Here is a 57,671-nt window from a genome sequence, read left to right on the forward strand (position 1 = left end):
CCTTGCTTTTCTTGGTTTGCATGGCATAAGTGCTTCACCATGCTTGCTTTGTACGAACACTAACATGAAGTGTCCCTCCTTTATTGGAGTGGTTTCCCATCCTCAATGTTATCTAACCTTCGCAACGTGGTTCACTGTTCCTTCCCCTCAGAACTGTTTAGAGAGCCACGACAGAGCCATGAACTTGGGAATCATTCATGGGTGTCTACATGAAAGATAACGTAGCCCACATGGACTTAGAGTAGACAACTAGGGCTTTTTTCAAGCCCCCACTTCAATCAGACCGTAAGGCCGATAAGTGGTGGGTAGTTGACATCAGAAGTGTTTTTTACCATCGCTTCAAAGACCGTTTCTAATGTGTCTTGTTCCTTATGTAATTAAGTACCTCCCACTTCAAGAGCGGGGTTTTTGCTGTAATGATTCGCTATAGATGGAATCATTACCCGTGAAAATCACCCGTCTTTTGATTGACCGTTACATAAGGATTTTCACCGGTTTTCACTTCTTTAACCCAAACTCCCCAATTACCGCTGCCAAGATATTTATAGCGACTAGGTGTGACGTGGTAACCTTTATATAATTCTTTTTCAAAAGTATCTACCCAGGCGCCTTTCGGACGGTTTGCAGCCGGGTTGGTCTTTTCGGTATGGAACTTGTTTCTTTGTTTGATGTTCCTTCTTTATTCGTTGATGAATTTTCTGACGTTGATGAATTTCCTGGTGTTGGTTTGTCTGATTTCGAATCGTCAGACTGGGTTGATGATGATGGGCTATTTTCTTCTGCCTGTCCCGCAGAACTTTTCTGGTCACCGCCCGTTGTTGAACCGGAAGCTGAACTGTCTGCTCCATTCTTACCGGTATCCTTTTTTTGCGCTTCGTCTTGAGAGTGTGGGGAGGCATTTGTTTCAGAATGAGTTTGATCACTTGTTACGTTTTGACGCTGATTGTGATGATATATAAAGAACCCGCCAATCACAACCAAAACAACAACCAATACGAGCAAACCAACTTTTTTCATTTTCATGCCCCCTCTCCCACCATATTAACACACTTACATAATATTAAACCTCAAGTAACTGACCATTGTGGATTCTATTCCGTCTATGCAGCAATAAGATCATCTCTAACATTCGGAATGTCAGACATAGAATGTAAGCTTTCTTTAAGTAATAGCGTATCTTTAAAGACAGCTGCACCTCCATTAAGGTTATATCTGTTGCACATTGCTTAGCAATTTCAAACGCATGTCCAGTATTTAAAAATATGGTGTATTGCTCTTAATGGATTGTGCTTTTTTGAATAAGGCTTGCCGAAGAAGCAAAAATTCCAGAGTTGATAGGAATTTGGCTGCTTTTGTCGAATATAAAGTGTAAGGATATTATGGAAAATATGTAAAAAGCCTTAACTTGGAGGCCGTTTCAATGTATACAAAGCCATGAAAAACAGCGGATGAAAAATGCGGGTGGTTTGTTTACTGGATTATGGAGGGGAATTGCATGTCAAAATCCTGGAGGCGGCCCAAATTGAAAATCGCCAGGACAAAAAGCGAATGGTTTTGGGATATCATTGGCTCTTTATTTTACGTTGGGTCGATTATTTTTCTGGTCATCGTTTGGGGCATACTACCGGAGAAAGTCCCTGGACATTATGATGCCTCCGGTAAAGTTGATCGTTGGGGACCAAAATGGGAACTTTTGATTATACCCGGCGTGGGGGCAATCCTTGCTCTATTGATGCAGTTATTGGAGAAGTTTCCTCATATTTACAATTACCCCGAACGAATGAATGAATCAAACGCAAAACAATTTTATCTGCATAGCCGGAAACTGCTAAATCAATTGAAAAATATTTGTCTGATTTTCTTTGCCTTAGTCTTATTGGAATCCGTTATTATTGCATTGAAATGGGGAAACGGATTCGGTAAGTGGTTTTTACCAATTGTAATCATTGGTATCGGAACTCCAATTGTATTGGGAATCTTTAGACAAAGGAAAATTAGATAACAGAGATACGAAAAAAGAGGGATTAATCTTGAAACAGGCTTCATTATTTGAAAATGATCAAAACCGTCCCTTGGCCAGCAGAGTGCGGCCTCAAAAATTGGATGAATTCGTTGGACAAAAACACTTGATAGATAAAGGGAAGGTTCTCAGGGAAATGATTGAACATGACCGTCTTTCTTCGATGATCTTCTGGGGTCCTCCCGGAGTTGGAAAGACGACATTGGCGAAAATTATTGCTAGTCAAACCCAATCAAAATTTATAGATTTCAGTGCTGTCACAAGCGGTATTAAAGATATTCGAAACGTAATGAAAGAAGCTGAGGAATATCGTCAACTAGGTGAAAGAACTATTTTATTTATTGACGAGATCCACCGATTCAATAAAGCGCAACAAGATGCCTTTTTACCATATGTTGAGAATGGCAGCATTATCCTGATCGGTGCAACCACCGAGAATCCATCTTTTGAAATCAACTCGGCCCTGTTATCCCGTTGCAAAGTTTTTGTTCTCCATCAATTAACTAGCAATGAAATCATCGAATTATTAAAACAAGCCATCGTAAATCCAAATGGGTTTGGAAATCAAAACATTCAAATTGAAGATCAAACATTATTGGCCATAGCGGAATTTTCAAATGGAGATGCCCGGATTGCATTGAATACGCTGGAGATGGCCGTCCTGAATGGAAAAAAGCAGAATGGCTTGATTAAAATCAGCAAAGAAGCGCTGACTCAGCTGGTCAATAGGAAATCATTATTGTACGACAAAAAGGGAGAAGAACATTATAATATTATCTCTGCATTGCATAAGTCGATGCGAAATAGTGATGCAAATGCTGCAATTTATTGGCTGGCACGGATGTTGGAAGCCGGGGAGGATCCTTTATACGTCGCCCGCAGGCTTGTCAGATTTGCGAGTGAAGATATCGGTTTAGCAGACAGCAGGGCTTTAGAAATTGCGGTGTCTGTTTTCCAGGCATGCCAATTCATCGGCATGCCTGAGTGCACTGTACATTTAACCCAAGCTGTGGTTTATCTTTCTCTTGCCCCGAAATCAAATTCGGCTTATTTGGCTTACATGGAGGCAAAGAAAGATGCCTTGAATTCCATGAATGAACCCGTCCCCCTGCATTTACGCAATGCACCTACCAAGTTAATGAAGGATTTAAATTACGGCAAGGGATATCAATATGCGCATGATACAGAAGAAAAATTAACAGCAATGCAGACGATGCCGGACTCGTTAATCGGCCATCAGTATTACCATCCAACGACTCAAGGTTCAGAAGCCAGGTTCAAAAAAAGACTGGAAGAAATTTCAGAATGGCATAAAAGAAACCGTAAATCGTAATTTGGACAAACCATGTCTATCGTGAACCAACACAACTAAAGTTACAGCAGGTTAACCATTCATATAACAGGATTGAAAGCGGTATGTTGAAGGAGCGGCAATAAATGAAAACGAGAGAAGAAGCGATTCATTACTGTTTAAAACTCGAAAACACGTATGAAGATTATCCCTTTAAGGATCAGAATTGGACATTAATGCGCCACAAAGAAAATAAAAAGGTCTTTGCCTGGATTTTTGAAAGAAATGGCCATATTTGGATCAATGTGAAATGTGAAACCGGTTGGCTGGACTTCTATCGCCGGAAATACCCTTCTGTTGTTCCGGCGTACCATTTGAACAAAGAACATTGGAATTCCATTATACTTGACGGTACCATCCCGGAGGAAGAAATCTATGATATGATAAGGCAGAGCTATCACTTAACAATGGAAAAAAGGTAGTCTTGCCTAAACTGAATAATGTTATTGGGGCTGCTGTTTGCTTCGTAATCGGCATCCTGAGTTTTGTCAATGGCATATTTTCCATGAAATACCGACACCCTCTTACATTGTCAATGATCGTTACTATGTTTGCAATTCTGATCATTATATTTACAGTCATTGCATATTTATTAGGTGAAGCAGGCTATCCGCCGGAAATTTCTCAGTGAAAAATTGATATAATAATAGAAGAAAAGTGGAAACAACTGGGTTCTCAAAATGATTTTATGAAAGACAAGGAGATCGTTATGTATTCTGATATAAAAGAACCGCAGCAAAGACTGTCCAGGGATGCTGTGAAAGTATGGGTAATACGTGAAATCATAGAGACAGGGACCGGCCTGATCATCCTTGGTATTTTACTATATCTCGATCATCGTTTTGCCTGGAAAGCGTGGATTGGCTGGATATTATACGGACTGCTTGTGATAGATGTACTCGCTGCGGTCTGGTCATGGATAAACTCGTATTTTCTTTATAAAAATTGGCGTTACGATGTCAGCGAAGAATTTTTGCAGTTGAAATCAGGTGTTTTAAATGAGAAACATCACCTGGTTCCGATGACGAAAATTCAAGCAGTAGCAACCCAACAAGGGCCGATATTAAAAAAATACGGGCTCTGTTCTGTGACTGTGGACACGATGGGGTCTTCCCACACCATTCCGGCACTTCCGAAAGAGGACGCCATTGCATTAAGAAACCAAATTGCCCGCTATGCAAAAATCAAGGAAGTGGAGTCATGAATAAAGCAAAACGATACCATCCGCTTTTGTTGCTGTTTGATTTCGGGAAGCTCATAAAAAATAATTTTATTCTTCTCCTCTTATTGTTTGTGGTGAATGCTGGTTCACACTCTCGTATGATCATATATGGCAGATACTTGCTTTGCATTGGTTTTGGAGCCGCTATCGTTTATCATTTTTTGAAATGGTTCACACATAAATATACAATTGATGATCGGGCCTTCCATCTTTATAAAGGCATTTTCAGCAAAACAGTGCGGACGGTGCCTTTCTCTAAAATTCAAAATATCAACCGCCATACATCCTTATTTCACCGAATCTTTCATGTAACCTCTATCAGATTTGAAACCGGGATATCCGGGGACGAATCTGCGGTAACATTTGAAGTTGTTTCACTTGAGGAAGCGGAAAGGATGGTTGGTATCGCCAACCGGGAGGACAGGAATATGGATCTGCCGGAGGAGGCTGGAGAAAAAGAATACTCCAGCCGGGTTGTTCATTTTAAACCAACAAAGAGGGATGTTTTAAAAGCAAGTTTTACGTCTCTTAGCCCGCTTGCTATCATTCCTTTATTTTTTTCTTTTTATTCCAACGTAGACGACCTTTTTGATATAGAGAGCAGAACGGAAGGGATACTTTCCGATATATCCGGTTCCTGGTGGATCGTAACAGGCATTACATTTTTTGTTGTCATCGTTGCGGTGATTTTTGGAATGGCACGGACATTTTTGAAGTACGGAAAATATGAGATTTCCTCTGATGAAGAGCGGATTTTCATTACAAAAGGGATCATTGAAGAAACGTCGTTTTTTATTTCAAAACATAAAGTGCAGGCAATTGAAATCGAACAATCTATTTTGAAAAGGCTGTTCGGGTTGGCGGAAGTAAAGTTGACCAGTGCCGGAAGCCTTGACTTAGATGGAGAAAAACTAGAAATGAACTCACTCTATCCTTTCTTGCCGGTTGACCGGGCTTATGGAATCATAACCGAAATTTTACCGGAGTATGAAGTGACACAGGAGATGAAGCAGCTCCCTGGAAAATCTTTATGGGTCCGGCTGTTTACCCCAAGCTGGATTTGGATGATTGCAACAGCTGTCCTGTTTTTTTGGAGGCCGGAAATTTTCGGTGTGAAGCTGGCGTGGTGGATATTATCCGCTATTCTGTTAGGATTGATCATTATAGTAAGATGGATGGATTTCTTGCACACCAAATATATTTTGAATGACCGCTTCATCCAGCTGCAATCAGGTTTTTTTACGACGTCTTTTTTTCTTTCTAAAAGGGATAAGGTCATTGAAATCAATGTATCCCGGAATCCTTTTCAAAAATGGCTGGGCCTGGCTACCATTGCGACAATAAATCGGTCCAAACCAGTACAATATAATGAGATTAAAAATGTCCCGTCAGACTTTGCCGGAGACTTTTATAAATGGTATATGGGACGGCGAAAGGAAATTAAGGTGGAGTAAAGAGGATATTAAAAAGAACAGCAAAAAAACTTTGGAGGCCATTTCAGCGTATCGAAACAAGTTTTTGCAACAATCAACAAATCAGAATGACTTGGAATGAAATACCAAGGAATGGTTGCTAGAAAGGCGTGAACTGTTTTGAACTTTTTACAAAAAGTTTTTTGCAGACAAAATATACATAGTGCAGGCGTTGTGTTTGGTCTATTCATCCTTATCACTGTGATATTTGATGTTCCATTAAACTTACTTAGTATCCTATCTATATTGATTCTTACTCTTGCCTTCATGGTGTTGAATGCTTTGATTAAGCCATTGTAAAACATTTATGCGTATCTTCGGGTCGAAATAGTGATAGAGTTTCCTATGAGTTATCAATTGGTATTTGCTTTTCATTTATTCGACAAGCACTGACACCCCTGCTACAATCTTATTTCTGCATACGACTCGGCGGTGAATCTGGCAAAAGAACATGGCTTTATCCGGGTAGTTACAAATCCTGATTCAATAACAAAACAAACTCAGGCTGGATCTGCTTAGGGTCCGGCTATTCTTTTGCCCAATTTCTTTGTCTGGTAAGGGAGTTCCGGTGGTTTTCCATACATCATTTTCTATTCCGTCATACATCCTATTGTATTAAATCCGGCGGTTTCTTTTTCATGTCACTCCAAGCGGTCCATCCCGGAATGGAGTTTGATTTCAATTGTTATTGGAACAACAATAGTGTATGATGCATAGTATAAACCATATAGTGTACGTCATATCGTATATAATATCGAGGTGGGTGAATGAGTACTTTACTGAATTCATTGATGACAGAGTTAAGGAGAGGAACGTTGACATTGGCTGTTTTAAGTCAATTGCGAACACCCCAGTATGGATATTCCCTTGTTCAGTTATTAGAGAAATCAGGCATTAACATTGATCAAAGTACCTTATATCCATTGCTTCGCCGTTTAGAAAAACAGGAATTAGTAACGAGCAGCTGGGATACATCGGAGAGCAGGCCCCGTAAGTATTATGTTTTAAGTAAATACGGTCTGGAAATCTTTTTGCAATTAAAAAAGGAATGGATTAAAAATTCGAAAGAACTATATGGTTTATTAAAAGGGGATGAGGAAGATGAACTTAATTGAGCGTTATATTCAAGAAGTTACTCGCAGACTGCCTGAAAAAAGCCGTGATGATATTGCACTTGAGCTGCGTTCAACCATTGAGGATACGCTTCCTGATGATTACGATGAGAAAGATATTAAGGCAGTCCTGGAAAAATTGGGGAATCCGGCAGTATTAGCGAGCGGTTACCGGGATCAACCCATGCATCTTATAGGGCCGCATTATTTTGACGTATACATCTCTTTATTAAAAATGATCTTGCCAATTGCTGCTACTATTTCTCTGATCTCGACCATTGCCGTATATTTTATGGGTTACCATGGCGAAGAAACAGTAATTCATGTGTTTTTAGATATCGCTGGTTTTGGTGTATGGAGAATCATTGAAGTAGGCATCCAAACCTTTTTTTGGCTAACACTTGTTTTCGCCATTATAGAAAGAACAGATAAAGGAAATGACCAGCAGCCATTAACAGTAACCCTTAAAAAATGGACACCTGATGATTTGAAAAGCATCCCTTATATTCCTAAGAAAAAGGCTATTAGAAAGTGTGAAGTATTTGGCAGCTTAATGTGGACAGCGATTTGGGCCACCCTCTACTATTATGCGGATAACCTTATAGGTATATATGAAGGTGGCGGAGACCGGCTTGAATTTGTGACTCCAGCTTTAAACCAGGAAGTTTTACTTCGGTATTGGCCTATCGTTCTTATTTTGGTCGTCCTCGAAATTGCATTCGCTCTATTTAAATTAATCAAGGGACAATGGACGAAAAGATTGGCGGTATGTAACACTGCAATTGAGCTTTTTGGAAGCACTGTATTCGTAATGATATTAATAAATCCGGATATCATGAGCCAGGATTTTATTACGTATATGGCTGATTTGTTTACCATTACCACTAAGCAAGTTGAAACATGGATAATTGGCGGTGGGGCTTTCTTCTATATGTTATTTGCTGCGATCAGTGTATTTGATGGCTTCCGTAAGGCCGGAATACGTTAATTCGCGGCTTCATGAACCTCGATAATACATTTTGTGAAATTTCCCCAAGTACGAATATTTTAATTGCTAGGATTTAATTGATTTTGTTTAACATCTGAAAAAAGCGTTAAGATTGTAAAAAATTCGTTTACATAAAAGTTGCACCGTTTTCACCCTTCAGATATGATAAATCTAAAAGATATTTGTGTCTCAAAGAATTGGAACCTCAAAAGTTAAGAAATGGGTTGTTAATCAATGGATAAAATAAACAATAATCCCAAGGAGAATTGGTTACAGAACATTATTCTGTTTTTAAGTAGCCAAACCATTTCACTTTTTGGGTCGTCCCTGGTTCAATATGCAATCATGTGGTATATAACACTAACAACAGAATCAGGTTTGATGATGACATTGTATATCATCTGCGGTTTTATTCCGACGTTTCTCTTATCCCCGGTTGCGGGAGTTTGGGCGGATCGCTATAACCGAAAAATACTGATTAGTTTAGCGGACGGACTGATAGCAATTGCAACTCTAATCCTTGCTATTCTCTTTTTAATGGGATTTGATGCGACATGGTTACTTTTTGTAATGGCAGCGATTCGTGCTTTTGGTACAGGAATTCAAACACCTGCCGTCGGGGCTATTTTGCCGCAAATTGTTCCAAAAGACAGGCTGACTAAGGTAAACGGAATAAATGGAAGTATTCAAGCCGTTATCATGTTCGTATCTCCAATGGTCAGTGCAGCCCTGCTAGCAATGGCTTCGATTGAAATTATATTTTTTATAGATGTCATTACGGCAGCAATTGCGATTTTCACGCTGCTTGCCTTTGTAAAAATTTCCGTACATGAAAAGGCGGCGGAAAAACAAACATCAAGCTACTTTAACGACTTTAAACAAGGATTACAATATATAAATCACCATGATTTTCTGAAAATATTTTTCCTGTTTTTTGCAGTTTTCTTTGTATTAATGGCGCCTGCAGCATTTTTGACACCATTGCAGGTTACACGCAGCTTTGGTGATGGCGTATGGCGGCTAACTGCGATTGAAATTGCCTTCTCAATTGGCATGATGGCGGGCGGAGGCATGATCGCTTCCTGGGGAGGCTTTCAAAATAAAGTAAAAACCATGATGTTTTCAAGCCTCATGATGGGCGTTTGTACATTTGCACTTGGTGTCGTTCCGGACTTTTGGATTTACTTATTTTTCATGGCTTTATTCGGAGTAGCAATGCCAATGATCAATACAACGACAACTGTTTTATTACAGGAGAAAGTAGAAGAAGACTATTTAGGAAGAATTTTTGGTGTCATGGCAATGATTTCAACCTCGATGATGCCGATTGGAATGCTTATCTTCGGCCCAATCGCAGATATAATCAAAATAGAATGGCTGCTGATTGGAACTGGAATAGTTATGAACATATTAGCTATATTCGTAGGCCGAAACAAGGTATTAATTGAAGCGGGGAAACCTGCATCGACGGAATCTTAACCCAACGAGACGGGAGGACCGTAACTGGCTCCCGGTACATAAAAAAGGGAAAATGTAATCTTCATTCATATTAAAGTTAGCGCTAACAGCTTTGCCTGAAGCAGGAGCTGTATGCTGTCAAATTCGTTTGAAAGCCTGTGTTTGAATTTCCTTTGTCCGACTATTCTGCGGTTATTCAAGTTACTTTAACAAATATTTTTATTTGAGGGAGTATGATAAATGCAAAACTGGATAATGAGTGTAATGGAAGATTTCGGATATATGGGTATTCTTCTCTTGATTGCTTTAGAGAATATCTTTCCACCTATTCCATCAGAAGTAATTTTAACATTTGGCGGTTTTATGACGATTCATACAAGCCTAAGTGTTATAGGGGTTGTAACGGTTTCGACGATTGGATCAGTGCTTGGAGCCATCATCCTTTACGGGGTTGGGGCGATGATTGATATCAACAGGATGGAAAAAATCATTGAGAAGTGGGGGCATATTCTCAGGGTAACAAAAGATGACCTCTATAAAGCAAATAACTGGTTCAATAAATATGGTTTATGGACAATATTTCTTTGTCGTTTCATTCCGCTTATTAGAAGTCTCATTTCAATTCCTGCAGGCATGTCGCATATCAATTTTGGGCTCTTTCTTTTATTAACCACTCTGGGGACTTTTATTTGGAATGTTACTCTTGTAAGCATAGGGGTTGCTGTTGGAAACCAATGGGAAACGATCGTAGGTTATATGGACATATATTCTAATATAGTGTACGCCGTGTTAGCATTGTTATTGATTTCACTTGTCATTGTATGGATTCGAAAGAGATCGTAAGCTCATTTAACGCATTTTTTTGGCATCTCCGGCAACAATGTATATATCTATTTCTTATTCGTAACAACGCTAATCATTGGGCTCCATCAGTGGAAAATCACCACTGATGGAAGTTTCATTTATCTTTGGTGCTCCCCTAGTTGCATTAGTGCACCAAAATATTGTGATGCTGTTGTGAAACAAATGAAAGCAATCAGCTCACTGATTTCCGTATCTGTTAAATACTCCTTCAAAACCGCTGTTACATTTGGAGATGTTTGCCCTTTGCTCACAAGAAAAGCTTCAGCAAATCCGGTACATACAGCTGTTTTTTCATCGTAATCAGTCGGATTTGGTTTGCCTTTTGCCTTACAATAGAGGCAGCCATTTTTTTGTGCAAGTGTACGTCGAACTTCTTCTTTTAACCTCGCTGATAATTGACCATCATTTTCAAGTTCATTACCGAGTTTGTTCCAGTATTTCAGAATGGACTCATTATATCCCAGTAATTGTTGAAAGGGTGTGCTACCTCTTTCATGAAATGGTATCAGTGTCATGATCATCCCTCCTATAACTAGTGTAGAATAAAGCGTGCTGCTTTCACATATCGTTTTAAAGGTATATGATTGGTTTGGATTTCAAAATGGAAAGGAATTTCAAGGAATGGATTTCATTGATGAACAAATCATACGCGAATTGAAAGAAGATAGTCGCTTATCAATGAGCGAGCTAAGCAGACGTATTCATCTATCTGCCCCGGCCGTAAGAGAGCGGGTGCGACAATTAGAAGAGCAAGAAATAATTAAGCGCTATACAATTGAACTGAATCAAAAAAAGCTGGGATATCCAATTGAAGCCATCATTGAAGCGACCATTAAAAATAATCGTTATGAGGATTTTAAAAAGCAGATAGGTCATTATTCGAATGTTGAATTTTGTTATCGTATTGCTGGCGATGCATGCTTTATGTTAAAAGCCCACTTCCAATCGTTTGAAGACGCGGAGCAATTTATTGATGATTTACAGTTATTCGCACATTCTAAAACGAACTTTATTTTTTCAAAAGTTATCTAAAACTAGAGCGCTTATTAGAATAAGGTGGTATTAAAATTGCACATTATTCCAGAGCCTTTTTCCAAATGAATGCAGTACGCTCCCGGAACAATGTGCTTATTTTAATGAATATTGTTCTTTCTGAAATTCCCGCCCCTCACTTCTGCAACGTCATAAACTGTAACAAAAGATTTTGGGTCAATTTCACTAATGATTTCCTTTAGTTTGGTTTCTTCCAAGCGGTTGATGACACAGGTGATTTCTTTGAATTTTTCGTGGGAGAATCCTCCATACACTTCGTTGAACGTTGCACTCCGGCCTAAGCGGTCACGTATTGCCTCCACTATTAGTTCAGGCTGCGTTGTGATAATTTTAAAGGTTTTAGAACCGCTTAAACCTTCTTCTACGATGTGAATGACTTTAGAAGCAATGAAGTAAGCAATTGCCGACAGAATTGCTCCTTGAAGGCCGAATACGAATGAGACAATGATAAACACAAATATGTTTAAGAAAAGAATAAAGTCACTTGTCCCAAACGGTAATTTCCGGGCCAGCAGTACGGCAAGCATATCAATGCCATCCAATGCTCCGCCATTACGCAAAGCGAGCCCCATTCCAAAACCAATAATGATCCCTCCGGCAACCGTAATTAACAAAGTGTCCCCTTTAATAATGGCCGAAGTATCGTGAAATAAAGTAGTGCCCGCAGACAGTGAAACGATTCCGATGATCGAGAATAAAGAGAAGGTTTTTCCTATTTGCTGATAACCTAACCAGATAAATGGAATATTGATGATCGCGATGAGCGCCCCCAGCGGCAGATCAAATAGTTTGGAAGCCACAATGCTCAGGCCGGTCACGCCTCCATCTGAAACATGGTTTGGGATCAATACGGTTTCCAAACCGTATGCAGCGATAAATCCTCCAATAATGACGAGGAGCCCCCGCAATATCATTCTTAATTTATTGCTCTTTTGCTTCGTGTTTGTACCCATATCATACCTCTCTCCATGTATTATTATATTATTAAGTGTATCACAAAAATTTATTTGTACTGTAGTCAAGTTGAAAATACAAACGGCTCAGGAAATTATTGGAAATACAGACAAATACCTCGTCAATTTAGCGAAGGAGGGAGATGAAAATTTTTTCGGCAGGAAGATAAAAGCCAAGACGATTTAGTTTCCCTGTTTTTTTGTCTCGTGTACTGTGCGATTAAAAATCACGGTTAAAGGGAATAACCTTATAAAAAGAATGAGGTGATGCTGATGTCAAATTCAGAAAGATTTGATCAAAAAGAGTTGGAAAAGCTGCGGTCTTTAATAAAAGGGATCGATACTGCCATGCTGACAACGATGACAGACGAAGGCCTGGTTTCCCGCCCGATGAAAACCCAGGAAGTCGAGTTTGACGGGGACTTATGGTTTTTTACGAAAAAAGACACGGATAAGTTTCATGAAGTCCTGCAAAACCAGGAAGTCAATGTTGCCTATGCAGGAAAGTCTTATGTATCCGTGCGCGGGAAAGCAGAAATTGTGGAAAGTCTCGATAAAAAGAAAGAACTTTGGAATGCCGCCTATGAAAAACTGTTAAAAACAAGCTACGATGACCCGAATGTTGTCCTGCTCAAAGTTGAGGTAGAATCTGCTGAATATTGGGAGTCCGGCAACCTTATGAAAATGGTGGTCCATCTTTTCAACCGGGCGGCGGGGAAGGAAAAGGATACGGCCAATATTAATCAAACGATTGATTAATATTCAGGGCCATGTTCCTAAAAAAGGCAATACAATACGATGGGGGCAGCCCATCGTATTGCTTCTTGTTCCGGGAAAACGATGAAACTGGAGACAAGTAAGAGGAGGCTGCTGTGACATTTGAATTCAATACTCAAATCGCAGCCACCCGAGTGGAAGATTACAGGGCCGGTATGGTATCCGTTGGCTTCCAGCAAAATCTGATCGCGCGGTCGATGAAATGTAAGCCGCAAAGTTCAATTTTACTTGTTCAGCAGGTGATAACGGATTCAATCATTTTACTTTCGCTACGCCTAATGCAAAATGGCTCCAAAGTACATCTTCAATGAATTCAGCCTGGGATGCATCACAGTCGACGATTAGGATGACCTCGGCGTGTTTTCCTCCCAATACTCTTTTGTTTTTTTTAACAACCAATTCCATAAAAAGACGAATAGCAAAGCCAAGGACAAACCCGGAAACTGCACCGATCAGACCGCAATAAATCGGGCCCCAGGCTAATTTAAAGCCTATACTTGCTCCAATTACAGCAAAAGCAGTAGCAAGCCCCATACCAATATCAATAAGGGTTATGCCATCCGAGCGGTGCAGCGTATCAAAAATTTTACGGTCTTCTGCCCTATTATCCAGAGGGACAGCGAATATGTTTTCTTTTGGAATTCCTCTCTTTTCTAACGTTAAAACCGCCATCTCTAAAAACCCGTTGCATTCAAATGTTGAAAAAAACTGCAAATGGATCACTTCACTTTTTGTCCTTTTAATATTTGAAAATTCTCCGCCTGGTAATGCTCGGTTAAATGATTTCTTAACTCTTTTTCGAATAGTTTATTATTCTCAACTGTATTCGCATAAGAATCATAAATTGCAAACCCATAGTGTGAGGGGATAAAAAGCAGCCATTCCGGATTTAAAACAGCGGTAGCTTCTTTTACTTTACCGAGTATCAATAGCAAAATGGCTTCTTGAACATGCGAATAATAAAAAAATACGACCAACCCTGCGATTACAAATACACTAGTTAAAATCCTATGAATATAGAGATGACCTAAACCGGGGATAAACAATGACCACATCAAGGCAAGAATGGGATTTCGTTTATCCAGGTAGTTCATCTCTAAGGCGCCCAGTGCAAAAGTGTTGAAACGGTGCCCCTCCAGTTCGGCTAAAATATAAACCCTGTTCATATCTATTGTTGTCCGATAACTGTCCCAAATCCCGAAAAGGTAAACAGGAATATACATCAGAAGCCATCTTGTGTTTAATACTTCTTTTGCCATGTCTATATTCCCTTGAAAGGAATAAATCATGGAAGAATTAACATGTGCTTGAAGATTGATGATAACCTCCCAAATAAATAAAGCATATCCTCTAAGATATTTAGATAAAAGCATATGCCCGAAACCGGGGAATGCTGCGGACCACCATGCAATGATATAAGGATTTCTCAAATGCAATTGTGTTGTCCCTAAAATACTCACATGGGCTTTATATCTTCTGGCGGTATTGTCATTTGTGTAGTTGTCCATTTTATCCACCCTCAGGATTGATTGATAATAGATTTCCTAAAATCAGCTGTATTTATGCCTTTTTGTAATTCAATACATAGACCTGTTCATGAAAAGTGAAGAATAAGACGGATGCCGGAATAAAGTTCACAACATAAATGGTAATGGAGCATCAACGTTGACATAGTATACGGGGGGATGGTATATTATGAATATAAAGGAGGCCAGGAGATGGAGGAATTGGAAATGATGGATGCCCGGGCTGAAGCTTCCGTTTGCCCCGCCCACAGTGAACGTAAAAGCCACCATTCGGAAAAAGTGAAAAAGAACCTGGTCAGCAGGTTGAACCGTATTGAAGGGCAGGTAAGAGGAGTAAAAGGCCTCATCGAAAAAGATACATATTGCGATGATGTCATTACCCAAATCGCTGCCATCCAATCAGCCTTAAACGGCGTGTCTAAGATCTTGCTTGAGGGCCACTTGAAAAATTGTGTACTGGACCGGATTCAAGAAGGGGACCTGGATGTGCTGGATGAATTTTTGGTGACCATACAAAAAACAATGAGAAAATAAAGGAGAGATTGATGATGGAAAAAGTAACATTAAACGTACAAGGCATGTCTTGCGAACATTGTGTAAAAGCAGTTAAAGGAAGCGTCGGCGAATTGGCAGGCGTCAAGAGCGTAGACGTCCATTTATCAGAAGGTAAAGTGGATGTTGAATTCGACCCGAATGAAGTCGCGCTTGATAAAGTAAAAGAAACAATTGAAGACCAAGGCTATGAAGTAGCGTAAATTCATACAGAACGGGGCTGTGCTTTCGGGCACGCTCTCTTTTTTCAAAGAAATATACCTATCCAGGGTATAAAGAGGTCGGGAGGTAAGGATATGGCCGCATCATTACAGGAAAAACAGGCCGGCAGCAGCGTCACGCTTGGCATTACCGGCATGACGTGTGCAGCATGCGCCAATCGGATTGAAAAGAATTTATCAAAAGTTGAAGGCGTCAAGAAAGTAAATGTCAACCTGGCAACAGAAAAAGCCGCCATTCAATATGATCCAAAACAGGCCACCGTCGAAAATCTGATCGAAAAAGTGAATAAAACGGGTTACGGGGTACTGGAAGAAAAAGCTCAGCTGGATATTATCGGCATGACATGTGCGGCATGTGCCAACCGTGTTGAGCGGGCACTGAAAAAAACCCCCGGTGTTGTTAGCGCCGCCGTCAACCTGGCGACGGAAAAGGCGAGTGTTGAATACTTGCCGGGACAGGCGAACCCTGAACAAATGATTGCCGCTGTAAAAAAAGCCGGCTATGACGCAAAAGTAAAAGGAGAAGTGGATCCGGACTATGAAAAGAAGATGCGTGAGAAAGCATATAAAAAGCAAAAAATAAAGTTCATAGTTGGTGCTGTGATCTCAGTCTTTTTCCTGTTGCAAATGATCTCGGATATCGCCATGCATTACGGCGGCGGTTTTTCTTTCCATATGAATCCATGGCTGCAGCTTTTGCTTGCTACCATCGTGCAAATTTTTGTCGGCGGCCATTACTATCGGGATGCTTACCATGCAGTCCGGGGCGGTAGTGCCAATATGGCAGTTTTGGTTGTACTTGGTACGTCTACAGCCTATTTATACAGCCTTGTACTCACCATCATCGGTTCGGGGCATATGCTTTATTTTGAAGCATCCGCCATTGTTATGACTTTGATTGTCCTCGGCAAACTGATGGAAACCAGGGCAAAGGGCCAAACATCAGAAGCGATGAAAAAACTGATGGGCCTGCAGGCAAAAGCTGCCCATGTCATCCGGGACGGAAAAGAAGTTGAAGTACCGATTGAAGAAGTGGTTGAAGGCGATTTGATTTTTGTCCGTGCCGGGGAAAAAATTCCGGTTGACGGCGTCATCACAGAAGGCGCTTCTTCTGTCGATGAGTCAATGCTGACCGGCGAAAGTATGCCGGTTTCGAAACAAACGGGTGACACCGTTATCGGCGCGACATTGAATAAAACAGGTTCGTTCCACTTTAAAGCCACAAAAGTCGGGAAAGATACGGCACTCAGCCAGATCATCAAACTGGTGGAAGAGGCGCAAGGTTCGAAAGCGCCGATCCAGCATCTGGCCGACCAGATTTCGGGGATTTTTGTGCCGATCGTGATTTTAATTGCACTGGCGACATTCGCGGTGACGTATTTTGCAGCCGGATTCACCCCCGCGATCATCAGCATGGTTGCCGTGCTTGTCATTGCCTGCCCTTGCGCACTCGGGCTTGCCACACCGACAGCTGTCATGGTGGGAACCGGCCTCGGTGCTGAAAACGGCGTGCTGATTAAAAGCGCGGAGCATTTACAAAGTGCACACCGCATTGATACCGTTGTACTCGATAAAACCGGTACGATTACAAAAGGGGAGCCGGAAGTAACAGACCTCATCCCATATGGCGGTTTTTCGGAGGAAGCACTGCTTACCCTTTCCGCTGCAGCCGAAAAAGGATCGGAACACCCGCTTGGTGCAGCCATTGTAAAAAAGGCGGCTGAAAAAGGCCTGCAGCTGCCAAATGTTACAGAATTCAAAGCTGTCCCGGGCTATGGCATCCGGGTAAAAGTAGAGGCAAGAGAAGTTTTGATCGGAAATAAAAAAATGATGCAGGATGCGCGTATCCGGATGGATGATGTGATCAGCCAAATGGAAAAGCTTGAGGGAAACGGCAAAACGGCCATGCTGGTTGCAGTCGATGGCGAGCTTTCCGGACTGATGGCTGTTGCGGACACGGTAAAAGAAACATCTGCAAAAGCCATCCGTATACTCAAAGAAATGGGTATTGAAACCGTCATGATTACAGGCGATAATCGCCGTACTGCCGAAGCGATTGCCCGGCAGGTCGGCGTAGACCATGTGCTTGCGGAAGTGCTGCCGGAAGATAAATCCAAAGAAGTGGAAAAATTGAAGCAGGCCGGCAAAATCACCGCAATGGTCGGCGACGGGATCAATGATGCCCCGGCTCTTGCTGCAGCTGATGTCGGGATTGCGATTGGAACCGGTACAGATGTTGCGATGGAGGCCGCAGATATTACATTAATGCGCGGCGACTTGATGGGTATTGTCAACACAATCCGCTTGTCGAAAGCAACGATGCGGAAAATCCGCCAGAATCTGTTTTGGGCCTTTGCTTATAACGTTATTCTGATTCCGGTGGCAGCATTCGGGTTATTAAATCCAATCCTGGCAGGAGCAGCCATGGCCTTCAGTTCTGTGTCGGTTGTGGGCAATACACTGTTTCTGCGCAAATGGCAGCCGGTATAAGGGAATTCAAAACGATGAGAAGCCTGCAGAAATCATGGTTCAGGGACACCTGCAGGCTTCTTTTTGTCTATATTCAAACATGAAACTTTAAAGTAATTCTGTAAAGCCGTCATCTTGCGGCATTTGATTCGCCCAAGAAGCTGAACTTGAGGGGGAAATCAGCAAAATTACCAGTTTCCAAAAATAGCAAACAAATTTTGCGGACAATGCCCAACAATGCTTCACTCTATTTCAAGCGGGACAGGATGATTTAATCAAACGTTTGATTAAGAACTAATCGTGCACTCTGCATGCTTTTTAAAAGAAATCACCCCCCCTGCAGTTTTATCCCAACATAACGGGCAGTAAGACTCCCACCTCAAGACTCAAGGTACGAAGAAGATAGGTGGGAGATCAAACTGCCCGTAAAGTTCCGATTAGTTCAACTAACCATCAGTGGGGGATGAAGGAAAACCCCCACTGATGGAAGTTTCACTTTATCTTTTTTATGATTGATATAGACTTTTTGATATGATATGATAACAACATGTAGAAATTAGTTCAACAAAAAATACTAAATATAGTATATCAAGTTCTGGTGGCAAGTTTTTGCCTGAAAAGGGAATCCAGTAGAAGCTGGAGCTGCCCCCGCAACTGTGTGTGCAGACGAATGAGTAAACCACTGTACCCCGTGCTTTTTAGTGACGGTATGGGAAGGGCTTTAGTAGGATGAAGCACAAGCCAGGAGACCTGCCAGAACTTGCAGTTTCTATTCTCGGGGTGCGGAAAGGTGAAACGATGGATACATATTTTCATATACTGTCCTTCTGTCGTTTTTTGCCGTTCATCCCCCGAATGAACGGTTTTTTTTCGTTCAACAAAGGGAGGAGAAAACATGGCAACGATCATTCAAAATCATGTAAACGAGGGCTTACAGTTTATCGATGAAATTTCCGAAGGCTTACACATTGACACAACAAAATATAAGGAAAAGCTTGAAAAAACATGGGATCCGGATGCCCCGCTGGAGGAAAAGACGGATGCCTTGATCAAACATGCACTTGAAAACATCGATGAAGCCGGTGCTGACTGGACTTTTCTGGCAGCAAGAATTTACTTGCAACTGTTATATGCCAAGGCGGCAGCAAACCGCAATTATGATGCATCACGCCGTTATGGCTCGTTTTATACATTGATAAATCAACTCACAGAAAAAGGCATTTATTCTCAAAAACTTCTTCAAAAATATTCACAGCAGGAAATTGAGGCGTTCGGCGCATCCATTCAGCCCGGGAAAGATTTGCTGTTTACCTATCCCGGCCTTTACACACTGGCAACAAGGTATCTTGCGTCCGATTATGAAAAGCAGGTTTATGAATTGCCGCAGGAGCGCTGGATGGTGATCGCAATGTATCTGATGCAGGACGAGCCCTTGGAAAAGCGCATGAAATATGTAAAAGAAGCCTACTGGGCGCTCAGCAATCTGTATATGACAGTGGCAACCCCTACACTGGCAAACGCAGGAAAAACGCACGGACAACTGTCAAGCTGCTTCATTGATACCGTGGATGATAGTCTAAAATCCATTTACGACAGCAACACGGATATCGCGCAGCTTTCCAAAAACGGCGGCGGTATCGGCGTCTACATGGGGAAAATTCGGGCGCGTGGAAGTGCAATCAAAGGCTTTTGGGGTATGTCCAGCGGCGTCGTGCCATGGATGAAGCAGCTAAACAACACAGCCGTCAGCGTGGACCAGCTTGGGACGAGAAAAGGGGCCATCACCATTTATCTGGATGTGTGGCACCGGGACATTGAGGATTTTCTTGATCTGAAATTGAACAATGGCGATGACCGGTTCCGTGCCCGCGATATTTATACAGGAGTCTGTATTCCCGACTATTTCATGGAGCAAGTCGAAAAAAGGGGCGACTGGTATCTCTTTGACCCGCATGAAGTCAAGGAAGTAATGGGATTTTCTTTAGAAGACTTTTATGATGAGGCAAAAGGGAATGGCCAGTGGCGGAAAAAATACCAGGCGTGCATAGATGCCGGCCTCCGTTCCACAAAGAAAATACCGGCAATCGATATCATGAAGCGCATCATGAGATCACAGCTTGAAACCGGTGCGCCGTTCATGTTTTACCGGGATGAAGTGAACCGGCAAAACCCGAATGATCATCAAGGGATGATTTATTGTTCCAATTTGTGCACGGAAATTGCCCAGAACCAATCCTCGACTGAATTGATCGAAGAATATATTGAAGACGAAAATACCATTGTTAAGAAATACCGTTCCGGGGATTATGTTGTATGCAATTTAAGTTCGATCAACTTGGGGAGAGCTGTGCCTGATCAGGTTCTCGAGCGCCTCATTAAAATCCAGGTCCGTATGCTGGACAATGTGATCGATATCAATACATTACCGATCAAACAAGTTCAAATCACAAATCAGAAATACCGTGCGATCGGCCTTGGCACATTTGGCTGGCACCACCTGTTGGCTCTTGAAAACATGGAGTGGGAATCAGAAGCGGCTGTCCGGTATGCAGATGGTCTTTATGAGGACATTGCCTATTATACGATCAAAAGCAGTTTGGAACTCAGTAAAGAAAAAGGCTGTTACCCTGCTTTTCAAGGCAGCAAGTGGAGCAAGGGGACTTATTTTTCAGAAAAAGGCTATACGAGTGAACGGTGGCATGCACTTGAACAGGAAATCAAAGCATATGGCGTGCGTAACGGCTATTTAATGGCGATTGCTCCAAATGCCACGACCTCCATTATCGCCGGGTCAACAGCCAGTATTGATCCGATTTTTAAACCTTATTATATTGAGGAAAAAAAGGATTACAGAATTCCGGTAACGGCACCGGATTTGAATTACCGGACTTATGATATTTACCGCCGATCTGCCTATAAGCTCGATCAAAGATGGTCGATCAGGCAGAACGCTGCAAGACAGAAGCATATTGACCAAAGCATCTCTTTTAATTTTTATGTACCCAATAACATCAGGGCATCTATTTTACTCGATCTTCATTTGCAGGCATGGCGTTCCGGATTGAAAACCACCTATTATGTGCGTTCGACTTCCAATGAGGTGGAAGAATGTGAGTGGTGCCAAAGTTGAGGGTACTGATTGCGTATTTATCGTATAGCGGCAATACGAAAGAAACGGCCGAATTGCTTGAATCTGAGTTAAGAGCGCGCAACATGGAAGTGGATATGCACGCGATCGGTACCTCCCCGCCAGTGGAACCCGAACAATATGACCTGATCTTGATCGGGACGTTTACATGGGAACGGGGTGCCACACCGGACGAGGTAAAAGATTTTGTCTTAGAAATCGGCTATAAACCTTCCAATGTCGCCGTATTTGGCACCGGGGATACACAGTTTGGCGGCGACGACTTATTCTGCCTGGCCGCCGTCAAGCTCGCAAAATTTTATCATAGCAAATGGGCGCCATTAAAGATCGAACAATCCCCGCGCGGAAGCCAGGAACAAGAAGTGGAAAAATGGATAGAAGGAGTGCTGCATGATGCAAAAATCAATGCTTGAAAAAGCCAAAACATTAGATCCGGCCCATCCGAATAAAGCAACTGCCCTATTCGGGGGAAAATCAAGCGGAATATTAAATTGGAATGATCTTGCCTACCCGCATTGGTATAAAACGTACAAACGATTATTGGGAAACTACTGGCAGTCCGATGAAGTGAATATGTCAAGCGATGTTAAAGCATTTCCTTTGTTGTCCGAGAAAGAACGGGAGACTTATTTGAAAATCATCAGCCTGCTGGCCACACTCGATTCATCGCAAACGAGGACGATTTTGCTGGCTTCATTATATGCCACAGACCCGTCCGTTCAATCGATTATGGCCGTGATTGCCCAGCAGGAAGCAGTCCATAATGAAAGCTATTCGTATATTCTTTCATCTGTCGTTTCTTTGGACAGGCAGAATCAAGCTTTTGAAATTGGCAGGAAAGATCCGATATTGCTGAAAAGAAACCAGAAGCTGATGATCCAATACAACCAATTTGCAGAACAGCCGAATATCGAAAACATTCTCAAAACTTTGGTATATTCCACATTATTAGAAGGCTTATTCTTTTATTCCGGTTTCGCTTTCTTTTATAACTTGGCGCGCCAGAATAAGATGGTCGGCACATCAACGATGATCAGTTATATCAACCGCGATGAACTGGAACACGGGCGTTTTATATCCGAACTGATCCGGGCCGTCCTAGCAGAAAATCCGGAATACAATACACCGGCCTTTACCAATTGGGTCTATGCCCATTTCAAGGAATCCGTAGATTTGGAGATTGAATGGTCGAAGTATGTGCTTCACGATGTCGAGGGGATCGACCTGGAGGAAATGGCCGGCTTTATTCAGTACAGGGCCAACAAAATGCTGCGGATGATTGGCTTAAGTGAGCTATACCCGCAGCATGTAAAGAACCCGATGAAGTGGATTCGCGCGTATGCGGATAATTTTGACGGGACAAAAACCGACTTCTTTGAACAGAAATCCCGGTCCTATACAAAAGTAAGTGATTTAAACGGGTTTGATGAACTTTAAGACGAATATTTTTGAAAAACCGGAGAGATAATCGATGAAAACAAGCACACGGAGCGATAAAAGTTTCCCTTTACATGCACTGGATGAGATCGTTTACGGGAACAATCATGATCTGATTCAGGAAAATGCCAATGTTGACGGCAATTCGCCAATGGGGCAGGCTTCAAAAATGGCTTCAGAAGCCGCCAAATCTTATGCGAAACAAAACATGATCAGTGAAGAGGTAAGGCAGGCGATAGATGAAAATTTCATCTATCCGCATGATCTTGATTTTTTGCCGATGGGTACAACAACCTGCTGCCAGATCCCGCTGGGGAAAGTGTTAAAGGGGGGATTTAATACCGGACACGGATTTATGCGGGAGCCAGGTGATATCACAAGTGCCATGGCCCTGGCTGCGATTATTTTTCAGGCCAACCAAAATATGCAGCATGGCGGCCAGAGTTATCCGGCATTTGACTATGACCTTGAACCCTATGTACATAAAACGTTCCAAAAAAATCTCAGCCGCCTGCGTACCTATTCCACTTTATATACAGATCAGGAAATGGAAGAAATCGCCTGGAAAGAAACAGACCGCGATGTTTACCAGGCGTGCGAGGCATTTATCCATAATTGTAATTCCATGCATTCCCGCGGGGGCGGCCAGGTGCCGTTTGTGTCCATTAACTACGGCACCGATACGTCGGAAGCGGGGCGCCTGCTGATTAAAAATATCCTCCTGGCAACAAAAGCCGGTTTGGGCCATGGGGAGACGCCTATTTTTCCAATTCAAATTTTTAAAATGAAAAAAGGGGTGAATTTTGATCCGGGAGACCCCAATTATGATTTGTATCAACTGGCGCTTGAAACGACGGCAAAACGTTTATTTCCAAACTTCAGTTTTATTGATGCCCCGTTTAATTTTCAATACTATAACGGCACACCGGAATCTGAAGTGGCCTATATGGGATGCCGTACGCGTGTCATGGGAAACCGGCACGGCGATGAAAACAGCATCAGCCGCGGGAATCTGTCTTTTACTTCGATTAACCTAGTCAAAATTGCACTAATGGCAAATTGCACGGACAACTTTTTTGAAATGTTGGATCGCTATATTGACATCACCATTCAACAATTACTGGAGCGGTTTGCATTTCAACGGAAAAAGCGGGCGGAACACTTTGCTTTCTTATACGGACAGCAGATTTGGAAAGACAGTGAAACCCTTCACCCGGATGATGAAGTCGGGGAAGTGTTAAAACACGGTACATTGAGCGCCGGTTTCATCGGTCTTGCCGAAGCACTTGTTGCGCTAACAGGCAGCCATCATGGCGAATCGGAAGCTTCCTATCAATTGGGCTACCGGATTGTCAGCCATCTGCGTGAAAAAATGGATCAGGCCAGCGAAGTTTATGATTTGAATTTCTCTTTGATCGCCACACCTGCCGAGGGTCTGTCCGGGAAGTTTACGCGGGCGGACCAAAAAGTTTTCGGGAAGATTCCAGGTATAACAGACCGCGACTATTACACCAATTCATTCCATATTCCGGTTTATTACCCGATTAAAGCGATTGATAAAGTCAGGAAAGAAGGCCCTTTCCATGCGCTTTGTAACGGCGGCCATATTACCTATATTGAATGTGACGGAGATGTTTCGAAAAACATCCCCGCAATGGATACTTTAGTAAAAGCCATGGCAGCAAATCAGGTTGGCTACGGCGCAATCAATCACCCTGTTGACTGCTGCGGCTGCTGCGGCTTTTCGGGAATCATTGATACGGAATGCCCGGTCTGCCATAATGCCGATGATAATAAGATTGAGCGGATCAGAAGGATTACCGGTTATCTGGTCGGGGATATGAAAAGATGGAATTCAGCAAAACTTGCGGAAGAAAAGGAAAGAGTGAAGCACCAATGAGGATTATGAATATACTCCACGACTCGGTCGTCGACGGGGAAGGCTTGCGCACGGTGATCTTTTTTGCAGGCTGCCCGCACTTCTGCAAAGGCTGCCATAACCCTGCAAGCTGGAATATCAACAACGGAACGGAAATGACAGTAGAAGAAGTGGTGGAGGAAGCCGCAAGCAATCCTTTAACAAATGTCACCTTATCAGGCGGTGAACCATTTTTCCAGGCAGAAGAAGCGTGCAAACTGGCGAAGCAACTGAAGCAAAAGGGGAAAAATATTTGGGCATACACCGGCTATACAATTGAACAGCTGCGCACATCCAATGACCCGGATAAGCTTGAACTGCTGGGCTATTGCGATTGTCTCGTTGACGGCCCGTTTATACTCGAACAGCGGGATTTGAGTCTAACATTCCGCGGCAGCCGCAACCAGCGTGTGATCCGCTTATCTTGACCAAGCCATTTCGCCAATGATGGCGGGAAACCATCATTGGCCTTTTACTAACTTATGATTCTAAAGAGCATTCACTGCGCTGCATATCGAAAAGATAGATTTTTGCAGTGGGGAAATCAAGCATCCACTGCTAAGGCATACACGATATGATAGGACTGTTCCTGATGCGGTTGTAATATAATATTTCCAAAATCCGGATGATGGACAGCATCAGGTAATGTTTGCGGTTCAAGCGCGGCAGCCATGAAGGGTTTCAGATCTGCCCCTCCATTCACGCTTTCAGGTTTGCCGATCGCATTCAGCGTATACAGGATACAGGCGTTTCGGTCTGAATACAAATCAACACGGCGCCTATTTTCTGTATTCTTTAGTGTTGCAATCAAAGGCCCGGAAACTTGAAAAGGGTGGTCATACCCTGTGAAACCGTCTTTTTTGACGGATTCAATCATTTTGTCCAATGTCTGTGATTGCCGAAAATCGAAGGGCGTGCCGTCAACCGCAAACAGTTTGCCTGTTGGAATCAAGTCATTTCCAAGCTCAGCAACCCGATTGGCATGCATATTCAGCTCATGACAGACAAGTCCACGTGTTTTATCATTGTTAAGATTGAAATAACTATGAACCGTTGGATTAAATAAAGTGGCTTCATCTGAATCATTAAACCCGTTAAATTCAATGTGAAACTGATGATTTTCTCCCCATCTGTAAGTAATGGAGGTTTTCAATATTCCTGGAAATCCGTCATCTTCTCGTGTGATTTCACGTGTAAACTCAATGCCGTTATGAATGGTTTTGGCATGCCACCATAAATGGTGAAAACCGTTGGCACCACCGTGAAGCGTGTTCGTTCCTTCATTTTGGGGCAGTTGGTATGGATGGCCATTTAACCGGTAAGAACCATCCTTGATCCTGCCGCCTACTCTTCCGATTGCTTTGCCAAAAAAGTAGGTTTGATCATTATACATAGAGTCAGGACGCGCGAATTGCAGCAGAATATTACTGGAATATCCGGAACTGTCCGGCATTGTCAGCGATGTCAGCGCCGCGCCATAATTTACACAGGAAAAGGCGTATCCATCGCCGTTGTCAACCGTGTACTTTGTAAGAGAGCCCCATTCGCTTTTCAATTCTTCTTGCGTAATCATCATGCATCCTTCTTTCTTTTGCAGCGATATAGTCGATCACCGCACTGGTAAAAGCCTGTTTATTCGCATAGGAAAGTAAATTTTTTCTACTCCAAAATGATGAGGGTTTGTTTTGTTGTATACGTTTTCATCATATAATTGATCCGTATGAATGTCAACAAATTAAATTTGTTATGCGTTGAAATGTATAAGGATGGCATGATCGTACGTATAAGAGCCTGATTTTTGTTTTTTGATAGAAGGGAAGTATGTTATGATTATTAAATATGATGCAGGTTTTTTATGATCAAAAAATTTATTAAAGGGAATCAAACATGACCAAAAAGTATGAAAAAATTAAGCAGGATATTAGAGAGAAAATCTTATCAGAAGAGTACAAGGTAAGTGAGAAACTGCCCACTGAATCGGAACTCATGGAGATGTATCATGTGAGCCGTTTCACAGTAAGGCATGCAATTGATGAACTGGAGAAGGAAAATTTTGTTTATCGCATTCAAGGCGGCGGAATATTTGTCGATAATTGGAAAGAAAAGCCTAAGTCTGCTATTAAAAATAAGACAATCGGCCTGATCACAACCCACATAGCGGATTATATTTTCCCAAATATTATTACAGGAATTGATAATTATATATCAAACTACGGGTATTCCATTCTGATTGCCAATACACAAAACAACCCGGAGAAGGAACGGAAAAGCTTAACCAATTTATTATCAAATGAGTTATCCGGATTAATCATTGAACCAACAAGAAGTGCGCTGAATAACGCCAACAAAGGGATTTACGATAATATCAAGTCAATGGGCATTCCTATGCTGTTTATTAATGCTGTCTATGATGATATGGATATTCCTTATTTAATCATGGATGATGAAAAGACCGGGGAAATGATTACAAACTATTTAATCTCCCGGGGGCACAAACAAATTGCTGGTATATTTAAGGTTGACGATAAACAGGGGGTTCTTCGAATGAAAGGTTATATCAAAGCCTATCAGGACCATCCTGAGATCTCAAATATGAGTGAAATCATGATGTATCAGACGGAAGAAAATAAAATTAACATGTTTAAAAAGCTTCATACAAGCCTGAAACGACCCGAGTTTGCCCCGACTGCAATTGTTTGCTATAACGATCAGTTAGCGTTTCAAGTGATCAATTTTGTGAAAGAAATCGGTTTGAAAATTCCTGAGGATCTTTCCATTATCAGTGTTGATGATTATCAATTTTCGAAATTTATCAATCCGGGTTTAACAACCATTCGCCATCCGCAGGAAAGAATGGGGCTTGATGCCGGTAAAATGATCATCGATATGCTAAATAAACAACCGGTTACATCAAAAATATATGAGCCGGAATTGATTGAAAGAGACTCTGTAAGAACGATTCATTAACTCAAAGAAAAAACACCTTAAAGTTGGCTTATTGGGTAATAACATGCCCATTTAGTTACTATAAAAAAATCCAATAATAAATTCTAAGGGCTTGCGTCAATTTATTCGGCAAGCCCTTAGGATTGTTCTATTTTTTTATTCTTCCGGTACTCTTTTCGTTAGGAAATGGACTGAACTGCCACTGACTCAATTGGTAACCCATCTTGATATTTTTTAATAAAGGCTTCATATCCTGAAACCCCTTCAGGCTCCGGACTTAAAGTCATACTTTCGGGATGGGTAAACACTTTTTGATCTAAAAAGTCTTCCAAACTCTGCTGTTCATTCCCGTATTGAGCATAAACAGCTAATACTGCCATACCCCAAGCGCCGCCTTCACCAGCTGTGCTCATCACCGTAATTGGCGTATTCAAAGCATTGGCAAGAATTTGCTGGCCAATGACTGGCGTTTTAAACAGGCCGCCTTGCGCAATCATGACATCTGTACTGATTTGTTCTTCATTTTTCAAAATATCCATTCCAATTTTAAGCGGTGCAAATGCAGCATATAATTGAGTTTGAACAAAGTTTGCCAGTGTAAACGAACTATCGGGTTTTCTGACAAAAAGCGGGCGCCCGGCAGGCATTTTGGTAATATTCTCGCCGGATAAGTAACTGTAATTGATTAACCCGCCTGCATCAGGATCGGCTTTAGCAGAAACCAGGAATAACGTTTCATATAAACGATCCATTTTCAAATCTATACCAAGACGTTCAGCAAATTCCTTAAATATATTTGCCCATGCATTAATATCAGAGGAACAATTATTAATGTGAACCATTGCTACTGGCGCACCATTTGGCGTTGTGACAATATCAATATCTCTATAAGCCTTTTTCAATGGTTTATCAAGTACAACCATCGAAAAAGCAGATGTTCCGACTGATATATTTCCCGTTCGTTTGCGAACACTATTCGTACTAATCATACCAGTTCCGGCATCACCCTCAGGCGGAGCCATTATACTGCCTTCTTGAAGATTTCCATTAACATCCAGTAACTTAGCACCTTCACGGGTCAATGTTCCTGCGTGATCACCAGCCTTTAAAACTTTGGGCAGGATATCGCGGATATTCCATTGATAATGCGCAACATTTTCAAGGGACTCAAATTTGTCAAGAAAGCTTGTATTAAAAGTTTCAGCCACTTCATCAATTGGGAAAACGCCAGAAGCATCTCCGATTCCTAAAACCCTTTCTCCGGATAATTTCCAGTGGACATAACCAGCCAAGGTAGTCATAAATTGAATGTCATTTACATGCGGTTCTTTGTTTAAAATGGCCTGGTAGAGATGTGCAATGCTCCATCGCTGCGGGATATTGAATTGAAACAGTTCAGTCAACTCATCAGCAGCTTGTTCAGTCATATTGTTACGCCATGTTCTGAAAGGGGTTAGTAAAGTATTATTCTTTGAAAAAACCAAATATCCGTGCATCATAGCGCTTACACCAATTGCGCTGATTTTTGTTAAAGTTGCATGATATTTACCCTGAACATCTGCTGCAATTTGCATATAGCTTCTTTGAATGCCTTCCCAGACCTCATCTAATGAATAAGTCCAGATACCGCTTTCAAATTTGTTTTCCCAAACGTAGCTTCCGGAAGCTATTGTGTTAAAGTCATTCGTTACCAATACGGCTTTAATGCGTGTTGAGCCTAGTTCGATGCCTAATGAGACGTTTCCTTGTTGAATCGCTTTCGAAGTTTCCACTAAGTTCATTTCATCCTGCCTCCAACCTTATAAGTCTACTTTTGTACCTTTTTCTCTAAGCTTTTTGATTTTCCCGGCTTCTCCAATTTTTTCAATTTCCTCCAAGGTATGTCCACGGGTTTCAGGAACGCGCATTCTGATAAATAGAACTCCGAGCAAACAAATGACCCCGAAAATCGCGAAAACAGCTTCTTGAGACATTGAAGCAGTCATAATTGGGAATAGCAATCCAACTAAGAATGAACCGATCCAGTTAAAGGATGAGGCCAACCCTGACGCACGTCCGCGAATAGCAAGCGGAAAAATTTCCCCGACGATGACCCATGTTAATGGAGCCCAGGTGAATGAATAAAGCGCGACATAGATACTTAAAAATACAACGATCATCATTGGACTTGCATTGGGAATAATTGAATTCAAAATGGCCGGCAAAATAAACGACAGCCCCATAATCGTTCCGCCCACTGTCAGTAAAGTGCGGCGGTTAAATTTATCAGCAATCAGCAGGAAGACTAATGAACCTAATACGAGGATAACCCCTTGGATAATTGGCCACATCAACGCTGAACTGGCCGCATGTCCGGTTGCCTTCTCCACGATCAAAGGAATGTAATAAAAAATAGCGTTCGCGCCCTGGAATTGTTGAAAAGCCGCTACACCGACTCCGGCAATCACTAAATAACGGTATTTACTGCTGAGTAAGGTGCCCCATGATGCTTTTTGATTTGCCTTTTTTTCTTCCTTGGCAGTTTCTTGAATTTGTGTGATTTCAGCATCAATTTCTTCTTTTTTAGCACGAATATAGCTCAATACCTTGCGTGCTTCATCAAGCTTATTGTTCTTAATTAAAAAACGTGGTGATTCGGGCAATTTTAGTACGCCAATAAATAAAATCAAAGCAGGTATGGCTGCCAGACTAAGCATCAACCGCCATGCCAATGTTTCGGGTAACCCCTTCAATAAATAATCGACAATGTACGAAAGCAGCATTCCGGACACAATCATAGTTTGGTTAATGCCAGATAAACGTCCGCGTAACCGTGCAGGCGCCATTTCCGACATGTAGGCTGGCACCAGTGCAGAAGCAGCACCAACTGCCAATCCTAATAGAATCCTCACAATTATCAAATAATATTGCCCGTTATGAGGGACTATACCTGACAAAATTGAACCAACCACAAAAATTAAAGCAGAGATTAAAATCATTTTGCGCCGCCCCAAACGGTCAGAAAGTTGCCCCGCTAAAGCGCCTCCAAAAATAGCCCCAAACATGACGGCAGAGGTTATCCAGCCAATAACGCCGGCATTGTTTTGCAGGTTCCAATCATGTTCCAGAAAAGGTAAGGCTCCTGTCATCACACCAATATCATAGCCGAATAAAATACCTCCGAAAGCCCCGAAAAAATAGATAAAGCCGCTCGAGATTTTCTTTTCACCAACCATTAAAGTTCCCTCCTTAATTTTTAATCACTATGTTATATAAAGATATTTACCAAAAAGTATTGCTGGATCTTGCAGCCTCCTTTTGTGAACGTTACCATTAAAGAAGTAGTAAAACGTTTTCACGTTGCAAATACATGCTAGCATATTTATCCCAATAAATCAACATGAATGTATTTATCAGTATAAATTACGCAGTTAACCGTTTTTATAACAAAGAAAGGTTTGATTTTGCTTTTATGACTTGCGTTCTGCGCTTTTATTGAATCATTAAGGTATTTCGTATCAGCGTATGAAAAATGGAAAAATCCGGCAAGAATCCGGTTACAGCAAAAATATTAGATTGGAAACATATATTTTTATGACAGAACATGAGGTAAAAACAACCCCAAAACCCATTGGATAAACATTTATTTAAATGCAGCTAAATATATTTATACTTACAAATATATTTTTCGTTGACTTATACTGACAATTGGTATAGTATTCTTGTTGTAAGCGGTTAACCGCCGTAGAAGTGACATGTCAAAAAAAGTAAATCCTGAAGATTAAATTAATATCAAAGGAATGATCAGAAGATGTTAGAAGAATTAAAAAAGGAAGTTTATGAAGCGAATATGCTGCTGCCTGCATATCATCTGGTCACCTTTACATGGGGAAATGTAAGCGGAATCGATCGTGAAAAAAACTTATTTGTGATTAAGCCGAGCGGTGTCGATTATGACGAACTAACACCGGAAAAGATGGTCGTTGTCGATCTGGACGGAAATGTAGTGGAAGGCGATTTAAATCCGTCAAGCGATACACCAACACATTGCGTGCTTTATAATCATTTTCCCAACATGAAAGGGATCGTGCATACGCATTCTCCCTGGGCTGTTTCATTCGCTCAGGCAGGCCTTGATATTCCCGCAGCAGGAACCACGCATGCCGATACGTTTTATGGACCTGTCCCGGTCACAAGAGCCATGAAAAAAGAGGAAGTCATCACAGAGTATGAAAAACAAACCGGGGATGTCATTGTGGAGACTTTTGAAAAACGCCAGATTGACCCGGATCAGGTTCCGGCCGTACTTGTGAATGATCACGGCCCTTTTACATGGGGGAAATCTGCCCATGAAGCTGTGCACAATGCGGTTGTTCTGGAGGAAGTGGCGAAAATGACTTATCACTCGCTGCAGCTGAACCCGCATCAAATTGGCATGGATCAGTATCTTCTGGACAAACATTTTCTTCGCAAACATGGGAAAAATGCCTATTATGGACAGACTAAATAAATATTCAGGGAGGAAAACAACATGTTAAAAATGCAAGATTATGAGTTTTGGTTTGTTGTCGGAAGCCAGCATTTATACGGTAAAGAAGCATTGGACGCAGTTAAGGAAGATACCGTTAAAATAATTGATGAATTAAATGCAAGCGGGAAGCTCCCGTATCCGGTTGTATTTAAAACGGTTGCAACAACAGCAGAGAATATTACGCAGGTTATGAAAGAAGTCAACTATAACGACAATGTCGCCGGCGTGATCACCTGGATGCATACTTTTTCCCCTGCGAAAAACTGGATCAGAGGGACAAAATTATTGCAAAAACCGCTGCTGCATTTGGCAACGCAATTTCTTGACCATATTCCGTGGAAAACCATTGACATGGATTATATGAACTTGCACCAAAGCGCCCATGGCGACAGAGAGTACGGATTTATTAATGCCAGATTAAATAAGAAAAATAAAGTCGTTGTCGGTCATTGGAAAGATGAAAATGTCCAAAATCAAATTGGTAAATGGATGGATGTTGCCGTTGCCTATAATGAAAGTTTTAACATTAAAGTAGCCAGATTCGGGGATAACATGAGGAATGTAGCGGTAACGGATGGCGATAAGATTGAAGCGCAAATCAAGTTTGGCTGGACGGTTGATTACTATGGCATCGGCGATCTCGTTGCAGAAATGAAAGCAGTTACAGATCAGGAAATCGAAACAACCTATAGAGAGTGCAAAGAAAGATATGAGTTTGTAATAGGTGATAACGATCCCCAATACTTTGAAGAACATGTCAAAGAGCAAATCCGAATTGAAATTGCTTTGCGTAAATTCCTTGACCGCGGCGGATACACCGCATTTACGACAAATTTTGAAGACCTTTGGGGAATGAAACAGCTCCCTGGCATGGCGGTTCAACGGCTGAATGCAGAAGGATACGGTTTTGCCGGAGAAGGGGACTGGAAAACGGCAGCGCTTGATCGTTTGCTTAAAATCATGGCCCATAATGAAAAAACCGGCTTTATGGAAGATTATACGTACAATTTGGTAAAAGGCCATGAGGAAATTTTAGGTTCACATATGCTTGAAGTCGATCCAACTTTGGCAAGCAGCAAAATCAGAGTGGAAGTCCATCCATTAGGCATTGGCGACCGCGAAGACCCGGCCCGGCTTGTTTTTGACGGATCGGACGGAGATGCCATTGATCTGACTATTTCAGATTTTGGCGATGATTTTAAACTGGTGATGTATGAAGTGGAAGGGAAAAAACCTGCTGAAACAGCACCAAATCTGCCTGTGGCACGCCAAATTTGGACACCAAAAGCAGGATTTTATGAAGGGGTCCAAAAGTGGATTGAGAACGGCGGCGGCCACCATACCGTATTCTCCCTTGCTGTAACGGCTGAACAAATAGAAGATTTTGCGAAACTGGCGGATCTTGAATTCGTTAATATTAAATCATAATTAACAAATTCATAGTTTAAGAAGTCCACGGAGGCGAAAAAAGGTAAAAGTCTGTCCCGGGCGTTTATCGGGATTGGATTCTCCGTGGCTTCCTTCCTTTGATGCCGGCAGGAGCCGTGATGTTTAAATTCCGTTGATTGAACATAGTCAACGGAATTTAACGTTTCTAATTATGAATTGAAAGGGAGCTTGTTATGTCCGATCAATTAGAAAATATGTTGGCCGGAAGATTGTATCATCAGACAAAAGATTTATTAAACAGCAGATTTAAAGCCAGGGATCTTTTATACGAATACAATCATTGTCATCCACGGGACATGGAAAAAAGAACCCGGATTATCAAAAAGTTGTTCGGAAAAACAGGAGAAAGTTTATTTGTTGAAATTCCTTTCCACTGTGATTATGGATTCAATATCGAAATAGGTGAGAATTTTTTCTGCAACAACAACTGTACGCTATTGGATTGCAACAAGATCCAAATCGGCAACAATGCTTTGTTTGCACCGAATGTAGGGATCTACACTGCCGGACACTGTATTGACCCGGAACTGCGTCTGAACAAGCAGGAGTATACGGCTCCGGTTATTATTGGAAACAATGTTTGGATTGGCGCGAACGCATCTGTTTTGCCGGGGGTTACCATTGGAGACAATGTTGTCATCGGGGCCGGAAGTGTTGTAACAAAAGACATACCAGACAATTGTGTGGCGGTTGGAAATCCATGCCATGTGGTTCGCCAAGTGAATGATTATGATAAAAAATATTATTTTAAAGGTAAAAAAGTGTCAAACAATTTATGAAGAGTGACCATAAAAAGGGGAGAAAAAGCAGTTGGGTAAATTAAAAGATGTTAATGTCAAGATTTATGCAGATGGTGCTGTGATTCAAGATATGCTGGCCGCTTATAAAACCGGTTTTGTGTCCGGATTCACGACCAACCCAAGCCTAATGAAAAAAGCAGGCGTAACGGACTATGTCGCATTCGCCGAGAAAGTGGTCAAAGCCATTCCGGATTTGCCGCTTTCTTTTGAAGTGTTCTCCGATGACTTTGAAACGATGGAGAAAGAAGCGGAAAAAATACATGCACTGGGGAAAAATGTATTCATTAAAATACCGATTACCAACACGAAAGGAGAGTCATCCATTCCGCTAATTAAAAGGCTGGAAGATAAAGGGTATTCCCTAAATGTGACAGCTATTTTTACAACGGAACAGGTCGAAGAAACGGTTGCTGCACTCAACCCGGAAGTGGAAAACATCGTCTCCGTTTTTGCCGGACGCATTGCGGACTCAGGAGTGGATCCGATTCCCTATATGAAGAAAGCGGTTGAGATTTGTCATGCCAAAAAGAATGTACAACTGCTTTGGGCTAGTACACGGGAAGTCTTTAACGTATTTGAAGCGGATAGAATCGGTGTAGATATCATTACATGCCCGCCAGCAGTTATTGAAAAACTTAAGCATGTTGGAAAGACGCTGGAACAATTATCATTGGAAACGGTGATTGGCTTTCATCAAGACATTAAAAAACTGGGTTTCTCCATTTTATCAGAATGAAAGCCTGGTTAAACTTTCAGGCAGTATACAGGGTGAGCTCGAACATGGACATAAAAAGATGATTTCTTGCTGAAGAGGGATCATCTTTTTTTATTTCCCGACACCCATTGACAGAGAGGGATCCTAGAAAACCCATTAAGAGTAAGATTCTTGCCGGGTTTTCTTTTTCATTTGCAAAAATTCCAATCCTTACAATTTTTTTATTCATTAAAAGGATTTCTTGTGCTACATTTATATGTAAGAAGATTTAACAGCAGAGGTGTGAGCATATGAAAAGAAGTAATCAAATCGGTATGGCATTTCGTGCAGCTTTTCCGCACACGATCCCGATTCTTGCAGGTTTTTTATTTTTGGGAATCGCCTATGGCATCTATATGCATTCATTGGGTTTCAGCGCGATTTACCCGTTCCTGATGAGTTTAACCATTTTTGCAGGATCAATGGAATTTGTGGCAGCCAATTTATTGCTTGGCGCTTTCCATCCGCTGAATGCCCTTTTGCTTACGTTAATGGTAAACGCACGGCACTTATTTTACGGTATCTCCATGCTGGATAGATTTAAAGGAACCGGGAAGAAAAAGTACTATTTGATATATGGAATGTGCGATGAAACTTTTTCAATTAATTGTACTGCCGAGATTCCGAAAAATGTGGATAAGGGCTGGTTTATGTTTTTTGTTACCTTGCTCAATCACGCCTATTGGGTTATTGGTGCAACAGCGGGCGGCCTGTTCGGATCGTTTATCAGGTTCAATACAAAAGGACTTGATTTTGTCATGACGGCGCTTTTTGTGGTTATTTTCATTGAACAATGGATGAAAGAGAAAAAGCATTACAGTGCACTCGCGGGACTCGGGCTTTCTGCTCTTTGTCTGATGTTTTTTGGCGGAAGCCGGTTCATCATCCCGGCAATGTTTGCCATATTGGGCGTGTTTACCATCTTTAGAAAACCAATGGAAAAAGGGAAGGAGGCTGCGGTATCACAATGAGTACAGTACAGCAGATGATTATCATTGCGATGGTGGTTTTGGGGACAATGCTGACAAGGTATCTTCCATTCGCTGTTTTTCCAGCGGGCAAACCGGCTCCGGCCTATGTCCAATATCTTGGTAAAATGCTGCCCTCCGCAGTCATCGGCCTTTTGGTTGTTTATTGTTTTAAAGATGTAAAATTTCTTTCCGGAAGCCACGGCATCCCTGAGTTGATCGCCGTAGCGGTGGTGGCGCTGCTACATATCTGGAAAAGAAAGATGCTTCTTTCAATAGCAGGAGGCACCATTGTCTATATGATTTTGGTGCAAACATTTTTTGGGTGAGATGGATGATCTTTGATATATCCGATTAAATGAGTGTTTGGTTGCCGGCCAGAGAAGCATGTCTCTATGCGTACATTGCAAACAAAGGACGGGCGCCATTTGTTTATAGGAATCATGGAACTTTGTGGTTCATTTTAATCTGTATATGATATAGCGGATAGGGACTGCCAATCGTGACCGATGATTTTACTGGATTGACAGAAAGAAAACTGCGTCATTTGAAACGTTCGTGAAGGCGTGTTTTCCATAGGCGGAGAGCAGCTTTTGGTTTTTAGACCAAATGCTGCTGCTCGTGGAAACCTGGAAGTCAGCTATGCGCTCATTTATATGTATTAGGAGATGATTTTTAAGCCAACCGCTGAGCCTACTATCATAAGGATGAACATCATTCTTTTCCAATCCCTTGGTTCATTATACAGTACCATGCCCAGAATGGATCCGCCGGCTGCGCCAATTCCGGTCCAAATGGCATAAGCGGTGCCCATCGGAAGTGTCTTCATCGCAAAGACAAGAAAGAGAAAACTCCCGCCGAAACCAAGTACCATAAGTGCCAGTGACTTCCAATCACGGTTTCTATTCACCATATTGATCGTCACAACGCCAAACATTTCAAAAAGACCCGCAATAAAAAGGGATACCCACGCCATTAAGCATCAGCCCCCTTATCTGTTTTTTCCTCCGTGACGATTTTGAGACCAATCACGCCTGTTAATAAAATGAGAATCAGGACAATCTTTACAGTATCGAACGGTTCACCGAAAAAAACAATCTCTGAAATGGCTGTTCCGGCGGTGCCGAGTCCTACGAAAACCGCGTAAACAGTCCCGGACGGCAGTGTTTTTGCGGCTGAAAGCAGTGCGTAAAAGCTGGCCGAAATGGACAGCAGCGTCCCGCCCCATTCCAAAAAATTGCCAGCATGTTTTAATCCAATGACCCACAATACTTCAAAACAAACACCAATGAAGACTTTGATCCAAGCTGAATTCATGCAGTTCCCAACTCCTTTGTATTTCAGAAAAAAGCCCGGAAGAACGTTGGCCTGTACGCATCTCCCGGGCTTTTCCCCCTCCGTGTCACAGCAAAGCTGCGGGTTTTCTCTCGGACCAGGCCGGCATTTCTGCAGCGGAACCCTAGAAAACCTTGATATATAGTATGATTTTATATATTTCGCAGAAAACTTCAAGTGAATTGCGCGGTTGAGAATAGATTTTGGGAAACATGTGAAATGACACGGGCGCCAGTAAGAATTTTTGAACTAAAAAAATCTATGAAATCTGGCTGGATAATAAGATTTTTGAGCCGCACACCATCATTATGGGCTAGGCCTTGCCGGTTGTGAAGGCCCAGACAGCAAACACAGGGCACGCCTGATGGAAAACATTTTAATGCAGATAGTCATATGTATTTTTAGCCAGCAATAAAAAAGTGACGGCAATGAACAAAATCCGCACATAGTTGCTTCCCCGTTTAATCGCGAATCTTGATCCGCAGATGGAACCGGCAATCTGCGCAATCCCCATCGGCAGACCGTACGCATAGTTGACCTGCCCCAGGAATATGAACATGATCAGGGCTGCGATATTACTGCCGAAGTTTAAAAATTTTGCATTTCCGGCAGCCTTTAAAAAATCAAAGCCGATCATTAAAAAAGCAAACATTAAAAATGAACCTGTTCCGGGCCCGAGGAATCCGTCATAGAACCCGATCAGAAAGATGATAAAGGTAAAAAGAATAAACCGGCGTGTTGATAATTTTTTATAAGTGAATAGCTTTCCCCAATCTTTTTTGATAATGGTGTATACCCCAACCGCTGCAAGCATAAACAGCATGAGCGGCTTGAGCACTTCGGGGTCCATCAAATGAACGGTATAAGCCCCGAGCATCGAGCCTGCAAAAGTGAGCGGAAACAGTTTATAAATAGACGCCAGGTCAAGTTTCCCGGAACGGTAGAAAACGAAAGTGCTTGTAAATGACCCCATTGTTCCCGCTAATTTATTCGTTGCAACCGCTGCAGACGGAGAAAGCCCGGTAAAGAGCAGTGCCGGAAGTGAGATTAACCCGCCCCCGCCGACAACGGAGTCAATAAATGCCGCACAAAAACCAAAGGCGATCAAGATGACAAGCAAAGATGGATCTAAACCAAATAACATCGTATCAGTCCTTTTAATATCACTGATGTTATCGTAGCGAAAATCTCCAAGATTGTAAATAGTGATTATCGTTTGATATTTCGAAGGCTGTTGGAGGCGGGCGGATCAGGTGCAATTTGATACACAGGCAGTAAATGTCTAATTAGAGCTTCTAACGAGACAAAAGGCCGGATTCACAGGCAGTAAATGTCTAATTAGAGCTTTTAACTAGACAAAAGGCCGGGGTCACAGCTGGTAAATGTCCAAATAGCGGTCATAAGCCCGATGAAGTGCATTCCAAACAATAATCCCGGTCTAAATAGCGGTCATAAGCCCGATGAAGTGCATTCCAAACAATAATCCCGGTTCAAATAGTGTTCATAAGCCCGATGAACAACATTCCAAGCAGAAACCCCGAGCCAAATAGCGTTCATCATCGAGATGAACGCCATTTGAGCAGAAGTAATAACTTTAACATGACGTTCATCATCAGAGGATGAACCTGTTTCATTACGAACTGCCAAATTCATTTAGCGGTTTTCTCACCCGTTGCGAGCGGCTCGGAGGCAAGGCGGTATAGGCGTAGAACACAATCATAAGAGCCGGAATGATAAACAGCCCGTAATAGGAACTGCGCCTCATGTAAGGCTCTGTTCTTTCTTTTGAAATTTTAAAGGTCAGATCCGTCCTGGGAATGGCTTTTCCATTTTGAAAAAATTGCCCGTTGTTATACATATCTTGCTGTTCGTATAACCCCCCGACCCCGTAGACATGAAGGGACAGCCGGGATGCTTTGCTTCCGGAAACTTTACTGATCAGCATTCGATAATGGCGCCCGCCGCCGGGGAGAGGCTTTTTCAGCGTGAAGGCATTGAAACCTTTGACAGTCTCCTTGTTAGGGCTGAATACCTCTTCGTACACTTTTTTCTCTTTCTTTCCGCTTTGAACAAACAATGATAACCGGTAAGTGGCTTCTCCCTTGTAATTAGCGGGTTTAAAAGCAATGCGGTCAAAAGCTTTATCGGCTGTAAAAGTTTGAGCTGCAACATGGCCGGAATCTACAAGGGCGTAATGGATTCCTTTTGTACGGTACTGATCAACCACGTAATCCTGATAATGGATAGGAGTATCCGTCAAATTTTTCATATTTAACTTGGCACAATAAAGTAAGGCGGCAAGCAGGCAGACGGCAAGCATCATGTTCCTGATCGTTTGTCCGGACCATATCGTTGCAGTCTGCGATCGTTTTTTCGCCATAAGAACATGAAGCTCTTTCAGCCCGTAAACCGCTCCGATCAGCGTTAGCGGCATAAACAGCAAGGAGTACCGGGGTTCCGCCTCCCATAGTACGGTAAAAAATAAAAAACTTCCAAACAGGCAGATCTGAATCAGCAGATTGATGTCGTATTTTTTTACTCTAAGGAAACGCAGGCTTGAGAGTGTCAGCAAAAATAAAGCAGCAATATGCAAAAACTGGATGGTGAACTTCAAAACCTGCTTGTGGCCGTCGAAAATATAGCGGTAAGCCGTTGTGAAATGGGGAGGGTAACCGTGTCCCGGATATGACATGTCCCCCATTGCAAATGTCCGGGCGGCTTTAATCCCCCATTGTTTGACCAACCCGGATGGCCCTTTTTCTTTGATTCTTTTTTTAATCAGTGCGAGATCGGCCCGTTTCTTTGCCTGCTGGGTTGGCTTGCTCACTGACAGGAGTGTGTCCGGTGTATTATATCTTCCATGATAAGACAAGCCGAGTGCAATCCAATGGGTGACAGGCGCCTTCACGCTGTTGTCCGGCTGATAGCCCAAGTGTTTATAGTAAGCTTGCGCCCCAAATGTGACAGGCAAAAAAGTAAGCAGAATCATGAGCGCACAAATCAGTACGTTTTTGAGACGCAGCACATACAGCATAAAGATAAAAAGGGCAGGGGCAAACAGCAGCATGTTTTCCCTGATTTGGCATGCAATGGCAAACGCAGCACCCAGTATGAGAAGATAAATCACCTGTTTTGTCCGGAAATACCGGTAACACAGATAGACAAGCATAGACGGAAACATCAGCGCGAGGCTCTCAGTATAAAAATACGGGATATAGAGAAATAAAGGAAAACAGTTCATCGTCAAAATGAGCAGCAGGTTTCCCATTTTATGGTTAAACAACTTCACCATCAAAAGCCATGAAAAATAGATCCCGATATTCAGGCAGATGGCTGAGGCCAGTTTTTCCACCAGCATAAAATGGGCCGGGTTCCCAAAAGCAGCAAAACGATAAAGTAAATAGCGGGCAACAGTAATGGGCAGGTTATTGGGATAAATCTGCAAATAAAATTGATCTGCAGGAAGGGTTCCATGTTTGATCATATGAAGGGCAATTACATAAACATGACCACTGTCAAATTGCGGCGGAAGCATATCGTGAAACAGGATGATAATCACAGTTTCCATACAGATGATCATAAAAAACAATCCCGCTGCAATCCACTTCAGCCACTTGTTGGAAAGCCTGGAAAAAAAGCGGTATAACGCAAGATAGAAAAGAACGGTAATCACAGCGAAGAGCAGCAGGGACATGGCCTGCCCGAAAGAAATGAACTGGTTTCCTATGACAAATTGAAAAGGGCTGTCGGGATTCTTCTGCCAAATAGACGGCAGTAACAGGCTCAGTGCAGTGATGCAGAAGCAAAAAAGCAAAAAGGCGATGCTAAACATATAAATGGAAATCTTTTTCATGTCCATCAAAATCGTCTCCAAATCATTCATTGGTATTTCAGGCTGGCTTATTTTTCCACCCAAAAATGAAAAATATGCATGCCTTGATGCTGCTGCATGCATAATCTTTCACGCCACATCATGATTGGCTATTTGAGTTGACATTTTTTACGGTCGCATGACAAAACGGAAAATGAATCAGGTGTTTCAGCTAAGCTGCCAAGTGAGTTCCAGTATTATTTTTCTGCAGCAGTGGCCTGGGCCATGGTGTTTCTTTGCTTCGAATCAGCAGCAATGGCAGGAAATGTCAATGTAATCGCAGTTCCTTTTCCCTTTTCACTGTTTACTTGAATGATGCCTCTCATGCTTTCGACAAGCCTGAACACAACCATCATGCCAAGGCCTGTTCCTTTTGATTCCTTTGTGGAAAAATAAGGTTCCCCCAGCCTGCTTTTTTGCAGTTCGTCCATCCCGATGCCCTCATCGGCAATGGTGATCGATACCGTGGAATATTCCTGGATGGCATCAATGGAAAGCTTTCCGCCATTCGGCATTGCTTCAATCCCGTTTTTGATAATATTAATGAGGGTTTGCTGCAAAAAAACGGAGTTTCCGGCAATGGTACAGGCATTCAGATCGGCAGTGATCTCGACCGTATTCATTTTGGCGAGCGGCTCAAGAATGCGCACCGCTTTTTCAATTTCTTTTTTGATGTCAAGTGTCTCAATCCTTTCGGGTGCCGGTTTTGCAAATGCCAGGTAGTCGCGGATAATGCCTTCCGCGCGGTCAAGCTCGTTTACTGCGATTGAAATGTATTCCTTCTTGTCAGCAGGTATATCGCCTGATTCAGCCAGCAGTTGCAAAAAACCGCGGGTCGTTGTAAGCGGATTTCTGATTTCATGGGAAATACTGGCTGCCAGGTGACTGACCACTTCCATTTTTTCCATGCGGATTAAGCGGCGGATAACCAAATGCTGCTCCCTGATGGATTCAACCATATACCCTACAATAAACATACCGCCTGTTTGGATAAAAATGTAATTGATTGCAAATGACAAGGTAACGGGGATATGTAAAAACCATTTCACGCCTGCTAAAGTCCAGGCAGACATCAGAAACATAAGAAATGAAGAAAGTGTAATTTTGCTGGTCACAGGGAGGCCTATGAATGTTTTCTTCAGTGCCATGATGAAAAAATAAATCAAGAGTATGTTTACAATAGCGAGCCATGCGTGGTGGTACCCTTCTAATAAGCGCAAGAGGATAATGAGTCCGATCATGCCTATTCTTGTCAACCTGTTGGCATAAAAACAGCCGATCACAAACGGGATAAAGCGCAGGTCGAAAACAATGCCGCTTGTAGTCGTTACCGGCATCAGCATGCACAGGGCAATGGAAATGGCCAGACAGAAAATAGTAATCATTTCAGCTGCGGCTTTTTTTAATTTGGGCTGATTCAACCAGTATTGGAGAAAAAGTAAAGAAACTAAGATGGCTAAAAGATTGACAAGAAAATGCGATGTACTTTCCACGAATAGGCCCCCACTTATTCTGCAGTTCTTTAAAGGATAATAGGAATATAAAGATGTTCTTTGATCAAACTTGTCCGCCCGCCATTTTGGCAATCCAAAACAATTGGCAGGAACAGGTCTAAGGAGTACACAGTGGCGAATGCCACAACATTCCCTGGACCCCACTGTTAAAAAGACGCCAAGGCGTTTCATGGTTTTGCAGAACCATATGGATACACTAACAATTATAACAATATCGTATGGGGAAGTGATGACTTTTTAAAAAATTCTCTGCCTGTGAAGGTTCAAATATTTTACCTGTCTCAAAATTCTTTTAATGAAAAATAAAGGATGTTTTCGGTGAGGAAGGGCAAATTATTCATGCATTCATTTATTTATCCGTGAAACGGGATGGAGTGAATTGTCATGAAAAAAATAATTTTAATTGTAGTAAGTGTTGTATTTATGCTGGGGATGGCCGGTTTAATGATTTACTTTATCACCAAGAAAGATACTTTTCGCTGGGGAATTGCGCTTTGCGGCATCATTTTAAGTGCGCTGCCGCTGGGATTGTTGTGGCTCAAAAATAATCCGATCAATACGCCATCCATTATCGGTTATTATGCCTTTCTTTTTTTCTCGATTTTTCTTGGCTCAATCGGCAGTTTCTATGATCGTTTTGTTTGGTGGGATATAGCGGTCCACTTTTACAAAGGAGGCTTTGTCGCATGTGTTGGCATCACACTTTATAAAATTTTTATTCCCGAACAGGCAAGAAGGGGTGTATCTGTATGGATCCCGGTGCTTTTTGTGTTAGGGCTTGCGGTAGTTTCCAGCATCATCTGGGAGTTTTATGAATTTATGGGGGATGTGATCGCGTCCCATACGATGCAGCGCGGAGGAAATACAGATACCATGTATGATCTTTTGGCCGGTTTTACAGGCGGCCTGCTGATTGCGATCTATACGTCAATAAGGAAACAGCATGTGTAAAGGGGGAGTGGAACGATGAACCGTAAAGTGGTGCTTGGGATCAGCTTGGTGTACATCGGATGGATGGCGGTCCTGGCTGTAATGCAGAACGCTGCAGGGGAGTCCTGGAAATCAGCAGTTGCAGTCGGCGGTATTGTAAGCGGCGCAGTTCCGCTTGCGCTTGTTTTGTTTACAAAACTCCGATTCAATTTGCCGCTTGTCATCTCCTATTTTATTTTCTTATTTGCCTCGCAGTATCTGGGGTCGATCCGGGGATGGTACGGCTTTGGCTGGTGGGATACGTTTCTCCATTTTATCAGCGGCGCCATTCTGGGATTTACTGCTGTCGCTTTATATGAAAGAATGGTGCACAGAAAAGCCGGCCAGGCGATTTCCCCGTGGTTTGTTTTCCTTTTTGTGCTTGGGATTGCCAACCTTGGAGGGATGTTATGGGAAATCTACGAGTTCACCTGCGACCGCTTTTTCGGCTTCGCTTTGCAGGGCGGGGGCAATCGTGATACGATGATCGACCTGATTGCCGATGTTCTCGGCGGCCTGGTTATTGCCTGCTGGTCGGGAATCAGAACAAAAATGAAGCAGTGAACTGATTGGTTTGAAAACCTGGCGAATTGGATTAGATATAAAAAGTAAACAGAGCGGGTTCCATTGAAGCAGGCATTCGTTCGTCCCCCATTTTTCCACCTCTCATTTAATAAACCTCGATATTAGACCATATATTAGTGTATAATTCTTAAATGGACGAATAGGCGTGCATTTTAACCGGAAATGGGAGAATTTTTCCGGGGTGGAATATATGATGGAAAGAGAGTGAGTCCAATGGGGCGAAAATGGAATAATATAAAAGAAAAGAAAGCGGAAAAGGATAAAAACACAAGCCGGATTTATGCAAAATTCGGGCGCGAGATCTATGTTGCAGCAAAAGGGGAACCGGATCCGGAATCAAATAGTGCACTAAAAATGGTGCTGGAGCGGGCAAAAACTTACAGTGTCCCAAGATCAATCATTGATCGTGCAATTGAAAAAGCAAAAGGCGGTTCGGAGGAAAATTATGATGAGTTGCGCTATGAAGGGTTCGGCCCGAGCGGTTCAATGGTGATTGTCGATACATTAACTAATAATGTCAACCGCACCGCCTCGGAAGTGCGTGCCGCGTTTGGGAAAAATGGTGGCAATATGGGTGTCAGTGGTTCGGTCGCCTATATGTTTGATACAACGGCTGTGATCGGTCTTGAAGGAAAAACCGCCGATGAAGTGCTTGAAATGTTATTGGAAGCAGACATTGATGTGCGCGATGTTTTTGAAGAAGATGAAGCCGTTATCGTCTATGCGGAGCCCGATCAATTCCATGCCGTGCAGGAAGTGTTCAAAAATGCCGGCATTACCGAGTATACCGTCGCAGAAATAACGATGCTTCCGCAAACCTATGTTACTCTTTCCACAGCAGATCAGGAAAAATTTGAAAAACTCATTGATGTGCTGGAAGATTTGGAAGATGTCCAGCAAGTGTATCATAATGTAGATTTAGGAGAATAATTGATGAAATAAACCGGTATCTTATCTCTTGCTTAATTGCAGGGTAAGGTACTGGTTTTTTTACGGCTGGATTTCTGAAATCAATCCGGGCAAGCATCCGCCGATACTTCATTTGCTTGTTAATAATTTTGGTAAAAGTCATTCAGTTTTCCTGATCATAATATTCCAAACAAGAAATTTAGGACAAAAAATCGTAAACTATTAGTGAAGGGAGATGGATATATGGAAAACTATCAAATGTATATCAACGGGGAATGGACAGGTGAAGGCCTGCCGGTGATCGAAGTGGATAATCCGGCAAATCAAGAGATCATTGCCACCATTCCAAAGGGCGGCAAACGGGAAGCGGTCCTGGCTGTTGATGCAGCATATGCCGCTTTTCCGGCATGGTCGGCGCTGTCCGCCTATGAACGGAGCAGTTACATCCGCACCTGGTTTAACCTGATTCAGGAAAATGAACAAGATCTGGCGCGCACGATGACAATTGAGCAGGGCAAGCCGTTAAAAGAAGCCCTCGGGGAAATGCGCTATGCGAACGGATTTCTTGAGTGGTTTGCCGAAGAGGGCAAACGCGTTTACGGTGAAACGATTCCGTCATCGACACCGTCCAAGCGGTTGTTTGTCCATAAACAGCCGGTTGGAGTCGTAGCGGCCATTACACCTTGGAACTTCCCGGCTGCGATGATTACAAGAAAAGTAGCCCCGGCTTTAGCTGCCGGCTGTACCGTTGTCATCAAACCGGCCAAGCAAACACCACTGACCGCATTGAAACTTGCCGAACTGGCTGCAAAAGCCGGCATCCCAAAAGGCGTCATCAATGTCGTTACAGGCAGTGCCAGGGAAATCGGCGATGCCTGGCTGAAAGACGAACGCGTCCGCAAGCTCACCTTTACCGGTTCCACAGAAATTGGCAAAGAGCTGATGCGCGGTTCAGCTGATACTGTGAAAAAAGTGTCGCTTGAATTGGGCGGGCATGCGCCAGTGATCATCACCAAAAACGCTGACCTTGATCAAGCAGTGGAAGGCACAATTGCCGCAAAATTCCGCAATGCCGGCCAGACTTGCGTGTGCTCCAACCGGGTATATGTGCAGGAAGAAGTCTATGAAACTTTTACGGAAAAATTCACCGCAAAAGTAAAAGAACTGCATATCGGAAACGGGCTGGAAGAAGGTACAGATATCGGGCCGCTGATCGACAAAGATGCAGTTGCCAAAGTTGAGAAGCACGTCAAAGACGCGCTTGAAAAAGGCGCGAAGCTTGAAACGGGCGGAAATAGAAAAGAAGGGCTGTTCTATGAACCGACAGTCATTTCCAATGTGGATGACAGCATGTTGTGCATGAATGAAGAAACCTTCGGGCCGCTTGCACCGGTAACCAAATTTACGAAAATTGAAGAAGCCATTAAAAGAGCGAATGATTCCATCTTTGGTTTGGCTGCCTATGTATTCACTGAAAATATTTCAGAAGGCATCCAAATTGCAGAAGGACTGGAATATGGAATTGTCGGTTTAAACGACGGCCTGCCATCCACGCCGCAGGCCCCGTTCGGCGGATTCAAGCAGAGCGGGCTTGGACGCGAAGGCGGGCATCAGGGCATCGAAGAATTTTTGGAAGTAAAATATATTTCGTTGGGGTTATAAAACAAAATTATCATACCGGGCAACGATGCCCGGTTTTTTGATGCCCGGAATCGTGCATTCAAAAAAACTATGTAAGGAGTTCTAACGAAAATAGAAAACAAATAAAATTTTAAATGTATAATATATTTAGTTAATACATACAACATCCTGTGACTATTTAGTTGACTTATCATTGAAAACTTCCAAAGGAGGATTAAACGACAGATTGATTTCTAATTATCCACACTAGAAAAAACAGGGGGAAAGATGAGATGAAAAAATTCGCAATATCGGCATTTGTGGTTATCCTGATGTTTGCGTTATCGGCTTGCGGTTCCAGCAAAACAGGCGGCAGTGAAACAACCTCGAAAAAAACGCTCAAGGTCGATACAAACGCGGAGTATGCACCGTTTGAATACATGAGCAAGGGGGAGATTACCGGCTTTGACGCGGATATTTTCAAAGCACTTGCGAAAGAAGCAGGTTACAAGTACAAGTTGAAAAACATCGGCTGGGATCCGTTATTTGTGGAAATAAAGAATAAATCAGCAGATGTCGCCATTTCGGCGATCACGATTACGAAAGAACGCCAACAGACATACGATTTCTCTGTGCCATATTTCCTCTCCACCAATGAAATCCTGGTGCCTGAGGACAGTGATATTAAAAGCGCGGCTGATTTAGAAGGAAAAACAGTTGCCATCCAGTCCGGAACCACCGCCCAGGAAGTGCTGGAAGGGCTGTTCGGCAAAAACAATAAAAACATTAAAAAGTTTAAGCAGAATACAATGGCCATTATGGATCTGACCAAAGGCGGAGCTGACGCAGTTGTCGCGGATAACACGGTTGTGGAAGAGTACGCGAAAAACAATCCGGACCAGAAGCTGAAGGTCATTAAAGACACGGAAGCATTTCCGGCCGAATACTACGGCTTGATGTTTGCCAAAGACAGCAAACTGAAAGCAGACTTTGACAAAGCGATCAACAAAATATACGACAACGGCACCTATGCCAAAATCTACAAAAAATGGTTCAAAACCGAACCCGACATCAACAACCTAAAAGCACAACAGAATTAGAAAAGCGGAGGGCGCTTGCCCATCGGCGACAGGCAACTGATCCGGCCTCAATGAAGTCCGCCCTTTGACTTCAATGGGGCAGGAACAGTTGACCCCGAGCCGATAGCGCCCGCAGCTGGACAAAGAAAAGCGGAGGGCGCATGCCCATCGAGCTGTACCAACAAAAACATTTTTTAAATAAAAATTGCGTAACTCTCCCTGCCAAGGTTACGCAATTTTGGCTATAGGGAGGATACGGCATGGATTTTCGCTTCGATATCATCATTGAATACGCCCCGCTTTTACTTAAAGGAACATTGCTAACGATCGGCCTTTCGATTGCGGGTATTTTGATCGGTTTGATTTTGGGAGTATTGATCGGACTTGGCAAAATGATGCGGAACAAGCTCCTTGTGCTTCCATTTTCATGCTATGTTGGATTTTTTCGGGGGACCCCGCTGTTTGTACAAATTTTAATTGTCCATTTTGGGATGGTTCCTTTATTTCTGGGCAAAACAAACGGAATTGTCGCGGGCATTATTGCACTTTCACTAAACTCAGCCGCCTATGTTGCTGAAATTTTAAGAGGGGGTGTGCAATCCATAGAAAAAGGGCAGATGGAAGCGGCCCGCTCACTCGGCCTCAGCCATGTGCAGGCCATGCGCCATATCATACTGCCCCAGGCTTTTAAAAGGATGATTCCGCCGCTTGGCAATGAATTTATTGTACTTGTGAAAGATTCATCGCTTGTGTCTGTGATAGCGGCTCCGGAAATAGTGTACTGGGCACAGTCAATGGGTGCTGAGTATTTCCGCGTTTGGGAGCCATATATTACTGCTGCTGTGATTTATCTTGTTTTAACGCTCACCCTCAGCTTTCTATTGCATCTCTTGGAAAGGAGGCTGGCTACAGATGATTAAAGTTGTCAATTTGAAAAAAACATTTGGAAAAAATGAAGTCTTGAAAAGTATTAATGTGGAAATCAAGCCGCAGGAGGTTGTCGTGGTGATTGGCCCGTCCGGATCCGGGAAATCCACTTTTTTGCGCTGCATCAACTTACTGGAAACGATCACGTACGGCCATATTTACATAGAAGGGATTGATATCGCTGATAAAACTACGGATATGAATAAAATCCGGACAGAAGTCGGCATGGTGTTTCAGCAATTCAATCTTTTCCCTCATATGACTGTGATGGAAAACATTATCCTCGCACCGACAAAGGTTAGAAAACTTTCGAAAGAAGCAGCCAAGCAAAAAGCGCTCGAGCTGCTGCTGAGAGTCGGGCTTGAAGAAAAAGCGGATGCTTACCCGGATTCGCTCTCAGGCGGGCAGAAGCAGAGAATTGCAATTGCGAGGGCGCTTGCAATGGAGCCGAAAATCATGCTGTTTGATGAACCGACTTCTGCTTTGGATCCGGAAATGGTGGGGGAAGTACTGGAAGTCATGAAGAGCCTGGCAAAAGAAGGCATGACCATGGTAATTGTCACACACGAAATGGGTTTTGCCCGCGAAGTCGGGGACCGCGTCCTGTTTATGGACGGTGGCTATATTGTCGAAGAGAACACACCGCAACAACTGTTTGAGAACCCGCAGGAAGAGCGGACAAAGGCATTTTTGAGCAAGGTGCTGTAAACGTAAAAAAGCAGCTGCTTCGGTTTGGGCAGGCTGCTTTCTCCTTTTTAAAAAACTTCCGCTCGTGAGCTCTTCACAGTTTTTAACCATCTACACACATATGCACCGCTTTTTTCCATGCAGTTTTTTTGCATTTTTAAATCCGGTTACGGAGATGTCATTTAGCACAACATTTTTTGCACGGTATTGGACGGCAATGACCGGTTGGCCTTTAAAATCATCGTCCGGGTCGCCGATTGCCGTAAGTCCATTGATCACAACATTTTGATAAGCAGATACGACGAGGCTTCGCGGTGTCGAGTTTTCGTATAAATCGGTGTAAATCGGTGCAATGGAAACGAGCCCGGCCGCTACAATATGATGGGCGGTTTTTGAATCGGTATCCTTCCCTTTATGGTGGCCGATATGCCGGAAATTGAAGGAGCGGTTGTCATTGACCGACAGATGGCCGAAAATATGGACGTTAGAGGCTGCCGAAGCATTGTGGTGGGCTTTGATTTCCACACCGCCAAAGCATCTTGCTGAAGAATTGTTGCAAAGCCACACATGGCGTGATCCATCATCTATTTCAATACCATTTGAATTGGAGAACCCTTTTTTGTGGGCCCGTCCACTCGGATCACAGCAGTGTGAGTTTGAAATAAAAATATAGTCGCTGTGGTGGTTGGTAATGCCGTCATCGCCAAAACCATATGCAGTTAGGCCGTCGAGCCAAATAAATCGGCTTCTTCCCGGGGCGAGAAAGCCGTCGCCCAGGTAATGATAGCGAGTCGATGAAACATCAAATCCATGCAGGCCGGCATTTATGGCTTCCACATGTTTCACCCATCCATATGAAACATGTGCGAAAGTCAGGCAGCTTGAGCGGTTATTCCCTGCTGAAGACTTTTCACCTACACCAAGCCTTTCTAAATTCCAATCCAGGCTTAAATTTTGAACAAGAATATGGCTGTTTCCGCGCATATGGCTGCTATTGCTTACCAGCCTCGTTTTTTTAGGCGCGTCTGGATGAAGTTTAATGGTTGTTACACCTTTCCCCTCACCCTCGAGGCATGTCCAGGAAGGAAGCTGGATTCCTTTTGTAAGGAAAACGCCCGCCGGTACCCTCACTCTAACATACCCTTTCCCGATGGCTTTTTTAAATGCCTTTGTATTGTCTGTTTTTCCGTCTCCAACTGCGCCAAAATCTAACACATTTACAACTTTTTCAGCAGCATCAAGAAGCTTGATATATTCCTGATCCAATGCCTTTTTCCACTCCGGATAAACAAGGCCATTCTGGTCAGCAATCGTTTTCCAATTTTGAACCGGGTATTTTCGATTGAACCAGGTATAGGAAAGCGAACGGTGTTTTTTTGATCGGGGAGAAGCCGCACTGTATTTTTGAAAAAGCAGCCGCGTTTCTTCAACACGTTTATTTTGTCCGCATGGCCGGCTTGAAAACTGCTGAATTAAATCCGCATTTTTTAAAGGGTCGTGATTTCTGTTCAAATCAAGCATTTTCCCACTTCCTTAAAAGCACGTCATTACTATTATATACACACAATTTCGGTAGTATAAAATTCATGTTTTTATAACATGTTAATGAAAAAGGGGATGATGAAATGAATAGTAAAGAATTCGATAAGCTTCTTTTAAAAATACTGTTCACCGTAAATTTAATTAGCATCCTCCCGATTTTGTTTAGAAAACCGCCGATTAAGGACTGGCTGTTTGTCTATTTTTTTAACGCAGCTACGAATGGTGTCCTTGACAATATACTGGTAAAATTGAAAATGGTAAAATACCCGGTTCGTTTGCTGCCGCGTTACTTTCACATTCATGTTTTATTTGATTATTTTCTTTACCCCAGTTTTACTGTCCTATTCAATCAGTTTACGATGAAGGACAAGCCCTTTACGATCCTGATTAAGCTGATTTTCCTGATTGTACCGCTCTATTTGATTGAATTTTTGGCAGAGAAAAAAACCCGCCTGGTTAAATGGAGCCGGAATTGGAAATGGCACTATTCAATTTCGTCCTTATTGATAAAATCTACGCTTACAAGAACGATGATTGGCGTTATCAGGAGCATTTCAAAAAAACAGGGCCGAACAGAGTAACTTTAGAAAAAACAAGGCGGAAAACGCCTCCGCCTTGTTTTTAACAATAGATTTAGGACAGATAACAATTTCATCAGTCATGATAAGATTCAGCGATTGCATTTGCCGCGACAATTGCATTGTAAACATCGTCCGGTGAAACAGCAAACGGCATATTACCCATTGTATCGCCTTCTGCACAGGCGTCTTCCGCAACTTGCCGCCATTCGGATTCCACAAATTCTTCAACGCCCAAGTCTTTTAAGGTTAATGGCAGGCCGACTGCTTTAATGAAATTGATGACTGTTTCCAGCTCTTCTTTTGGTGCGTTTTCCAATACAAGCTGTGCCAATAGGCCAAATGTTACTTTTTCACCATGCTGGACTCTATGCAATGACGGAACCGCAGTCATGCCATTATGGATTGCGTGGGCTGCAGCCAGACCGCCTGCTTCTGCACCGACACCGCTCATATAAATGGTCGCTTCAATGGTATCTTCCACAGCAGCCGTGGAGATTTTTTGTTTAACGGCCTGCATCGCTTTAACGCCGTTTTCCAATACTGTCTCGTAGCATGCGCGGGCAATGGCCAGACCGGTTGTGGACGGTTTCAGTAATATGAGATTATCGCCGTTTGCCCGATAGCATGCACGCGCTTCAAAGTAAGTCGTGAGCGCGTCGCCAATCCCTGCTGCGAAAAAGCGTGCCGGCGCAGCTGCAAGAATTTCCGTGTCGGCAAGCACGATGTCAGGGTTGCTCGGCAGGTATAAATAGCGGTCAAATGAGCCGCCTTCATTATAAATAACAGCGAGTGCAGTACAAGGGGCATCGGTTGAAGCAATTGTCGGGAAAATGACAACCGGCAGTTTTTCATAGTAAGCGGTTGATTTTGCCGTATCAAGTGTTTTTCCACCGCCGATTCCAACGATAATATTAGCGCCTGCCTCACGTGCCAGCCGGCGGTTGCGGTCGATTTCTTTCTGGGTGCATTCGTAGTTGAATTTTTCAAACGTTGCTTTGTTGCCGCCCTCTTCAAAAGATTTGCCGGCTTCAACTTTGGCACGGTCAAGAATAAATTCATCGCATATGACATAAGCATTATCGCCAAAATCTTTGATATACTCATTAATGTTTGCTAGTAAGCCTTTACCAATAATAAACTTCTTTGGAGATGTTACAGATTTAGCGGGAATTTTCATAATAAAGTGCCTCCTGGAAAAATTTTTCTTATTATACTTTTATTATAGGAGAATTGTAAACGGATTCCAAATATAACAACTTGCAAATATTTAAATAAAATATTTATCTTATATTGGTATAATACTTGGGCGGAATCTGACTGTGAAAACACATGGAAGTTGCTGCGTAAGGCTTTCTGGCACCCATTATCTTTCACAGTCTTTTTTTTGATATTGATCATTTAAAAAAGAATCGAGGAACGTTAGGCAAGAAGCTGGTGGCGTAGTGCTAAAGGCATTTCGTAGAGGGTGTTTGCTTTCTGGCGGCAGACAAATAACCTTCCTAAAGGTCAAAAATTTTGGAGGAAGGTTATTTGACACCTGCAGTTAGGCAAAACAGTAAAGGTGTGCTGTGTGCTTTTTTTTTGCTGTTATCTGATTCAACAGGAATTTTAAAAGGCGTACAGGTATTCTTCAATAAAGGCATAGACATGTTCAACAGTTGGCGGCTGCTTTTTCAGCATTTTTTCGCAAGTTTCCAAATACGGCGACACAAGCGGATCTGCCTTTGCTTCCTGAAGTGTGATATCTCCCTGGATCAAACGGATGGCCATATTTTTCGCATTCTCATCCTCTACTTGAAACAATAGGTAAGCTAAACAACTGTATTTGTCCATCAAACTGCCCTCCTCGAACATATTTTCTTATTATTTCGATGCGAGGCGGCAAAATTCCTTTTCATATTCTAAAAAAATACAAAAAAACCTGCCTTATTTAGGCAGGTTTCCTTTCGCGTGTTTTTTCTGCAGGGATTCCAGATGGGCAACGGCGTTCCGGCGGGCTGGTTCTGCAATAATCGAAACTGCAATGGCAATCAGGATTAAACTGCCGCCAAGAAAAAACCGGTTGTTTAAGTTTTCATGGAGCAGCAGCCAGCCGAGAAAAGAACCGACAACTGGCTGCAAAAACAGGAACAAAGAACCGGATCCAGCTTCCATTATCTCAAGTCCTTTATTCCACAGGAAAAAAGCGCCGGCCGTTGAGACGATGCCGAGATAAAGGATTCCCAAAATCACCCAAATGCTGTTGAGCGTGACGGCTGCTTCCTGCACTTCCATCACCATAAATGGCGTGGTGAACAGCAGTCCGAACATAATGCCATATGTCGTGATGACAAGCGAAGACATGGTTTCGGAAGCGAGCTTCACATAGACAGAGAGCAATGCCCAGGTAATCATGGCGCCCGCTAAGATCAGGCTTCCCCGAAAATATGTCTGGACATGAATATCCCAGCCGATGACAATCACAACGCCGATAGAAGCCAGAATAAGCGAGAACACTTTCTGTACGGTTAGTTTTTCATGTAAAAGCATGCGCGCAAAAATGACGATAAACACAGGCGATGCTGAAGTAATAATCGCTCCGGTATGGGCATCCGCTGCTTTTGTTCCGATAAATTGCAGAGCAATGGAAGCAAAATAACCAACAAATCCAATCCAGGCCAGAAGCAGCCAATCCTTTTTCCGGATCCGACCCGATGCCGGCTTTTCCTGTTTTCTGCCCTGAATGTTTAAAATAAAATACAGGACGCTAAACCCGATGAGATAGCGGAACCACAACAGGGTCAGCGGCGGTACAAAGTATAAAACGTATTTGCTGACGACATACATACCGCCCCAAATGCTTGCAGCCAGCGCCAGATAAATCGCACCTGCCATATTGCTTTTCATGATTAGGACCTCCGTCTGTAGTTTTTTTTTAGATGATGAATAAAGACGGGGGTACCTGAATTTACCATTCACCCCCGCGTTAAGCGAGAATGGCTGGCTGATCATTTTCAAAAAGGTCAAAATACAACCGCATAAAGTGGCACCTCCAAAAAGTAATTTTTCTTAATTTTAACATATATCGCTAATCTTTTGTTTTCTCTAATACAAAAAAGAAAAACAAAAAAAACGCCTCTATTATGGGGCGCTATAGATCATCATATTAATTTGCACGCACGAGTCCGAATGCCAGCTGCGTTTTAAATGTCTCGTGGGGTTCTATCAAGATGAGTTCACCTTTTCGGTTAAACGCATCTTTTTTAGCTGTCCATGGTTCGATACAAAAAAAGTCTTTTCCTTCCTGTACCCATAGGACGGTATAGGAGAAGATCGGATCTTTTTCGATCACAAGATTGTGCCGGCCGCTGAAAGATGCGGTCATTTTTTTTTCGCTCGATCCAACTAAAACGACTGCTTCCTTTTTTCCACTCATGTCGATCGAACCGTTAAATGGATGGATTGAATCATCATTGTAATCGATGTATTTTCCAGCGTACGAATTTAACGTTATTTTTTTTCTTTTTATATGGAAATAGGGGTGGAATCCTGGATAAACCGGCATTTGTTCAGAAGAAAGATTTTCATACTGCTGCCGGATGAACGCTTTTCCATTTTCAAGTGTATAAGTAAACTGAGCCTTAAACTGAAAAGGATAGAACTTCAAGGTATCTTCACTGCTTACAAACTGCAAGGTGACGGAAGCCCGTTCTTCATTTGCTTCCGTACGGGTTACATCCCATCTTGCCTGGCGCGCGAGACCGTGGTTTGGCATTTTGTATGTTTTTTCTCCCAATGAGTATGTACCGTTGGTTAATTGGCCCGCCATCGGGAAAAGTACAGGATTGCCGCCGCGAATGTTTTTCGATGGATCATATAAAGTTTCCGGGTCCATATAAAATACATCTTCGCCATCAGTGTGGAAAGCGGTAATCATCCCTCCGCGTTCCGGGCAGATTGTTAAATATGTATGGGTTGTTGGGCATGATAACTTATACATTTCAAGAGTATGATCTTTATATTTCTCAATTTTATACATCTTTATCTGTTCCCTTCACTAGGATTAAAAAAGGCCGCGGCACCCGCCTTACAGAATGGTGCCACAGGCCTTTTGTATGCTCAAATTTCTTTCTTATTTCGCAGCTTCTTCGTAAGCTTTGTTTCTCTTCTTCATTTGTTTAGCATACCAAGTAAAGAGGCCAATGTACACAATTAACGCGATAATTGCATAAAGGATAAATTGTGTATTGCCTTCTGTTGCTTTACCAACGATAACAGCGAGCACTTTTTCCAGCGGTCCTTCAAGCGTAGAGTGCGTGATCAAGTGCGAGCTTGCAACACCTGAAGGGAAAGCACCGACGGCTTTTGCAGTTTGCGTAACGAATGGGGCGATCATTGTGCCGGAAACCAGGAATAAAGGTAACAAGATTGCTCCGATAACGATCATGCGGATTAGTTTGCCTCGTGTGACAACAAGTAATGCCGGTGTTAAACCCATTGCTATAATTCCGCCAAGAGGCAGAATTCTATTGCCAGGGAGAACCAAAGCTTCAAGTAACATAATTGGTGCTAATACATTTGCAGCCGCCCAAATTTCAGCACGGCCAGCAACAAATGGCCAGTCAAGTCCGATATTGAAGGTTCTGCCTTTCAAGTGTTTTGTTGTGAAATCAGTAATTCCTTGGGATAAAGGTTCAACGGCGGCAATAAACCAAGCACCGATCAATGAGAATAATTCCAAGCACACACCGGCTGTAAACGCAAGTGTGAAGGTATCTTTAACAGATTGGCGTGACAGAATTCCAATGAAGACACCAAGATAAACACCGATGGCGAATTTACTGCCCCAGAAACCGATTTTTTTATTTAGTTTCGCAGCATCAAAGTCGTATTTGTCCAGAAATGGCAGGAACTTATCAAAGAATTTATCAAAAATCATAATGACCGGGTTTAACATATAGTTCATATGTGTTGAAGTCATCGGGTTAGATGCCGGTGCATTCAATAAGTCATTAAAAGTAGGTTTCATCAAGTCAGAATTGATGATTTTCATTACGCCAATGATAATGATGAGAATGGATGCAACAAGTAAATTATGGCTGTAATACATAACAAGCAGACCGGTAATCGAGAGATGCCAGATATCAAAAATATCAACGTCTAATGTGTTGGTGCGTTTTAACAACAACATCACAACATTGACGATTACCATGATTAATAAGAAGTAAAGCGTATAGGCAGAACCCCATGTGATGGTTGCCAGAGGCGCCCAGCCTACGTCTGTAATAGAAAGATTAATTCCGGTTGATTTAACAAAGGCTTGTAACGCTGTTGAAAAAGCACTGGTTAGAATATTGATAATTGCGCTGATCCCGGTTAAGGCAATTGCCAGCTTAATACCGCCTTCAATAGCCCGGGTTGGTTTTACCCGTAATAATAAAGCCAATAAGGTCAGAATGATAAACATCATTGGAGGGGCACCTAAATTAATAATTGGCTTAAATATCATATTGGAAAACTCTATTATTTCATGCACGGTAAATCCTCCTTAAAAGTAAAGTGGCGATATAAACCCAAGAGATCCTGCCGCAAAGTTTCTATAAAAAATGGATATGGTGGGCAGGCTCTTTTAGATTTATGGCCCTATTTATTGCTTTATTTATTTAATTGTTTAATGACTTTCTCCAATTCATCAAAAACAGGTGCGGACATTGCCGGAATTCTGTAAAGGATTGGGCCGGCTTCTATTACCGGAATTTGAATCTCAAAGCCCAGGTCGGTTTTTGAGATTGGAGTAAAAATATCATACTTTGATATCAACGCCTCGTTAATATCCTTGATCATGACTGCATCGACTTGTACGTCATAGCCTCTTTTTTGCATTTCTTCTTCAATAGCTGCCTTAATTTGGTGGCTTGAGTTAACGCCTGCTCCGCATGCTGCTAAAACTTTAATCATATTAATGCACTCCTTTTAATGGTTTTAGATTGAATAAATTGAAAAATTTCTTCCTTCGAGTTTAATTGATTTAAGGAACTTACATTCCCATCCTGTGTAAAAAATTCCATCAAGCTTGACAAAATATTTGTTTGTGCTTTTTTCTGA

Annotated in this window: 55 protein-coding genes and 2 riboswitches (1 of these 57 running past the window's edge); of the genes, 34 read left to right on the forward strand and 21 right to left on the reverse strand. The window is 42.5% G+C overall.

What is annotated here, in order from left to right:
* Window positions 1-597 precede the first annotated feature (597 nt).
* Window positions 598-1,017 (reverse strand): hypothetical protein, encoded by a 420-nt coding sequence (locus C232_RS18455; protein ID WP_018662612.1) that lies wholly within the window; start codon window positions 1,015-1,017, stop codon window positions 598-600.
* 478 nt (window positions 1,018-1,495) lie between these two features.
* Here C232_RS18455 and C232_RS0106660 point away from each other — a divergent pair, with 478 nt between their 5' ends.
* From C232_RS0106660 to C232_RS0106705, 9 genes are all read left to right on the forward strand, one after another.
* Window positions 1,496-2,002: a DUF1648 domain-containing protein gene (locus C232_RS0106660; RefSeq protein WP_018662615.1), complete on the forward strand. Its 507-nt coding sequence runs from the start codon at window positions 1,496-1,498 to the stop codon at window positions 2,000-2,002.
* Between the two features lie 28 nt (window positions 2,003-2,030).
* Window positions 2,031-3,353: a replication-associated recombination protein A gene (locus C232_RS0106665; protein ID WP_018662616.1), complete on the forward strand. Its 1,323-nt coding sequence runs from the start codon at window positions 2,031-2,033 to the stop codon at window positions 3,351-3,353.
* Between the two features lie 104 nt (window positions 3,354-3,457).
* Window positions 3,458-3,793: an MmcQ/YjbR family DNA-binding protein gene (locus tag C232_RS0106670; RefSeq protein ID WP_018662618.1), complete on the forward strand. Its 336-nt coding sequence runs from the start codon at window positions 3,458-3,460 to the stop codon at window positions 3,791-3,793.
* Window positions 3,794-4,080: 287 nt separating this feature from the next.
* Entirely contained in the window at window positions 4,081-4,575 is a 495-nt protein-coding gene (locus C232_RS0106680; RefSeq protein WP_018662622.1) for a PH domain-containing protein, read from the forward strand.
* Window positions 4,572-6,047 (forward strand): PH domain-containing protein, encoded by a 1,476-nt coding sequence (locus C232_RS0106685; protein WP_018662624.1) that lies wholly within the window; start codon window positions 4,572-4,574, stop codon window positions 6,045-6,047. Before C232_RS0106680 ends, C232_RS0106685 begins: the two co-directional genes overlap by 4 nt.
* Window positions 6,048-6,832: 785 nt before the next feature.
* The gene (locus C232_RS0106690) at window positions 6,833-7,180 is read left to right on the forward strand and encodes a PadR family transcriptional regulator (RefSeq protein WP_026314505.1); all 348 of its coding nucleotides are present in this window, start codon (window positions 6,833-6,835) and stop codon (window positions 7,178-7,180) included.
* Window positions 7,167-8,165: an HAAS signaling domain-containing protein gene (locus C232_RS0106695; RefSeq protein WP_018662627.1), complete on the forward strand. Its 999-nt coding sequence runs from the start codon at window positions 7,167-7,169 to the stop codon at window positions 8,163-8,165. Before C232_RS0106690 ends, C232_RS0106695 begins: the two co-directional genes overlap by 14 nt.
* Window positions 8,166-8,399: 234 nt before the next feature.
* On the forward strand, window positions 8,400-9,644 hold the full coding sequence (locus tag C232_RS0106700) for an MFS transporter (RefSeq protein ID WP_018662628.1): 1,245 nt from the start codon (window positions 8,400-8,402) through the stop codon (window positions 9,642-9,644).
* 219 nt (window positions 9,645-9,863) lie between these two features.
* Window positions 9,864-10,466, forward strand: coding sequence for a DedA family protein (locus tag C232_RS0106705; RefSeq protein ID WP_018662629.1), 603 nt, complete (start codon window positions 9,864-9,866; stop codon window positions 10,464-10,466).
* 119 nt (window positions 10,467-10,585) lie between these two features.
* Here the strand turns inward: C232_RS0106705 and C232_RS0106710 are convergent, their stop codons facing one another.
* Entirely contained in the window at window positions 10,586-11,002 is a 417-nt protein-coding gene (locus C232_RS0106710) for a carboxymuconolactone decarboxylase family protein (protein WP_018662630.1), read from the reverse strand.
* A 106-nt stretch (window positions 11,003-11,108) separates the two neighbouring features.
* Here C232_RS0106710 and C232_RS0106715 point away from each other — a divergent pair, with 106 nt between their 5' ends.
* The gene (locus C232_RS0106715; protein WP_018662631.1) at window positions 11,109-11,519 is read left to right on the forward strand and encodes an Lrp/AsnC family transcriptional regulator; all 411 of its coding nucleotides are present in this window, start codon (window positions 11,109-11,111) and stop codon (window positions 11,517-11,519) included.
* Between the two features lie 101 nt (window positions 11,520-11,620).
* Here the strand turns inward: C232_RS0106715 and C232_RS0106720 are convergent, their stop codons facing one another.
* Window positions 11,621-12,493 carry a YitT family protein gene (locus C232_RS0106720; protein ID WP_018662633.1) on the reverse strand — a complete coding sequence of 291 codons (873 nt, stop codon included), beginning with the start codon at window positions 12,491-12,493 and terminating at the stop codon, window positions 11,621-11,623.
* Window positions 12,494-12,766: 273 nt separating this feature from the next.
* Between C232_RS0106720 and C232_RS0106725 the strand changes: the two genes are divergently transcribed.
* On the forward strand, window positions 12,767-13,252 hold the full coding sequence (locus C232_RS0106725) for a pyridoxamine 5'-phosphate oxidase family protein (protein ID WP_018662635.1): 486 nt from the start codon (window positions 12,767-12,769) through the stop codon (window positions 13,250-13,252).
* 273 nt (window positions 13,253-13,525) lie between these two features.
* On the opposite strand, the gene C232_RS0106730 is transcribed toward C232_RS0106725, so the two are convergent.
* Window positions 13,526-13,942 carry a hypothetical protein gene (locus tag C232_RS0106730; protein ID WP_422723658.1) on the reverse strand — a complete coding sequence of 139 codons (417 nt, stop codon included), beginning with the start codon at window positions 13,940-13,942 and terminating at the stop codon, window positions 13,526-13,528.
* Window positions 13,943-13,989: 47 nt separating this feature from the next.
* Entirely contained in the window at window positions 13,990-14,778 is a 789-nt protein-coding gene (locus C232_RS0106735) for a hypothetical protein (protein ID WP_018662639.1), read from the reverse strand.
* 210 nt (window positions 14,779-14,988) lie between these two features.
* Here C232_RS0106735 and C232_RS0106740 point away from each other — a divergent pair, with 210 nt between their 5' ends.
* From C232_RS0106740 to nrdG, 8 genes are all read left to right on the forward strand, one after another.
* Window positions 14,989-15,330, forward strand: coding sequence for a metal-sensitive transcriptional regulator (locus C232_RS0106740; protein ID WP_018662641.1), 342 nt, complete (start codon window positions 14,989-14,991; stop codon window positions 15,328-15,330).
* Window positions 15,331-15,344: 14 nt separating this feature from the next.
* Entirely contained in the window at window positions 15,345-15,551 is a 207-nt protein-coding gene (copZ, locus tag C232_RS0106745; protein WP_018662643.1) for a copper chaperone CopZ, read from the forward strand.
* Window positions 15,552-15,644: 93 nt separating this feature from the next.
* Window positions 15,645-18,059: a heavy metal translocating P-type ATPase gene (locus C232_RS0106750; protein WP_018662645.1), complete on the forward strand. Its 2,415-nt coding sequence runs from the start codon at window positions 15,645-15,647 to the stop codon at window positions 18,057-18,059.
* 558 nt (window positions 18,060-18,617) lie between these two features.
* A riboswitch (cobalamin riboswitch) is annotated at window positions 18,618-18,810 on the forward strand.
* Between the two features lie 123 nt (window positions 18,811-18,933).
* Window positions 18,934-21,168: a ribonucleoside-diphosphate reductase subunit alpha gene (locus C232_RS0106755; RefSeq protein WP_018662647.1), complete on the forward strand. Its 2,235-nt coding sequence runs from the start codon at window positions 18,934-18,936 to the stop codon at window positions 21,166-21,168.
* The gene (locus tag C232_RS0106760; protein ID WP_018662648.1) at window positions 21,153-21,599 is read left to right on the forward strand and encodes a flavodoxin; all 447 of its coding nucleotides are present in this window, start codon (window positions 21,153-21,155) and stop codon (window positions 21,597-21,599) included. Before C232_RS0106755 ends, C232_RS0106760 begins: the two co-directional genes overlap by 16 nt.
* Window positions 21,580-22,623 carry a ribonucleotide-diphosphate reductase subunit beta gene (locus tag C232_RS0106765; protein WP_018662649.1) on the forward strand — a complete coding sequence of 348 codons (1,044 nt, stop codon included), beginning with the start codon at window positions 21,580-21,582 and terminating at the stop codon, window positions 22,621-22,623. Before C232_RS0106760 ends, C232_RS0106765 begins: the two co-directional genes overlap by 20 nt.
* A gap of 34 nt (window positions 22,624-22,657) precedes the next feature.
* Window positions 22,658-24,523, forward strand: a complete 1,866-nt coding sequence (locus C232_RS0106770) for an anaerobic ribonucleoside triphosphate reductase (protein ID WP_018662650.1) — start codon at window positions 22,658-22,660, stop codon at window positions 24,521-24,523.
* Window positions 24,520-24,969 carry an anaerobic ribonucleoside-triphosphate reductase activating protein gene (gene nrdG / locus C232_RS0106775; protein ID WP_018662651.1) on the forward strand — a complete coding sequence of 150 codons (450 nt, stop codon included), beginning with the start codon at window positions 24,520-24,522 and terminating at the stop codon, window positions 24,967-24,969. The genes C232_RS0106770 and nrdG overlap by 4 nt, the downstream gene beginning before the upstream one ends.
* Window positions 24,970-25,085: 116 nt before the next feature.
* Here nrdG and C232_RS0106780 read toward each other — a convergent pair whose 3' ends face one another.
* On the reverse strand, window positions 25,086-26,114 hold the full coding sequence (locus C232_RS0106780; RefSeq protein ID WP_018662652.1) for an aldose epimerase family protein: 1,029 nt from the start codon (window positions 26,112-26,114) through the stop codon (window positions 25,086-25,088).
* A 314-nt stretch (window positions 26,115-26,428) separates the two neighbouring features.
* On the opposite strand from C232_RS0106780, the gene C232_RS0106785 reads away from it, so the two are divergent.
* Window positions 26,429-27,508 carry a GntR family transcriptional regulator gene (locus C232_RS0106785; RefSeq protein WP_018662654.1) on the forward strand — a complete coding sequence of 360 codons (1,080 nt, stop codon included), beginning with the start codon at window positions 26,429-26,431 and terminating at the stop codon, window positions 27,506-27,508.
* Window positions 27,509-27,666: 158 nt separating this feature from the next.
* Here C232_RS0106785 and C232_RS0106790 read toward each other — a convergent pair whose 3' ends face one another.
* Window positions 27,667-29,268, reverse strand: a complete 1,602-nt coding sequence (locus C232_RS0106790) for a xylulokinase (RefSeq protein WP_018662656.1) — start codon at window positions 29,266-29,268, stop codon at window positions 27,667-27,669.
* An 18-nt stretch (window positions 29,269-29,286) separates the two neighbouring features.
* Window positions 29,287-30,702 carry a sugar porter family MFS transporter gene (locus C232_RS0106795; RefSeq protein ID WP_018662658.1) on the reverse strand — a complete coding sequence of 472 codons (1,416 nt, stop codon included), beginning with the start codon at window positions 30,700-30,702 and terminating at the stop codon, window positions 29,287-29,289.
* Between the two features lie 575 nt (window positions 30,703-31,277).
* Here C232_RS0106795 and C232_RS0106805 point away from each other — a divergent pair.
* The 6 genes from C232_RS0106805 to C232_RS0106835 all read left to right on the forward strand — a co-directional run bounded on the left by C232_RS0106805 (window position 31,278) and on the right by C232_RS0106835 (window position 36,297).
* Window positions 31,278-31,976, forward strand: a complete 699-nt coding sequence (locus C232_RS0106805; protein ID WP_018662662.1) for an L-ribulose-5-phosphate 4-epimerase — start codon at window positions 31,278-31,280, stop codon at window positions 31,974-31,976.
* Window positions 31,977-31,997: 21 nt separating this feature from the next.
* Complete coding sequence (araA, locus tag C232_RS0106810) at window positions 31,998-33,425, forward strand: L-arabinose isomerase (RefSeq protein WP_018662664.1); 1,428 nt, start codon at window positions 31,998-32,000, stop codon at window positions 33,423-33,425.
* 194 nt (window positions 33,426-33,619) lie between these two features.
* A complete protein-coding gene (locus C232_RS0106815) occupies window positions 33,620-34,225 on the forward strand; it encodes a sugar O-acetyltransferase (protein ID WP_018662666.1) in 606 nt (201 codons plus the stop codon).
* Window positions 34,226-34,256: 31 nt separating this feature from the next.
* Complete coding sequence (locus C232_RS0106820; protein ID WP_018662668.1) at window positions 34,257-34,982, forward strand: transaldolase; 726 nt, start codon at window positions 34,257-34,259, stop codon at window positions 34,980-34,982.
* 269 nt (window positions 34,983-35,251) lie between these two features.
* Window positions 35,252-35,971, forward strand: a complete 720-nt coding sequence (azlC, locus tag C232_RS0106830; RefSeq protein WP_018662671.1) for an azaleucine resistance protein AzlC — start codon at window positions 35,252-35,254, stop codon at window positions 35,969-35,971.
* Window positions 35,962-36,297: a branched-chain amino acid transporter permease gene (locus C232_RS0106835; protein WP_026314508.1), complete on the forward strand. Its 336-nt coding sequence runs from the start codon at window positions 35,962-35,964 to the stop codon at window positions 36,295-36,297. Before azlC ends, C232_RS0106835 begins: the two co-directional genes overlap by 10 nt.
* 332 nt (window positions 36,298-36,629) lie before the next feature.
* On the opposite strand, the gene C232_RS0106840 is transcribed toward C232_RS0106835, so the two are convergent.
* The 5 genes from C232_RS0106840 to C232_RS18465 all read right to left on the reverse strand — a co-directional run bounded on the left by C232_RS0106840 (window position 36,630) and on the right by C232_RS18465 (window position 42,667).
* Window positions 36,630-36,944 carry a DMT family transporter gene (locus C232_RS0106840; RefSeq protein WP_018662673.1) on the reverse strand — a complete coding sequence of 105 codons (315 nt, stop codon included), beginning with the start codon at window positions 36,942-36,944 and terminating at the stop codon, window positions 36,630-36,632.
* On the reverse strand, window positions 36,944-37,285 hold the full coding sequence (locus tag C232_RS0106845; RefSeq protein ID WP_018662674.1) for a DMT family transporter: 342 nt from the start codon (window positions 37,283-37,285) through the stop codon (window positions 36,944-36,946). The genes C232_RS0106840 and C232_RS0106845 overlap by 1 nt, the downstream gene beginning before the upstream one ends.
* Window positions 37,286-37,344: 59 nt before the next feature.
* A riboswitch (guanidine-I (ykkC/yxkD leader) is annotated at window positions 37,345-37,442 on the reverse strand.
* 237 nt (window positions 37,443-37,679) lie between these two features.
* Window positions 37,680-38,447 (reverse strand): TSUP family transporter, encoded by a 768-nt coding sequence (locus tag C232_RS0106850; protein WP_018662675.1) that lies wholly within the window; start codon window positions 38,445-38,447, stop codon window positions 37,680-37,682.
* 489 nt (window positions 38,448-38,936) lie between these two features.
* Window positions 38,937-41,162, reverse strand: a complete 2,226-nt coding sequence (locus tag C232_RS0106855) for a glycosyltransferase family 39 protein (RefSeq protein WP_026314509.1) — start codon at window positions 41,160-41,162, stop codon at window positions 38,937-38,939.
* 209 nt (window positions 41,163-41,371) lie between these two features.
* Complete coding sequence (locus C232_RS18465; RefSeq protein ID WP_018662677.1) at window positions 41,372-42,667, reverse strand: sensor histidine kinase; 1,296 nt, start codon at window positions 42,665-42,667, stop codon at window positions 41,372-41,374.
* Between the two features lie 405 nt (window positions 42,668-43,072).
* On the opposite strand from C232_RS18465, the gene C232_RS0106865 reads away from it, so the two are divergent.
* The 7 genes from C232_RS0106865 to C232_RS0106895 all read left to right on the forward strand — a co-directional run bounded on the left by C232_RS0106865 (window position 43,073) and on the right by C232_RS0106895 (window position 49,485).
* Entirely contained in the window at window positions 43,073-43,639 is a 567-nt protein-coding gene (locus tag C232_RS0106865; RefSeq protein WP_018662678.1) for a DUF2238 domain-containing protein, read from the forward strand.
* Between the two features lie 15 nt (window positions 43,640-43,654).
* Window positions 43,655-44,221 (forward strand): DUF2238 domain-containing protein, encoded by a 567-nt coding sequence (locus tag C232_RS0106870; protein WP_018662679.1) that lies wholly within the window; start codon window positions 43,655-43,657, stop codon window positions 44,219-44,221.
* A gap of 234 nt (window positions 44,222-44,455) precedes the next feature.
* The gene (locus tag C232_RS0106875) at window positions 44,456-45,172 is read left to right on the forward strand and encodes a YebC/PmpR family DNA-binding transcriptional regulator (protein WP_018662680.1); all 717 of its coding nucleotides are present in this window, start codon (window positions 44,456-44,458) and stop codon (window positions 45,170-45,172) included.
* 222 nt (window positions 45,173-45,394) lie between these two features.
* Window positions 45,395-46,813: an NAD-dependent succinate-semialdehyde dehydrogenase gene (locus C232_RS0106880; RefSeq protein WP_018662681.1), complete on the forward strand. Its 1,419-nt coding sequence runs from the start codon at window positions 45,395-45,397 to the stop codon at window positions 46,811-46,813.
* A 251-nt stretch (window positions 46,814-47,064) separates the two neighbouring features.
* Window positions 47,065-47,871 (forward strand): basic amino acid ABC transporter substrate-binding protein, encoded by an 807-nt coding sequence (locus C232_RS0106885; protein ID WP_018662683.1) that lies wholly within the window; start codon window positions 47,065-47,067, stop codon window positions 47,869-47,871.
* Window positions 47,872-48,110: 239 nt separating this feature from the next.
* Window positions 48,111-48,770: an amino acid ABC transporter permease gene (locus C232_RS0106890; RefSeq protein WP_018662684.1), complete on the forward strand. Its 660-nt coding sequence runs from the start codon at window positions 48,111-48,113 to the stop codon at window positions 48,768-48,770.
* A complete protein-coding gene (locus C232_RS0106895; protein WP_018662686.1) occupies window positions 48,763-49,485 on the forward strand; it encodes an amino acid ABC transporter ATP-binding protein in 723 nt (240 codons plus the stop codon). The genes C232_RS0106890 and C232_RS0106895 overlap by 8 nt, the downstream gene beginning before the upstream one ends.
* 90 nt (window positions 49,486-49,575) lie before the next feature.
* Here C232_RS0106895 and C232_RS0106900 read toward each other — a convergent pair whose 3' ends face one another.
* Window positions 49,576-50,985, reverse strand: a complete 1,410-nt coding sequence (locus C232_RS0106900) for a glycosyl hydrolase family 28-related protein (RefSeq protein ID WP_018662688.1) — start codon at window positions 50,983-50,985, stop codon at window positions 49,576-49,578.
* A gap of 104 nt (window positions 50,986-51,089) precedes the next feature.
* Here C232_RS0106900 and C232_RS0106905 point away from each other — a divergent pair, with 104 nt between their 5' ends.
* Window positions 51,090-51,587 carry a CBO0543 family protein gene (locus C232_RS0106905; RefSeq protein ID WP_018662690.1) on the forward strand — a complete coding sequence of 166 codons (498 nt, stop codon included), beginning with the start codon at window positions 51,090-51,092 and terminating at the stop codon, window positions 51,585-51,587.
* Between the two features lie 73 nt (window positions 51,588-51,660).
* On the opposite strand, the gene C232_RS0106910 is transcribed toward C232_RS0106905, so the two are convergent.
* The 7 genes from C232_RS0106910 to C232_RS0106940 all read right to left on the reverse strand — a co-directional run.
* Window positions 51,661-52,764 (reverse strand): glycerol dehydrogenase, encoded by a 1,104-nt coding sequence (locus tag C232_RS0106910; RefSeq protein WP_018662691.1) that lies wholly within the window; start codon window positions 52,762-52,764, stop codon window positions 51,661-51,663.
* 431 nt (window positions 52,765-53,195) lie between these two features.
* Window positions 53,196-53,420 carry a hypothetical protein gene (locus C232_RS0106915; RefSeq protein ID WP_018662692.1) on the reverse strand — a complete coding sequence of 75 codons (225 nt, stop codon included), beginning with the start codon at window positions 53,418-53,420 and terminating at the stop codon, window positions 53,196-53,198.
* A 93-nt stretch (window positions 53,421-53,513) separates the two neighbouring features.
* Window positions 53,514-54,473: a DMT family transporter gene (locus tag C232_RS0106920; protein WP_018662693.1), complete on the reverse strand. Its 960-nt coding sequence runs from the start codon at window positions 54,471-54,473 to the stop codon at window positions 53,514-53,516.
* A 259-nt stretch (window positions 54,474-54,732) separates the two neighbouring features.
* A complete protein-coding gene (locus C232_RS0106925; protein WP_018662694.1) occupies window positions 54,733-55,605 on the reverse strand; it encodes an aldose epimerase family protein in 873 nt (290 codons plus the stop codon).
* A 93-nt stretch (window positions 55,606-55,698) separates the two neighbouring features.
* Window positions 55,699-57,102, reverse strand: a complete 1,404-nt coding sequence (locus C232_RS0106930; protein ID WP_026314511.1) for a PTS galactitol transporter subunit IIC — start codon at window positions 57,100-57,102, stop codon at window positions 55,699-55,701.
* Window positions 57,103-57,221: 119 nt separating this feature from the next.
* A complete protein-coding gene (locus C232_RS0106935) occupies window positions 57,222-57,524 on the reverse strand; it encodes a PTS sugar transporter subunit IIB (protein ID WP_018662696.1) in 303 nt (100 codons plus the stop codon).
* Window positions 57,521-57,671 carry the 3' end of a PTS sugar transporter subunit IIA gene (locus C232_RS0106940; RefSeq protein ID WP_018662698.1) on the reverse strand. It continues 347 nt past the right edge of the window, so only the last 151 of its 498 coding nucleotides appear in the window; its start codon lies off the right edge, out of view; it ends in the stop codon at window positions 57,521-57,523. The genes C232_RS0106935 and C232_RS0106940 overlap by 4 nt, the downstream gene beginning before the upstream one ends.

The organism is Heyndrickxia acidiproducens DSM 23148 (assembly GCF_000374345.1).
Classification (GTDB): domain Bacteria; phylum Bacillota; class Bacilli; order Bacillales; family Bacillaceae_C; genus Weizmannia; species Weizmannia acidiproducens.

Coding starts and splice junctions, on each gene's coding strand:
- C232_RS18455 (WP_018662612.1), bottom strand. CDS start 1,017: ATGAAAAAAGTTGGTTTGCTCGTATTGGTTGTTGTTTTGGTTGTGATT.
- C232_RS0106660 (WP_018662615.1), top strand. CDS start 1,496: ATGTCAAAATCCTGGAGGCGGCCCAAATTGAAAATCGCCAGGACAAAA.
- C232_RS0106670 (WP_018662618.1), top strand. CDS start 3,458: ATGAAAACGAGAGAAGAAGCGATTCATTACTGTTTAAAACTCGAAAAC.
- C232_RS0106680 (WP_018662622.1), top strand. CDS start 4,081: ATGTATTCTGATATAAAAGAACCGCAGCAAAGACTGTCCAGGGATGCT.
- C232_RS0106685 (WP_018662624.1), top strand. CDS start 4,572: ATGAATAAAGCAAAACGATACCATCCGCTTTTGTTGCTGTTTGATTTC.
- C232_RS0106690 (WP_026314505.1), top strand. CDS start 6,833: ATGAGTACTTTACTGAATTCATTGATGACAGAGTTAAGGAGAGGAACG.
- C232_RS0106695 (WP_018662627.1), top strand. CDS start 7,167: ATGAACTTAATTGAGCGTTATATTCAAGAAGTTACTCGCAGACTGCCT.
- C232_RS0106700 (WP_018662628.1), top strand. CDS start 8,400: ATGGATAAAATAAACAATAATCCCAAGGAGAATTGGTTACAGAACATT.
- C232_RS0106705 (WP_018662629.1), top strand. CDS start 9,864: ATGCAAAACTGGATAATGAGTGTAATGGAAGATTTCGGATATATGGGT.
- C232_RS0106710 (WP_018662630.1), bottom strand. CDS start 11,002: ATGACACTGATACCATTTCATGAAAGAGGTAGCACACCCTTTCAACAA.
- C232_RS0106715 (WP_018662631.1), top strand. CDS start 11,109: ATGGATTTCATTGATGAACAAATCATACGCGAATTGAAAGAAGATAGT.
- C232_RS0106720 (WP_018662633.1), bottom strand. CDS start 12,493: ATGGGTACAAACACGAAGCAAAAGAGCAATAAATTAAGAATGATATTG.
- C232_RS0106725 (WP_018662635.1), top strand. CDS start 12,767: ATGTCAAATTCAGAAAGATTTGATCAAAAAGAGTTGGAAAAGCTGCGG.
- C232_RS0106730 (WP_422723658.1), bottom strand. CDS start 13,942: ATGGCGGTTTTAACGTTAGAAAAGAGAGGAATTCCAAAAGAAAACATA.
- C232_RS0106735 (WP_018662639.1), bottom strand. CDS start 14,778: ATGGACAACTACACAAATGACAATACCGCCAGAAGATATAAAGCCCAT.
- C232_RS0106740 (WP_018662641.1), top strand. CDS start 14,989: ATGGAGGAATTGGAAATGATGGATGCCCGGGCTGAAGCTTCCGTTTGC.
- copZ (WP_018662643.1), top strand. CDS start 15,345: ATGGAAAAAGTAACATTAAACGTACAAGGCATGTCTTGCGAACATTGT.
- C232_RS0106750 (WP_018662645.1), top strand. CDS start 15,645: ATGGCCGCATCATTACAGGAAAAACAGGCCGGCAGCAGCGTCACGCTT.
- C232_RS0106755 (WP_018662647.1), top strand. CDS start 18,934: ATGGCAACGATCATTCAAAATCATGTAAACGAGGGCTTACAGTTTATC.
- C232_RS0106765 (WP_018662649.1), top strand. CDS start 21,580: ATGCAAAAATCAATGCTTGAAAAAGCCAAAACATTAGATCCGGCCCAT.
- C232_RS0106770 (WP_018662650.1), top strand. CDS start 22,658: ATGAAAACAAGCACACGGAGCGATAAAAGTTTCCCTTTACATGCACTG.
- nrdG (WP_018662651.1), top strand. CDS start 24,520: ATGAGGATTATGAATATACTCCACGACTCGGTCGTCGACGGGGAAGGC.
- C232_RS0106780 (WP_018662652.1), bottom strand. CDS start 26,114: ATGATTACGCAAGAAGAATTGAAAAGCGAATGGGGCTCTCTTACAAAG.
- C232_RS0106785 (WP_018662654.1), top strand. CDS start 26,429: ATGACCAAAAAGTATGAAAAAATTAAGCAGGATATTAGAGAGAAAATC.
- C232_RS0106790 (WP_018662656.1), bottom strand. CDS start 29,268: ATGAACTTAGTGGAAACTTCGAAAGCGATTCAACAAGGAAACGTCTCA.
- C232_RS0106795 (WP_018662658.1), bottom strand. CDS start 30,702: ATGGTTGGTGAAAAGAAAATCTCGAGCGGCTTTATCTATTTTTTCGGG.
- C232_RS0106805 (WP_018662662.1), top strand. CDS start 31,278: ATGTTAGAAGAATTAAAAAAGGAAGTTTATGAAGCGAATATGCTGCTG.
- araA (WP_018662664.1), top strand. CDS start 31,998: ATGTTAAAAATGCAAGATTATGAGTTTTGGTTTGTTGTCGGAAGCCAG.
- C232_RS0106815 (WP_018662666.1), top strand. CDS start 33,620: ATGTCCGATCAATTAGAAAATATGTTGGCCGGAAGATTGTATCATCAG.
- azlC (WP_018662671.1), top strand. CDS start 35,252: ATGAAAAGAAGTAATCAAATCGGTATGGCATTTCGTGCAGCTTTTCCG.
- C232_RS0106840 (WP_018662673.1), bottom strand. CDS start 36,944: ATGGCGTGGGTATCCCTTTTTATTGCGGGTCTTTTTGAAATGTTTGGC.
- C232_RS0106845 (WP_018662674.1), bottom strand. CDS start 37,285: ATGAATTCAGCTTGGATCAAAGTCTTCATTGGTGTTTGTTTTGAAGTA.
- C232_RS0106850 (WP_018662675.1), bottom strand. CDS start 38,447: ATGTTATTTGGTTTAGATCCATCTTTGCTTGTCATCTTGATCGCCTTT.
- C232_RS0106855 (WP_026314509.1), bottom strand. CDS start 41,162: ATGGACATGAAAAAGATTTCCATTTATATGTTTAGCATCGCCTTTTTG.
- C232_RS0106865 (WP_018662678.1), top strand. CDS start 43,073: ATGAAAAAAATAATTTTAATTGTAGTAAGTGTTGTATTTATGCTGGGG.
- C232_RS0106870 (WP_018662679.1), top strand. CDS start 43,655: ATGAACCGTAAAGTGGTGCTTGGGATCAGCTTGGTGTACATCGGATGG.
- C232_RS0106875 (WP_018662680.1), top strand. CDS start 44,456: ATGGGGCGAAAATGGAATAATATAAAAGAAAAGAAAGCGGAAAAGGAT.
- C232_RS0106880 (WP_018662681.1), top strand. CDS start 45,395: ATGGAAAACTATCAAATGTATATCAACGGGGAATGGACAGGTGAAGGC.
- C232_RS0106885 (WP_018662683.1), top strand. CDS start 47,065: ATGAAAAAATTCGCAATATCGGCATTTGTGGTTATCCTGATGTTTGCG.
- C232_RS0106890 (WP_018662684.1), top strand. CDS start 48,111: ATGGATTTTCGCTTCGATATCATCATTGAATACGCCCCGCTTTTACTT.
- C232_RS0106895 (WP_018662686.1), top strand. CDS start 48,763: ATGATTAAAGTTGTCAATTTGAAAAAAACATTTGGAAAAAATGAAGTC.
- C232_RS0106900 (WP_018662688.1), bottom strand. CDS start 50,985: ATGCTTGATTTGAACAGAAATCACGACCCTTTAAAAAATGCGGATTTA.
- C232_RS0106905 (WP_018662690.1), top strand. CDS start 51,090: ATGAATAGTAAAGAATTCGATAAGCTTCTTTTAAAAATACTGTTCACC.
- C232_RS0106910 (WP_018662691.1), bottom strand. CDS start 52,764: ATGAAAATTCCCGCTAAATCTGTAACATCTCCAAAGAAGTTTATTATT.
- C232_RS0106915 (WP_018662692.1), bottom strand. CDS start 53,420: ATGGACAAATACAGTTGTTTAGCTTACCTATTGTTTCAAGTAGAGGAT.
- C232_RS0106920 (WP_018662693.1), bottom strand. CDS start 54,473: ATGAAAAGCAATATGGCAGGTGCGATTTATCTGGCGCTGGCTGCAAGC.
- C232_RS0106925 (WP_018662694.1), bottom strand. CDS start 55,605: ATGTATAAAATTGAGAAATATAAAGATCATACTCTTGAAATGTATAAG.
- C232_RS0106935 (WP_018662696.1), bottom strand. CDS start 57,524: ATGATTAAAGTTTTAGCAGCATGCGGAGCAGGCGTTAACTCAAGCCAC.